This window comes from Rhodococcus maanshanensis NBRC 100610, assembly GCF_001894865.1.
GTDB classification, from domain to species: domain Bacteria; phylum Actinomycetota; class Actinomycetes; order Mycobacteriales; family Mycobacteriaceae; genus Rhodococcus_G; species Rhodococcus_G maanshanensis.
This window is the reverse complement of sequence record NZ_BCXA01000054.1, coordinates 1-45,268: the sequence shown is the minus strand read 5'-3', so window position 1 is coordinate 45,268 and position 45,268 is coordinate 1. Positions and strand designations below refer to the sequence as shown.

44 protein-coding genes, 4 tRNA genes and 1 pseudogene are annotated in these 45,268 nt (G+C 69.1%); 25 read left to right on the top strand and 24 right to left on the bottom strand.

Annotated elements, in window-relative coordinates; translation table 11 throughout:
* Positions 1-222 precede the first annotated feature (222 nt).
* A complete protein-coding gene (locus tag RM1_RS27215) occupies positions 223-297 on the top strand; it encodes a putative leader peptide (protein WP_369693554.1) in 75 nt (24 codons plus the stop codon).
* Between the two features lie 94 nt (positions 298-391).
* Positions 392-1,510, top strand: coding sequence for an LLM class flavin-dependent oxidoreductase (locus RM1_RS23020; protein WP_072753958.1), 1,119 nt, complete (start codon positions 392-394; stop codon positions 1,508-1,510).
* Between the two features lie 36 nt (positions 1,511-1,546).
* Here RM1_RS23020 and RM1_RS23015 read toward each other — a convergent pair whose 3' ends face one another.
* Positions 1,547-2,098: a TetR/AcrR family transcriptional regulator gene (locus RM1_RS23015; RefSeq protein WP_027501695.1), complete on the bottom strand. Its 552-nt coding sequence runs from the start codon at positions 2,096-2,098 to the stop codon at positions 1,547-1,549.
* A 162-nt stretch (positions 2,099-2,260) separates the two neighbouring features.
* On the opposite strand from RM1_RS23015, the gene RM1_RS23010 reads away from it, so the two are divergent.
* Entirely contained in the window at positions 2,261-4,420 is a 2,160-nt protein-coding gene (locus tag RM1_RS23010) for an MMPL family transporter (RefSeq protein ID WP_072753957.1), read from the top strand.
* Positions 4,421-4,499: 79 nt separating this feature from the next.
* On the opposite strand, the gene RM1_RS23005 is transcribed toward RM1_RS23010, so the two are convergent.
* Positions 4,500-4,964, bottom strand: a complete 465-nt coding sequence (locus tag RM1_RS23005; protein ID WP_156042500.1) for a hypothetical protein — start codon at positions 4,962-4,964, stop codon at positions 4,500-4,502.
* A 91-nt stretch (positions 4,965-5,055) separates the two neighbouring features.
* Between RM1_RS23005 and RM1_RS23000 the strand changes: the two genes are divergently transcribed.
* The 3 genes from RM1_RS23000 (at position 5,056) to RM1_RS22990 (ending at position 9,419) form a co-directional block, all read left to right on the top strand.
* Positions 5,056-5,955 carry a sterol desaturase family protein gene (locus tag RM1_RS23000; RefSeq protein WP_072753964.1) on the top strand — a complete coding sequence of 300 codons (900 nt, stop codon included), beginning with the start codon at positions 5,056-5,058 and terminating at the stop codon, positions 5,953-5,955.
* A gap of 83 nt (positions 5,956-6,038) precedes the next feature.
* Positions 6,039-7,001, top strand: a complete 963-nt coding sequence (locus RM1_RS22995; RefSeq protein WP_072753956.1) for an esterase/lipase family protein — start codon at positions 6,039-6,041, stop codon at positions 6,999-7,001.
* A 117-nt stretch (positions 7,002-7,118) separates the two neighbouring features.
* The gene (locus RM1_RS22990; RefSeq protein WP_143069389.1) at positions 7,119-9,419 is read left to right on the top strand and encodes an ATP-binding protein; all 2,301 of its coding nucleotides are present in this window, start codon (positions 7,119-7,121) and stop codon (positions 9,417-9,419) included.
* Positions 9,420-9,461: 42 nt separating this feature from the next.
* Here RM1_RS22990 and RM1_RS22985 read toward each other — a convergent pair whose 3' ends face one another.
* Positions 9,462-10,244 (bottom strand): AraC family transcriptional regulator, encoded by a 783-nt coding sequence (locus tag RM1_RS22985; protein ID WP_072753954.1) that lies wholly within the window; start codon positions 10,242-10,244, stop codon positions 9,462-9,464.
* 33 nt (positions 10,245-10,277) lie between these two features.
* Here RM1_RS22985 and RM1_RS22980 point away from each other — a divergent pair, with 33 nt between their 5' ends.
* Positions 10,278-10,670: a hypothetical protein gene (locus RM1_RS22980; protein WP_072753953.1), complete on the top strand. Its 393-nt coding sequence runs from the start codon at positions 10,278-10,280 to the stop codon at positions 10,668-10,670.
* On the opposite strand, the gene RM1_RS22975 is transcribed toward RM1_RS22980, so the two are convergent.
* Positions 10,651-11,337 carry a YceI family protein gene (locus tag RM1_RS22975; RefSeq protein WP_072753952.1) on the bottom strand — a complete coding sequence of 229 codons (687 nt, stop codon included), beginning with the start codon at positions 11,335-11,337 and terminating at the stop codon, positions 10,651-10,653. The genes RM1_RS22980 and RM1_RS22975 overlap by 20 nt on opposite strands.
* Positions 11,338-11,377: 40 nt before the next feature.
* Positions 11,378-11,869: an SRPBCC family protein gene (locus RM1_RS22970; RefSeq protein ID WP_072753951.1), complete on the bottom strand. Its 492-nt coding sequence runs from the start codon at positions 11,867-11,869 to the stop codon at positions 11,378-11,380.
* 110 nt (positions 11,870-11,979) lie between these two features.
* On the opposite strand from RM1_RS22970, the gene RM1_RS22965 reads away from it, so the two are divergent.
* Positions 11,980-12,564: a TetR/AcrR family transcriptional regulator gene (locus RM1_RS22965; RefSeq protein WP_245816567.1), complete on the top strand. Its 585-nt coding sequence runs from the start codon at positions 11,980-11,982 to the stop codon at positions 12,562-12,564.
* A gap of 243 nt (positions 12,565-12,807) precedes the next feature.
* Here RM1_RS22965 and RM1_RS22960 read toward each other — a convergent pair.
* The 3 genes from RM1_RS22960 to RM1_RS22950 form a co-directional block, all read right to left on the bottom strand.
* Positions 12,808-12,898: transfer RNA gene (locus tag RM1_RS22960), tRNA-Ser, on the bottom strand.
* Positions 12,899-12,963: 65 nt separating this feature from the next.
* Entirely contained in the window at positions 12,964-13,437 is a 474-nt protein-coding gene (locus RM1_RS22955) for a nucleoside deaminase (protein ID WP_027501705.1), read from the bottom strand.
* Positions 13,438-13,977: a tRNA adenosine deaminase-associated protein gene (locus tag RM1_RS22950; protein ID WP_027501706.1), complete on the bottom strand. Its 540-nt coding sequence runs from the start codon at positions 13,975-13,977 to the stop codon at positions 13,438-13,440.
* A 48-nt stretch (positions 13,978-14,025) separates the two neighbouring features.
* On the opposite strand from RM1_RS22950, the gene RM1_RS22945 reads away from it, so the two are divergent.
* On the top strand, positions 14,026-15,021 hold the full coding sequence (locus tag RM1_RS22945) for a prephenate dehydrogenase (protein ID WP_072753949.1): 996 nt from the start codon (positions 14,026-14,028) through the stop codon (positions 15,019-15,021).
* A 21-nt stretch (positions 15,022-15,042) separates the two neighbouring features.
* On the opposite strand, the gene RM1_RS22940 is transcribed toward RM1_RS22945, so the two are convergent.
* The 5 genes from RM1_RS22940 to RM1_RS22920 all read right to left on the bottom strand — a co-directional run bounded on the left by RM1_RS22940 (position 15,043) and on the right by RM1_RS22920 (position 18,389).
* Positions 15,043-15,642 (bottom strand): putative glycolipid-binding domain-containing protein, encoded by a 600-nt coding sequence (locus tag RM1_RS22940; RefSeq protein WP_072753948.1) that lies wholly within the window; start codon positions 15,640-15,642, stop codon positions 15,043-15,045.
* A gap of 76 nt (positions 15,643-15,718) precedes the next feature.
* The gene (locus tag RM1_RS22935) at positions 15,719-16,777 is read right to left on the bottom strand and encodes a hypothetical protein (RefSeq protein WP_072753947.1); all 1,059 of its coding nucleotides are present in this window, start codon (positions 16,775-16,777) and stop codon (positions 15,719-15,721) included.
* A gap of 598 nt (positions 16,778-17,375) precedes the next feature.
* A tRNA-Arg gene (locus tag RM1_RS22930) sits at positions 17,376-17,448 on the bottom strand.
* 35 nt (positions 17,449-17,483) lie between these two features.
* A tRNA-Ser gene (locus RM1_RS22925) sits at positions 17,484-17,575 on the bottom strand.
* Positions 17,576-17,660: 85 nt separating this feature from the next.
* Positions 17,661-18,389, bottom strand: coding sequence for a dienelactone hydrolase family protein (locus RM1_RS22920; protein WP_072753946.1), 729 nt, complete (start codon positions 18,387-18,389; stop codon positions 17,661-17,663).
* A 114-nt stretch (positions 18,390-18,503) separates the two neighbouring features.
* Here RM1_RS22920 and hisC point away from each other — a divergent pair, with 114 nt between their 5' ends.
* The gene (gene hisC, locus RM1_RS22915; protein WP_072753945.1) at positions 18,504-19,595 is read left to right on the top strand and encodes a histidinol-phosphate transaminase; all 1,092 of its coding nucleotides are present in this window, start codon (positions 18,504-18,506) and stop codon (positions 19,593-19,595) included.
* Positions 19,596-19,654: 59 nt separating this feature from the next.
* Here hisC and RM1_RS22910 read toward each other — a convergent pair.
* The 3 genes from RM1_RS22910 to RM1_RS22900 all read right to left on the bottom strand — a co-directional run bounded on the left by RM1_RS22910 (position 19,655) and on the right by RM1_RS22900 (position 21,532).
* Positions 19,655-19,742: transfer RNA gene (locus RM1_RS22910), tRNA-Ser, on the bottom strand.
* A gap of 52 nt (positions 19,743-19,794) precedes the next feature.
* Positions 19,795-20,229, bottom strand: coding sequence for a MarR family winged helix-turn-helix transcriptional regulator (locus RM1_RS22905; protein WP_072753963.1), 435 nt, complete (start codon positions 20,227-20,229; stop codon positions 19,795-19,797).
* A 121-nt stretch (positions 20,230-20,350) separates the two neighbouring features.
* Positions 20,351-21,532: an alpha-hydroxy-acid oxidizing protein gene (locus tag RM1_RS22900; RefSeq protein WP_072753944.1), complete on the bottom strand. Its 1,182-nt coding sequence runs from the start codon at positions 21,530-21,532 to the stop codon at positions 20,351-20,353.
* 102 nt (positions 21,533-21,634) lie between these two features.
* On the opposite strand from RM1_RS22900, the gene RM1_RS22895 reads away from it, so the two are divergent.
* Entirely contained in the window at positions 21,635-22,621 is a 987-nt protein-coding gene (locus tag RM1_RS22895; RefSeq protein ID WP_072753943.1) for an NAD(P)H-quinone oxidoreductase, read from the top strand.
* A 6-nt stretch (positions 22,622-22,627) separates the two neighbouring features.
* On the opposite strand, the gene RM1_RS22890 is transcribed toward RM1_RS22895, so the two are convergent.
* Positions 22,628-23,830, bottom strand: coding sequence for a cysteine desulfurase-like protein (locus tag RM1_RS22890; protein ID WP_072753942.1), 1,203 nt, complete (start codon positions 23,828-23,830; stop codon positions 22,628-22,630).
* Positions 23,831-24,013: 183 nt separating this feature from the next.
* Here RM1_RS22890 and RM1_RS22885 point away from each other — a divergent pair, with 183 nt between their 5' ends.
* The 4 genes from RM1_RS22885 to glfT1 are packed head-to-tail and all read left to right on the top strand — an operon-like array spanning position 24,014 to position 27,253.
* Positions 24,014-24,607 carry a bacterial proteasome activator family protein gene (locus RM1_RS22885; RefSeq protein WP_072753941.1) on the top strand — a complete coding sequence of 198 codons (594 nt, stop codon included), beginning with the start codon at positions 24,014-24,016 and terminating at the stop codon, positions 24,605-24,607.
* A gap of 49 nt (positions 24,608-24,656) precedes the next feature.
* Positions 24,657-25,532, top strand: a complete 876-nt coding sequence (gene wzm, locus RM1_RS22880; protein WP_072753940.1) for a galactan export ABC transporter permease subunit Wzm/RfbD — start codon at positions 24,657-24,659, stop codon at positions 25,530-25,532.
* Between the two features lie 15 nt (positions 25,533-25,547).
* A complete protein-coding gene (gene wzt, locus RM1_RS22875; protein WP_027501718.1) occupies positions 25,548-26,369 on the top strand; it encodes a galactan export ABC transporter ATP-binding subunit Wzt/RfbE in 822 nt (273 codons plus the stop codon).
* A complete protein-coding gene (glfT1, locus tag RM1_RS22870; protein WP_072753939.1) occupies positions 26,366-27,253 on the top strand; it encodes a galactofuranosyltransferase GlfT1 in 888 nt (295 codons plus the stop codon). The genes wzt and glfT1 overlap by 4 nt, the downstream gene beginning before the upstream one ends.
* 93 nt (positions 27,254-27,346) lie before the next feature.
* On the opposite strand, the gene RM1_RS22865 is transcribed toward glfT1, so the two are convergent.
* Both RM1_RS22865 and RM1_RS22860 read right to left on the bottom strand, forming a co-directional pair.
* Positions 27,347-27,931, bottom strand: coding sequence for an RloB family protein (locus RM1_RS22865; protein WP_072753938.1), 585 nt, complete (start codon positions 27,929-27,931; stop codon positions 27,347-27,349).
* A 72-nt stretch (positions 27,932-28,003) separates the two neighbouring features.
* Entirely contained in the window at positions 28,004-29,293 is a 1,290-nt protein-coding gene (locus RM1_RS22860) for an AAA family ATPase (protein ID WP_072753937.1), read from the bottom strand.
* Between the two features lie 212 nt (positions 29,294-29,505).
* On the opposite strand from RM1_RS22860, the pseudogene RM1_RS22855 reads away from it, so the two are divergent.
* Positions 29,506-29,811 (top strand): annotated as a pseudogene (locus RM1_RS22855) (galactofuranosyltransferase GlfT1); the annotation flags it as partial.
* Between the two features lie 69 nt (positions 29,812-29,880).
* Here the strand turns inward: RM1_RS22855 and RM1_RS22850 are convergent.
* Positions 29,881-31,731 (bottom strand): glycosyltransferase, encoded by a 1,851-nt coding sequence (locus RM1_RS22850; protein WP_072753935.1) that lies wholly within the window; start codon positions 31,729-31,731, stop codon positions 29,881-29,883.
* Between the two features lie 133 nt (positions 31,732-31,864).
* Between RM1_RS22850 and RM1_RS22845 the strand changes: the two genes are divergently transcribed.
* The 4 genes from RM1_RS22845 to RM1_RS22830 all read left to right on the top strand — a co-directional run bounded on the left by RM1_RS22845 (position 31,865) and on the right by RM1_RS22830 (position 37,845).
* Positions 31,865-34,090 (top strand): hypothetical protein, encoded by a 2,226-nt coding sequence (locus tag RM1_RS22845; RefSeq protein WP_072753934.1) that lies wholly within the window; start codon positions 31,865-31,867, stop codon positions 34,088-34,090.
* A 24-nt stretch (positions 34,091-34,114) separates the two neighbouring features.
* Positions 34,115-35,773 carry a glycosyltransferase family 39 protein gene (locus RM1_RS22840; protein WP_083576907.1) on the top strand — a complete coding sequence of 553 codons (1,659 nt, stop codon included), beginning with the start codon at positions 34,115-34,117 and terminating at the stop codon, positions 35,771-35,773.
* 130 nt (positions 35,774-35,903) lie between these two features.
* Positions 35,904-36,911 carry a glycosyltransferase gene (locus RM1_RS22835; protein WP_072753962.1) on the top strand — a complete coding sequence of 336 codons (1,008 nt, stop codon included), beginning with the start codon at positions 35,904-35,906 and terminating at the stop codon, positions 36,909-36,911.
* Position 36,912: 1 nt separating this feature from the next.
* Positions 36,913-37,845 (top strand): NAD-dependent epimerase/dehydratase family protein, encoded by a 933-nt coding sequence (locus RM1_RS22830; RefSeq protein WP_072753961.1) that lies wholly within the window; start codon positions 36,913-36,915, stop codon positions 37,843-37,845.
* Between the two features lie 5 nt (positions 37,846-37,850).
* Here RM1_RS22830 and rfbB read toward each other — a convergent pair whose 3' ends face one another.
* Positions 37,851-38,876 (bottom strand): dTDP-glucose 4,6-dehydratase, encoded by a 1,026-nt coding sequence (gene rfbB / locus RM1_RS22825; protein ID WP_072753960.1) that lies wholly within the window; start codon positions 38,874-38,876, stop codon positions 37,851-37,853.
* 62 nt (positions 38,877-38,938) lie between these two features.
* Between rfbB and rfbA the strand changes: the two genes are divergently transcribed.
* The 4 genes from rfbA to RM1_RS22805 are packed head-to-tail and all read left to right on the top strand — an operon-like array spanning position 38,939 to position 41,793.
* Positions 38,939-39,814 (top strand): glucose-1-phosphate thymidylyltransferase RfbA, encoded by an 876-nt coding sequence (rfbA, locus tag RM1_RS22820; protein ID WP_027501723.1) that lies wholly within the window; start codon positions 38,939-38,941, stop codon positions 39,812-39,814.
* 3 nt (positions 39,815-39,817) lie between these two features.
* A complete protein-coding gene (locus RM1_RS22815) occupies positions 39,818-40,423 on the top strand; it encodes a dTDP-4-dehydrorhamnose 3,5-epimerase family protein (RefSeq protein ID WP_072753932.1) in 606 nt (201 codons plus the stop codon).
* Positions 40,424-40,471: 48 nt separating this feature from the next.
* Positions 40,472-40,966: a GtrA family protein gene (locus RM1_RS22810; RefSeq protein ID WP_245816565.1), complete on the top strand. Its 495-nt coding sequence runs from the start codon at positions 40,472-40,474 to the stop codon at positions 40,964-40,966.
* Positions 40,963-41,793, top strand: coding sequence for a glycosyltransferase family 2 protein (locus RM1_RS22805; RefSeq protein WP_072753931.1), 831 nt, complete (start codon positions 40,963-40,965; stop codon positions 41,791-41,793). The genes RM1_RS22810 and RM1_RS22805 overlap by 4 nt, the downstream gene beginning before the upstream one ends.
* 29 nt (positions 41,794-41,822) lie before the next feature.
* Here the strand turns inward: RM1_RS22805 and RM1_RS22800 are convergent, their stop codons facing one another.
* Complete coding sequence (locus RM1_RS22800) at positions 41,823-42,359, bottom strand: pentapeptide repeat-containing protein (protein ID WP_072753930.1); 537 nt, start codon at positions 42,357-42,359, stop codon at positions 41,823-41,825.
* A gap of 209 nt (positions 42,360-42,568) precedes the next feature.
* Here RM1_RS22800 and RM1_RS22795 point away from each other — a divergent pair, with 209 nt between their 5' ends.
* The gene (locus RM1_RS22795; protein ID WP_072753929.1) at positions 42,569-43,738 is read left to right on the top strand and encodes a S1C family serine protease; all 1,170 of its coding nucleotides are present in this window, start codon (positions 42,569-42,571) and stop codon (positions 43,736-43,738) included.
* A gap of 15 nt (positions 43,739-43,753) precedes the next feature.
* Here RM1_RS22795 and RM1_RS22790 read toward each other — a convergent pair whose 3' ends face one another.
* Together RM1_RS22790 and RM1_RS22785 are read right to left on the bottom strand one after the other, a co-directional pair.
* Positions 43,754-44,584, bottom strand: coding sequence for a hypothetical protein (locus RM1_RS22790; RefSeq protein WP_245816563.1), 831 nt, complete (start codon positions 44,582-44,584; stop codon positions 43,754-43,756).
* 100 nt (positions 44,585-44,684) lie between these two features.
* Positions 44,685-45,152: a GtrA family protein gene (locus RM1_RS22785; protein WP_072753927.1), complete on the bottom strand. Its 468-nt coding sequence runs from the start codon at positions 45,150-45,152 to the stop codon at positions 44,685-44,687.
* Positions 45,153-45,268: the final 116 nt, after the last annotated feature.

Below are 45,268 nucleotides of genomic sequence, written 5' to 3'. Positions count from 1 at the left end.
GGGATCGTCTGCGCGTTCGCGAGGTACTCCGCCTTCACGGGCGCCTACCCCCGCCGCGGCCAGTTCGACCAGCGTGCGCACGGCGTAGTCCACCTTCGCGGTGATGTGCACGGCTGCCCCCTCGCCTGACCGGTCCATCCGGCGGTTGATTCCTACCATCGCGGTATGAAACCGGGCAAGCGCAGTTGACAGGCCCAGCTCGCCACTGCCAGCCTGGACCGCATGTCCGGCAACTCTGCGCTCACGGTGCGACGCCACGTCGACCTCCTGCGCGTTGCCGCCGCGCTCTGTCAGTAGCGGTCCGCCCCGCTCCCCCTCCCCGCGACTGGGCCCCAACGGCTCGTCGACCGGCGCGCGCATGCCGCCGCACTGACATCTCGGAGCACCCTTCATGAGCATCGACCTGCACTGGTTCCTGCCCACCGCCGGCGACGGCCGCGGCATCGTGGACAACTCGAACTCGTCCACCGCCGATCCCCGGACCGCCGGGAACAGGGCCCCGACCCTCGAGTACCTGACCCAGGTCGCCCGCGCCGCCGAGCAGGCCGGGTTCACCGGCGTGCTCACCCCAACCGGGACGCACTGCGAGGACGCCTGGCTGACCACGGCCGCCCTGATCCCGCTGACCGAGCGGCTCAAGTTCCTGGTCGCGTTCCGGCCAGGGGTCATCTCGCCGACACTGGCCGCGCAGATGGCCGCCAGCTACCAGCGCCTGTCCGGCGGGCGACTGCTGCTCAACGTGGTGACCGGCGGCGACTCGCAGGAGCAGCGCAGCTACGGCGACTGGCTGACCAAGGAGCAGCGCTACGCGCGCACCGCCGAGTTCCTGCAGGCGCTGCGCGGGACGTGGGGCGAGGCCCCGTTCGACTTCGACGGCGAGCACTACAAGCTGGTCGGCGCGACCACGTCGGCTCCGCCGAACCCGGTGCCGCCCATCTATTTCGGCGGATCCTCCGCGGCGGCACTGCCGGTGGCGGCTGCCCACGCCGACGTGTACCTCACCTGGGGCGAGCCGCCGGCACAGGTGGCCGCGAAGATCGCCGCGGTCCGCGAGCACGCCGAACGGGCCGGGCGGACCATCCGGTTCGGCATCAGGCTGCACGTGATCACCCGCGACACCTCGAAGCAGGCGTGGGCGGTCGCCGACACGATGCTCGCCGGCCTCGACCCGACCGCGGTCGCCGAGGCCAGCGCCCGGTTCGCGCGGTCCGAGTCGGAGGGGCAGCGGCGGATGGCGGCCCTGCACGGCGGCAGCACCGCGTCCCTGGAGATCTCCCCGAACCTGTGGGCGGGCGTCGGGCTGGTCCGCGGCGGGGCGGGCACCGCGCTGGTCGGCAGCCACGAGGAGGTCGCGGACCGGATCGAGGAGTACCACTCGCTCGGCCTGGACGAGTTCGTGCTGTCCGGGTACCCGCACCTGGAGGAGGCGTACTGGTTCGGCGAGGGGGTGCGGCCGATCCTGGCGCGCCGGGGCCTGCTGGCGGGTGGGCGGGCGCTGATCTCGGTGTGACCGACTGCGGGCGGGGGCGTCTGCGGTCGACCGGATCTACAGTCGCAGCACGCCCATCGCCGCGTCGAGCAGCACCCGCCCGAGCTCCTCGTCGTCGGCGTCCGGCACCGCCAGGTTCGCCGACAGCGCCGTGTTGAGCACCTCCAGCGCCGCGACCGCGCGGATCGTGGACTCCGCTGGGGCGTCCGGGCCGGCCAACCAGATGTTGATCCGCCGGTTGATCTCGATCAGCTCGGGCAGGATCGGGCCGAGGGTGGCGCTCATCGCGGAGGCGTCCCGGACGAACAGCGACCCCTCCGCACGGTGATTGAGCAGCCCGATCAGGTAGCGGCGCAACACCTCCCGGATGCCGTCCTCGGTGTGCGGCGCCTGATCGAGCGCGTCGGCGACGTCGCGCATGACGAACAGGATCGGGGTCACGATGGCCAGGAGCAGGTCGGCCTTGGACGAGTAGTGGTAGTAGAGCGAGGCCTTGGTGATGCCGACCTCGTCGGCGATCTCCCTCAGGCTGGTCTGCTCGACGCCCTTGGCGATGAACTGCCGGAGAGCGGCCTCTCTGATGGCCGATCTGGTATCTCGCGCGCCCATCGTCGACCACCTCTCTTCCTTCGGTCCGGTCCGAACACACCGGCACCATAAGGCCCCACACAGCGCGGCGACGAATCATTCCAGTTGTCCGTCGCCCACGTGGGTGCGTAGTCTACCTACCGCACGGTAGGCAAACTTGCAGAACGCGGTGTGGAGGGGCACATGTTCGGGAAACTTGCTCGATTCGTTGTACACAATCCATGGAAGATCATTGCGGCGTGGATCATCGCCGCCGTCGCGGTCGTGGCGCTCGCGCCAACGCTGACCGACGTGCTCAACAAGGAGCAGTCCGGATTCCTGCCGGATACCTACGAGTCCATTCAGGCGCAGCACCTCGCCGAGGAGCAGTTCGGGAAATCCGAGGACGCCACGGCGACCATCGTCATCAAGCGCGAGGACGGGCAGCAGCTCTCCGCGGAGGACCAGGCCAAGGTCGAGAGCCTGGCAGGCACGATCAACGCAACCGGTATCGATCGGGTCGTCGGCGCCGAGACGGGACCGCAGGCGCTCGCCGAGAACAAGGAAGTCCAGCTGGTCAGCGTCGGACTCCAGGGCCTGCCCGACGAGAAGCCGGTCGGTGAGGCGGTCAAGGAGATCCGCAAGATCGGCGGCGAGACCCTCGCGGACAGCGGCCTGCGGATGTCGGTCACCGGTGACGCCGCGCTCATGGTCGACAACGAGGAGGCGTTCAAGAACGCCGAGGCGATCATCGGCATCGTCACGGTCCTGCTGATCATCGGGCTGCTGCTGGTCATCTACCGCAGTCCCGTCGCGGCCCTGCTGCCGATCGTCTCGGTCGGCATCGTCTCGTCCATCGCGCCCGGCATCATCGCCCTGGTCGCGAAGGGCACCGGCCTGCAGGTCGACCAGTCGCTGCAGATCATCCTGACCGTCGTGCTGTTCGGCGTCGGCACCGACTACATCCTGTTCCTGCTGTTCCGCTTCCGTGAGCGGCTGCGCGCGGGCGAGGAGAAGACCACCGCGCTGATCAATGCGGTCGAGCGGGTCGGCGAGGTCATCGCCTCCGCGGCCGGCGCCATCATCGTGGCGTTCTGCGCGCTGCTGCTCGCGATCTTCGGCGCGTTCCGCAGCCTCGGCCCCGGTCTGGCCATCGGCGTCGGCATCATGGCGCTCGCCTCGCTGACGCTGATCCCCGCGATCGTGGCGCTGATCGGCACCAAGGTGTTCTGGCCGTCGAAGTCCTGGCAGAAGGAGCCCAAGGGCACCGTCTTCGCCAAGCTCGGCGCGTTCACCGGCCGTCGTCCCGGCGTGGTCGCGCTCGTCTCCGGCGGGCTGCTGGTCGTGATGGCGCTCGGCATGTTCGGCTTCAAGACGGACTACGACCAGCTCGGTCAGCTGCCGTCGACCACCGAGTCGGCGCGCGGCATCAAGGACCTGCAGTCCGGGTTCCCCGCCGGCGCACTCAACCCGACGCTGGTGTACCTGCACTCCACGAACGGCACTGCGTTGGACAAGGCCGAGGTGGAGCGGGTCGCCCACGAACTGGCGTCCGCACCCGGCATCGGCGGCGCCATGCCCGCGGGGCCGGACGGCGGTTTCGCGCTGATCTCCAAGGACGGCAGCACCGCTCAGATCAACCTGCTGCTGAACTACAGCCCGCAGTCCAACGAGGCGCTCGACGCGATCGACCCGCTGCGCGAGGCCGCGCACACCGCCGCACCGGAGGGCACCGAGGTGCTGGTCGGCGGGCCGACCGCGGCGTTCACGGACATCCGCGACGCGAACAACCGCGACCTGTCGGTGATCTTCCCGGTGGCGGGCGTGCTGATCGCGCTGATCCTTGCGCTGCTGCTGCGTTCGCTGGTGGCGCCGCTCTACCTGATGGCGTCGGTGGTGCTGGTGTTCTTCTCCACCATGGGCGCGACCGCGTTCCTGTTCACCGTGGTCGGCGATCGGCCCGGCATCTCGTTCTCGCTGCCGATCATGCTGTATCTGTTCGTAGTGGCGATCGGGACGGACTACAACATCCTGATGATCGCGAGACTCCGCGAGGAGGCACGCGAGGGCCGAAGCCCAAGGGAGGCAGCCCGATTGGCCATCGCACACGGCGGGCCGTCGGTGGGCGCTGCCGGCATCATCCTGGCGGGCACCTTCGGGTCGATGCTGCTGTCCGGGATCGCCTTCATGACCGAGATGGGATTCGCTGTCGCCCTTGGCATCCTGCTCTCGTCGTTCGTGATGTCGATGTTCCTGGTGCCCTCGATCACCGCACTGCTCGGCCACAAGGCCTGGTGGCCGGGGCACGGTGACGCCGTCACCGCAAGCCGCCCCGACGAGGATCTGGAGCCCGCGCGGGTCTGACCCCGCCGAGCCGGAACCACACAGGGCCCGCCCCTTCCGTCACCACGGAAAGGGCGGGCCCTGCTCGTTGTCGTAGTGGCTAGCTGGTCCAGGCCGCCCGGTGGCTGTCGGCCGGCTGCGCCGGATCCCAGTTCTCGGCCTGGAAGTTGGTCGTGTGGACGCTGTCTCCGCCGACCTCCGTGACGGTCAGCACGCCGATCATGGATCCGAGCAGCGACGGCTTGGCGATCACGGCGATCGCGGAGGCGGTGTCCTTGAGCGCGTCGCCGTCGAGGTCGCTCGCGCAGACCCGGACCGTGAGATCCACGGTCGACGGGGTCTGTCCGCTGTTCAGCTTGGTGACGGCACCGTCGACGGTGACGCCGGAGGGCAGCGCCGCGGACTTCGCGATCACGGTCGCGGTGGGATCGTCGGCGCTGGCGTCGCCGGGGCAGGTGGTGGTGGGAGCGGCGGAGGCCTCGGCCGCGGACGAGGTGTCCTCGGAGCTGCAGCCGGCAAGAAGGAGAGTGGCCCCGAGTGCGAGGGCGGTCACAGTGCGTTTCACCCGGTCATTGTGGATGCAAATGTCGGCGCCCGCATCACGGGGGGTGAACATCCGGTGACAGGGCCCCGTGTCGCCGGTCACACTGCTCTACATGTGGGAATCCCTGCCGGAATTGTGGAACTCGCTGCCGAGGCCGTTGCGCGACCCTGTCGCGTTCGCCATTCCCTTCTTCGTCCTGTTCCTCGCCCTGGAATGGACGGCGGCCCGGTACCTCGCCGCGCCCGAATTCGGCGCGGACGGGCGGGCCCATCCCCCGCGCGGCGGCTACGACGCCGTGGACGCGCGGACCAGCATCTCGATGGGCGCGGTGTCCGTGTTGACCAGCGCCGCATGGAAGGCCATCGCCCTGGTCGGGTACGCGGCGATCTACGCGTATCTGGCGCCGTGGCATCTGCCGGTGGACGCCTGGTACACCTGGGCGATCCTGATCGTCGGCGTCGACCTGTTGTTCTACTGGTACCACCGGATCGCCCACCGCACCCGGATCGTGTGGGCCACCCACCAGGCGCACCATTCCAGCGAGTACTTCAACTTCGCCACCGCGCTGCGACAGAAATGGAACAACAGCGGCGAGATCCTGATGTGGATCCCGTTGCCGCTCATCGGGATCCCGCCGTGGATGGTGTTCGTCGGGTTCTCGATCAACCTCGTGTACCAGTTCTTCGTGCACACCGAGCGGGTGGACCGGCTGCCCCGGCCGGTCGAGCTGGTGTTCAACACGCCGTCGCACCACCGGGTGCATCACGGCTGCGACCCCGAGTATCTCGACAAGAACTACGCAGGAATCCTGATCATCTGGGACCGCATGTTCGGCACCTTCACTCCCGAGACGCACCGCCCCACCTACGGGCTGACCACCCCGGTGCGCACCAACAACATCCTCACCCTGCAGGGGCACGAGTACGCCGCCATCGGCCGCGACGTGCGCGCCGCCGGGTCGTGGCGGGAACGGTTCGGGTACGTGTTCGGCCCGCCGGGATGGACGCCATGACCGCCCGGTAGCGGTGATGGCCTGCGTCACACTTCACGTGTTAACTTACTCAAAAGTAAGAAGGTGTGACGACAGGGGAACCGATGGCAATCCGAGATCGAGGTCTGCGGGCGGGCCTCGCGCTTATTGGCCTGCTGGCCGCCGTCGCAGCAGGAACCGGCACCGCGGCGGCCGAACCGGCGAGCGGGCCGCTCCCGGTCCCCTTCGACCTCGGCGCCGGGCTGCGCGCGCTGCCCTTCCCCGAGGTGGTGCCGCCGGGCGCGAACGACCCGGCCTGCCGACCGTCCGCCGCACGCCCGAACCCGGTGGTCCTGGTGAACCCGACCTTCGCGACGCAGGCGTCCGCGTGGCAGGCCGGTGCGCCCTACCTGCGCAACAACGGGTACTGCGTCTACACGTTCAACTTCGGCAACCCCGTCTGGGTTTCGGAGATCCCGATCCAGGCGCTCGGGGACATCCGCGAATCGGCACGGGTGCTGTCCGGCACCGTCGACCGGGTGCTCGCGGCCACCGGCGCGACAAAGGTCGACCTCGTCGGCCACTCGCAGGGCGGCGGCGTGCTCTCGCACTACTACCTCAACGCCCTCGGCGGCGATCAGAAGGTGGACAAGCAGATCGGTATCTCGCCGAGCGCCCACGGCACCACGCTCAGCGGGGGTGTCTATGTCCGCAGCCTCGTCCCGCCGGTGGGCCGCGCCTTCTACGACGTGCTCACCGAACTCACCCCGGCCCTGACCCAGCAGGCGACCGACTCCGACCTGATGCGGCAGACCTACGGCAACGGCGACACCCGGCCCGGTGTCCGGTACACGACGATCGTGACCAGGTACGACGAGATCGTGACCCCGTACACCGAACAGTTCCTGACGGGCGCGAACGTCACGAACATCCTGCTGCAGGACGGCTGCACGGCGGACAAGTCCGAACACCTCTCGTCGCTCTACAGCGAGAGGGCCTGGCGGTTCGTGCTCAACGCCCTCGATCCCGATCACCAGACACCGGTGCCCTGTTTCCCCGTCGACCCGTTCTTCCCGAACGTGAAGTAGGAGTTCCGCTCCCACCCTCGACCACGGCGGTACTGGTACTGCAACGGGACATTCTTGACCGGTGGTCGATACTTGCGAGATGGTCGTTGATGTGGATTCTGCCGAAACGGGCCTCCTGTGAGTGTGGGAACACTGTCGATGGAGCTGACCAGCTTCGTCGGCCGCAAAGCAGAACTGTCCGAGGTACGCAAAGCCCTGTCGACCTCCCGTCTGGTGACGTTGTCCGGCATCGGGGGGGTCGGCAAGACCAGGCTCGCCCTCAGCGCGGCCGAGGCGGAGCGGAGGGCCTATCCCGATGGGGTGTGGCTGGTCGAACTCGGCGAGCTGCGCGATCCGACGTTGGTGGTCGAGCTGGTCGCCACCAGCGTCGGGGTGAACAATCGCTCAGCCCGCCCTCTGCTCGAGGTGCTTGTCGAGGTCCTGTACCCGGGCACGGGACTTCTCATCCTGGACAACTGCGAGCAGCTGATCGAGGCCGTGGCCGAGCTCGCCAAGAAGCTGTTGACCACCTGCCCGAAGCTCCACATCCTCGCCACCAGCAGGGAACCGCTCACCGTCGGCGGTGAGTCCGTGGTTCGGGTTGCCCCCCTGACGACGCCACCAGCGGACCGCCCACTCTCGCTTCGGAACTCGGCTCATTTCGATGCCGTGTCACTGTTCGCCGAACGGGCCTCGTTCGTGCTCCCGGATTTCGAACTCACCGGCGACAACGTCGACACCGTCGCACAGGTCTGCACCCGGCTGGAGGGGCTACCGTTGGCGATCGAGCTGGCGGTGGCGCGGCTGAAAGTGCTCTCACCCGAGCAGATCCTCCAGCGGCTCACCGACCGATACACCCTGCTGACCCGCGGCCGCAGGAACGCTCCGACCAGGCAGCAGACCCTGCAATGGTGCATCGGCTGGAGTTACGACCTTTGCACGCCCGCCGAACAACAATTGTGGGCTCGGCTGTCGGTGTTCGCCGGCAGTCTCGACCTCGACACGGCAGAGGCCGTGTGCGCCGAGGACGGGGCAGAGCAGGACCTGATCTATACCTTGGCGTCTCTCGTCGACAAGTCGATCCTGATCCGTGAGCAATCGGGCGGTGGGGTTCGCTTCCGATTGCTGGAAACCGTGCGGGACTTCGGCCGCGAGAAGCTCGACGACGCCGGCCAGCAACTGGCCCTGCGCCGGCGACACCTGGACTGGTACCTGCAGTTGGCGCTGGAGGCGGACGCCGCGTGGAGCGGTCCGGACCAGCTCGAGTGGACCGCACGCCTCGCCCGAGAGCTGCCGAACCTGCGCGAGGCACTCGAGGTCAGCCTGTCCGAGTCCGGCGAGAGCGCACTTCGGATCGCCGCGGCCATGGGCAAATTCTGGCTCTCCCGTGGGCTCCTCAGCGAGGGGCGACGGTGGCTCGACCGGGCTCTGGCACGGACGTCCGATGAGCCCTCCGTACACCGGGCCAATGCGCTGTACAACGCCTCCATCCTCGCCGCGACCCAGGGGGACCTGGAAGCCGCGACCTCTCGACTCGAGGAAGGCCGCGCCCTCGATGCGCAGCGAGAAGACCCGATCCTGCACGTCGACGCCGTGATCATCGAGACATTCATCGCGCTCCACCGCGGTGAGATCGATCGAGACCTGGCACCCCTGGAAGAGGCCGTCGAAATCTCCCGGGCACGCGGGGACTTCAGGCGGCTCGTCGAGGCGCTGTTGGTACTCGGTTTGGCCCGCCAGGCACGCGGCCAGGTCGCAGAGGCGGTCGCGTGCCACGAGCAGGTTCTTGCCGCCAACGAAGCGCACGGCGGGACGGTGTACCGGTCGTATGCGCTGCTGTCGATCGCAACCGCTGTGCGGGGTCAGGGTGACAACGATCGCGCGGTGGAATGTCTCGAGGAGGCACTTCGGTTGATGCGGGCGGGAGAGGACCCGGGTTCGGCGGTGACCTGTCTACAGACTCTGGCCTGGATAGCCAGCGAGCAGCACGAACCGCGGCGGGCCGCCGTGCTGATGGGAGCCTCCGATGCGCTCGGCCGTGCCGCAGGCACTGTCACGGTGCGCTTCCCCGACCTCCATGTCCATCCGGACGAGTTCACGCGGAATGTCAGTGGGACACTCGGCGTGCCCGGGTACGAGGCTGCCTACCGCGAGGGCGGCGCGTTGGACTTCGGCGGCGCGATCGCCTTTGCCCTGAGAGAGCAATCACCCGAGGAGACCCCGACCGCTCGACACCTGGCCGGTCTGACCGAACGAGAAAGCGAGGTCGCCGATCTGATCGCCGAAGGCCTGACCAACAGGGACATTGCCGACCGACTGGCAATCTCAACGGGCACGGTGAACGGACACGTGGAACACATCCTGGCCAAACTGGGGCTCTCCTCGCGCGTACAGATCGCGGTCTTGGTCCTCCAGCACAAGCACGGCGAGCATGACTGAGGGTGCCCCGGCCTTGAGGGCCGCGACCTGACGCCCTGACGATCACGGTCCGTCGACCACGATCTCGACCCCGCCGGTCAGCAGGGCGGTCGCGGTCAGACCGAACATCCGACGGAACGCGTCGCTGAAATGTGAGGGGGTCGCGAAGCCTGCGTCGACGGCGGCGCGGGTCAGATCCGAGCCCTTCGACACCGCCGTCGCGACGTGCAGCATCCGGGCCCACAGCCGGTAGCGCCGGAAGCTGGTGCCGGTCTCGGCGGCGAACAGTCGGAGGAAATAGGGCGTCGACAGGTGCGTGTCCCTGGCGAACTCCGCCGCGGAGACCGGCGACCCCGGCTGCGCCCGGATCGACCGGATCACGCCGTCGATCCGCTCGTCGACCGGACCGAGGACCGGGCCGGACGCCGCGTCCAGGATGCCGAGTGCATCGAGGGCAGGGGCGCCACAGAGCCCGACCAGCTCCGCTTCGGCCCGGTGCCCGCTCCCGAACCCGCCCTGCGCCGCCGCCATCCGCTCGAGGCACCCGCCCGCCCGCGCCGAGCCGGGGTCGAAGTAGCAGAACAACATTCGCTCCCCTGTCGCGACGATCTGGTGCACCGCCCGCGGCGGCACGAGCACCGACCGGAGCACCACGTCGGCGCTCCCGTCCACCCGCAGGGTCAGGGGCGCATCCACGCCGACCGCCAGGCAGTAGACCGCCGTCGAGTGCGGTTCCAGCCGCAGCGAGGGTCCGAGATAGACGGCGTGCCCGTACCCGACCCACAGCGCGGGCGCCGGGGGTGCAGCGCACGTTTCTGGAAGCGGCGGCCGGTCCACAACCGCCATGCTGACACAACAACCACCACGGAAGGGGCAACCATGTGGGCCGATCGGATCGCACGGGCACTGTTGGTCGGGGTCGGGCTGGTCAACCTGGCGCCCGGCGCCGCGGCGCTGTCGGCGTCGCGGGTCGAGTCCCTCTACGGCGTGCGGGTGGCCGACCCCGATATGGAACTGCTGCTGCGCCACCGCGCCGCGCTGCTGGCGATCGTCGGCGGCGGACTGCTGGCCGGCACGTTCGTACCGTCGTTCCGGGTCCCCACCGTCGCCGCCGCCGCGACGAGCATGGGCAGCTACGTCGCGCTGACCGCGGCGGTGGGACCGACGAACCCGCAGTCGTCCCGGGTGCGTGCGGTGGACGTGGGCGCGCTGGCGGCGCTGGCCGTCGCGGTGGGCCTCGAGTCCCGCTCGCTCAGGCCCGTCGCAGGCTGACCAGGAAGTCGACGGTCCCGGATCCGTCGACCGTGACGAACCCGAGCGACGGGGGCTGCACACCGAAGTCGGTCCACGTGACCGGGATGCTGCCTGAGGCGACCAGCGAATCGCCCGACCGGAGCACCTCGACATCGACGGTCACCGGCCGAGCCACCCCCTTGATGGTCAGGGTTCCTGTCGCGGTGACGGTTCCGGTGGTGCCGTCGCGCGGCAGGCCGGACAGATCCACCGGGCCGTCGACGACGAAGGTGGCGGTGGGAAATTCTCCGGTCGACATCACGCGGGTGTCGAACTGCCCGTCGCGGCGGGGGTCGTCGGTCGCGATGGAGGCGACCTGCACGGTGATCTCGCCCGCCGTCAGCTTCTCGGCCTCGACGGTCGCCGAGCCGCTCACCTCCCCGGTGGAGCCGACCACGGTGACGCTGGCGCCGTTGAGGATCTCGTGCACCGTGTAGCCGGCGGCGGTCTCGTTCGGCGGGAGGCCTGCGTCGACCACCCATCGCCCGTTCACCTCCCCGGTCGCGGGCTGTGCGCCGGAGGTGGACACCGAGGCGGCGGGCGCGTCGTCCTCGGCGATCCAGGTGCCGTACACCCACGGCCCCGCGACGACCGCGAGCACCGCGACGACCGCGATCCCGCCGAGTACCCACCAGCGTCTGCTCATGTCCGGGACACTACTGACCGCCCGCGCGCTCCGCAGGGTCTCAGTTCACCGAGCCGAATCGCTTGCGGGTGTCCCGGACGAAGCTCGCGAAGAGCGCCTTGTTCACCGGCAGCGCGAGCCGGACCGGGATCCCGAAGCCGGGGCGCGGCGCGAAGGCGAAGGTCCAGACGAAGCGGCAACCGGTCGGCGTCGGCTCGACCCGATAGTCCTCGGCGAACGACCGGAACAGCGGGACGTTGGCCTGTTTCACGTAGAACGCGTGCCGCCGCTGCTCCTCGTCCCAGACGAAGAACTGCTCGCGCAGCTGCATGAAGCCGCCCGCCACCTTGGCGGTCCTTGTCGTCGCCGCGCTGTGCGGGGTCGCCGAGGTGTAGTGCACGCCGAGCAGCCGGCACCACGACAGCGGCTCGAGGCCCGTCAGGCCTCGCCACACCTCGTCCGCCCCCGCGCGCAGATCCATGCCGTAGGTGTAGACGAAATCCGCGGTCTCGAAGTAGGAGTCGTCGATCGGGTCGAGGTCGAACCAGTGCATGGTCGCTCGCTTTCGTTCGAGGCCCCGCGGCCGTGGCCGTGCGATACATCTCGGGGGCCGACAGTACCGAACTATGCTGACCGACATAGGCAGCAAGGGAGAACGAGCACGTGACACAACGCCCAACCGCCCGCGACCGGATGCTCACGAGCGCTATCGCCCTCTTCCGCGAGCGGGGCATCGACGCCACCTCCTTCGCCGATGTCATCGAGCGCGCGGAGGCCCCGCGCGGGTCGATCTACCATCACTTCCCCGGCGGTAAGACCCAGCTGGCCGAGGAGGCCACCCGCACTGCGGGCGCGCTGATGGAGACGCTGATCGAGTCGAGCCTCGCGCGGGGCGGGCCGTCCGAGACCCTGGCGCGGCTCATCGGCGTCTTCCGTCGGCAGCTGCTGGACTCGGACTTCCAGTCGGGCTGCCCGGTGGCCGCGGGCGCACTGGAGAGCGGGGACTTCGCGGCCGCGCGGGAGATCGCAGGCGAGGCCTTCACCGCCTGCGAGGACGCCATCGCTGCGGCCCTCACCCGACGCGGCGTGCCGCCCGCCCGCGCCGACTCCCTGGCGACCACCGCCGTCACCGCCATCGAGGGCGCGCTGCTGGTGGCAAGGGCGCAGCGCAGCGTGCGGGCCCTCGACCGCGTCGGCGCCGAGCTGACCGGGATGATCGCGTCCGCCGTGGACGAAGCCGAGCGGTAGCCGGGACGCCATCTGCCACCCGTCGCCGAACCCGCCGCAGGGGCGTTTTCTGAGAGTTTGCTGAGTATCGTGGCGGCCCCGACGGCGAGTCGCCTACCGTCCCTGCCTGCCGCCCCGGCCCCTAGCCCGAGTCGGGCGGCACGTGGGCCTCGCTGATGTGGAGAGCGGCGAGGCCCACGTTCACGCCGGATCGGCGAGGACATAAAAAAGCCCCTCACCTGCGTGAGCAGATGAGGGGCTTTTTGGCGGTGGCGGAGGGATTTGAACCCTCGGACGGGGGTTACCCGTCACACGCTTTCGAGGCGTGCTCCTTAGGCCGCTCGGACACGCCACCGCCGGTGACTTTACCCGACTCGGGGCCTGGCGCTAAATCGGCCGCTGACCGGGGCCTCCGCGCGATCAGCGCTGCTCCCGGAAGAAGCCCTCCAACAGGGCCGCGCACTCGTCCTCCAGCACGCCGCCGCGCACCTGCGGGCGATGGGTGAGCCTGCGATCGCGGACCACGTCCCACAGCGACCCGACGGCCCCGGTCTTGGGCTCCCACGCCCCGAACACGACCTTCTCGATCCGGGCCAGCACCAGCGCCCCCGCGCACATCGTGCACGGTTCCAGGGTCACGGCCAGGGTCGCGCCCTCCAGCCGCCAGCCGTCGCCGTGCACGAGGGCGGCCGCGCGCAGCGCCAGGATCTCGGCGTGCGCGGTCGGGTCGGCGTTGGCCTCGCGGGCGTTTGCAGCCCTGGCCAGCTCGACGCCGTTCGCATCGAAGACCACGGCGCCGACCGGGACGTCTGCGGTGTCCGCGGCGGAGGCGGCGGCGATCGCGGCCCGGATCATCGCCTCGTCGCGGTCCCTCGCCCCGCTGGGCAGCGACATCTACCGGGGCAGGGTGTCGAGCACCGAGGAGAGTTCGGTGGCGAAGCCGAGCCGCTGCGCGATCATGCCCAGCTGCTCGTCGGGGTACAGCTCGGTCTCGGCGAGGATCACCCCGAGCACCGGTTCCGGCAGGCCGAGGTCCGCCAGCAGGCTGAGGTCGCCCTCCTCCCACGGATCGACGTCGTCGAGCTCGTCGGGGTCGAGGTCGGGGGTCTCGATGTTGAGCGCGTCGAGCACGTCGGAGGCGATGTCGTAGTCGAGCGCCGCGGTGGCGTCCGAGAGCAGCAGCCTGGTGCCCGTCGGCGCCGGGCGGAGGATGACGAAGAACTCGTCGTCGATGTCGAGCAGGCCGAACACCGCGCCGGAGCTCCGCATCTCGCGCAGCTCGGTCTCCGCGGCCTCGAGACTGTTCAGCGCGGCCGAGGTGAGCGCCGTGCACTTCCACTTGCCGTCGTCGAGGACCACCGCGACGCCGAAGCCATCGAGATCCTCGAACTGGTCCGAGGGGGCGCTGTTGTCACGCGCGCGCTGAGCAGCCATGCCGTCACCGTAGTCCGCCCGGCGCCGGTAAATGAAGTCCGCAGGCAAATGTGCCAACCTATCCGGGTGTCTGCTGAAGCGACTGACCCGCCGGTGTGCGTTCTCGGGCTCGGACTGATCGGCGGTTCGGTGCTCCGGGCCTCGATCGCGGCCGGCCGGACGGCGTGGGGCTACAACCGCTCCGCCGGCGCCGTCGAGGACGCCCGCGCCGACGGATACGACGCCGACACCGACCTCGAGGCGGTGCTGCGCCGGGCCCAGCGGTCCGGCGCGCTGATCGTCGTCGCGGTGCCCGTCCCTGCCCTCGACGCCGTGCTCGGCGCGGTCGCCACGCACGCCCCCGACTGCGCGCTCACCGACGTGGTCAGCGTGAAGCGGGCGGTCCTCGACGCGGTGCGCGGGCACGGCCTCGGCGCGCGGTTCGTCGGAGGACACCCGATGGCGGGGACCTCGCAGTCCGGCTGGGCGGCGGGCGACGTCGCACTGTTCCGCGACGCGGTGTGGGTGGTCGGCACCGACGACGGCGTCGATCCCGTGGTGTGGGGCCAGGTGGCCGCGCTGGCCGTGGACTGCGGCTCGGTGGTGGTGCCTGCCGCCGCCGACGAGCACGACGCGGCGGCCGCCCGCATCTCGCACCTGCCGCACCTGCTGGCGGAGGCGCTCGCGACCGTTGCGGCGGCAGGCGGCGACCTCGCGCTCGGGTTGGCCGCCGGCTCGTTCCGCGACGGCACCCGGGTGGCGGGCACCGCACCGGAACTGGTGCGCGCGATGTGCGAGGCGAACTCGGGCGAGCTGATCGTCGCGCTGGACGAGGCGCTGCAACTGCTGACCGACGCCCGCGACGCCCTCTCCGACAGCGGCAGCACCGAGACCCTGGTGACGGCGGGGCACGCCGCGCGGCTGCGCTACGAGAACCTGGACCGCTGGGAGATCACCGACGTCGCGGTCGGCGAGGACGGCTGGGTGGAGCGGATGCGCGACGCCGGCCGCCGCGGAGGGGCGCTGCGCGCCCGTGCGCGCCTGGCGAGTGCAGGGACTCGGTAACCGCGCACGGGCGCGGAGCGCCTAGATCCGCTCGGCCAGGCCCTGGTAGTCGAGGATGAACCCGTCGCGGTCGATGGTGACCGAGGAACTCGACACCGGCGAGAGCACGTGGATGCCGTCCGCGCCGCTGCTGTAGGTCAAGCTCGCCTCCTGCACGCTCAGGTCGGGCAGGTACACGTACACGACCGGGACCTGGATGTCCTCGGAGTCGGTGTGCATGCCCAGCCGCCGGATCGGCAGGGTGTTGAAGAACGGGCTGAGCACCACGTCGACGTCCAGCGCGCCGCCGAAGGTGGATCGCTTGGGGTTGGTCCCGTTCTCGACCATCCAGTTGCCCTGCGAGTCCCGGCTGATCGAGACCTGCCGCTCACCCGACGCAAGGCTGGTCCGCAGCGAGAGCCTGCGGGTCACCCCGTTCTCGTCGGTGACCAGGTCGTAGGACGCGCTGAACGCGGGGTGCTCGGCGCACTGTCCACCGATGATCCGGCCGGCCGCCTTGATCCGGTTACCGACGAGCTGCACTCGTACCGACTCCATCCGAGGAGCGGCGTGGGCCCGCCACGTGAGGACCGCAGGCCAGACCGAATCGGTGGCCGCTGCGCCCTGAGCTGGATTGGTCACCTGACTACGGTAAGCGACGTGGGGCCTTCGGGCAGCAGTGGCGGCAGAACCGCGCGGGTCGCGAGTCGCCGGGCGCTCACGCCGCCTCGGCCGCCATGCGCTCGAGCACCGCGATCCTGGCCGAGAGCACCGCCAGCGCGAACAACCCGACCACCACGTTGAGCAACGCCCCGAACTCCTGCGCGACGAAATCGAAGACCTGGGTCAGCAGCACCGTGACCAGCGCCGCGGCCCGCAGGAACTGCAGCGGCCACAACTTGCCGTTGCGGAGCCTCGCGACGCCGACCCAGCTCAGCACGCACGCGACGGCGGTCCCGGCGAGCTGCCCGACGGTGGTGACGACCCCGGCCGAGCCCTCGAGATCGGAGGACAGCGTGACGATCGCGTTGATCAGCCCGGACGTCGAGAAGAGCACCAGGACGAAGGCGGCGACCCCGACCGCGGTGCGACCGCTCAACACGGCCGGGACCCGCCGCGATCCCCACGCCCGCAATCCCCCGAACCGACCGGGCTCCCGCGGATCGCAGCGCGCGAGCAGATCACCGATGTCCGCGACCGCGGTCAGGTCGGCGCCCGCCGCCTGTGCCCGGTGCAGTTGCGCCTCGGCGAGCGCGCGGCGCTCCGGCGGCAGTCCCCTGATCAGTCCGTCCACCGCGATGGCGGCGGCGTTGCTGATGTCCTCGGCGACGCTCGGCGGCCGGGAGTCGTGCAGCCAGCGGTTGAGCAGCAGCAGGACCACCACGACGACGTACATGATCGCGACGGCGGGTCGGTAGAAGTAGTCGTTGGTCTTGGTGACGAACTTGCCGACCTCGTCGAGGAAGAGCCCGAATCCGATGCCGCCGAGCACCACGGCGAGGAGCCGCGGCCGCAGGCCCAGGAACGAGAACGTCACGACCAGGGCCGCCACCATCAGCAGCCCGCCCCACAGCACGTGTGCGACGTGCAGCGTGGAACCGCCGACCTGTGGGTAGCCGGTGAGGTGCAGGTAGGCGCGGGTGATCAGGATCGTCAGCACCCCGATGATGACGAACGCCTCCACCAGGGCGCTGGCCTGCGCGTCACGCAACAGCATCGGCCTGCGCCGGGCGCGCCCGGTCTCGGTCCGACCGGTCAGCGCGGACGCCAGTGTCATGGCTGCGTTCCTTCCGTGGCCCTGGGTTCCCCAGTGTCCCCCAACCGGGCGGTCGTCGGCCCCGTGACCGTGCCCACGATTTGTCCACAGCTGTGGACAAATCCTGTTAACACCCAGGACCGGACTGTGGACAGTGTGGACGAACCTGTGGATTACATCGATGTAATTAGCCTGTACCTGCGACTATGCCATCCACAGGCCTGTGGATAACGGGGCGGCGCGCTGGCCACGGCCTGTTGATCCCCAGCCCGACCGGACGCTCCTCCACAGGCGGCACACAGATGGCGGCGGCACCACGGCGGTTAGGGCGCCCCCACGCGGGGCAGCGATGCGAAAGGCCCCGCCGATCACATGGATCGACGGGGCCCGCATGCCGCCCCAGGTCGGGGAACCGGGCGGCACGTTTGGTGCGGGCCCATGCCTTCGAGCTGGCTGGCTCCATCGGCCCGCATCGACCACCTTAGCGGGAATCGAACGTGCGTGCTAGCCGCCTTGATCGATCATGCGACCGAAAGCCATTGCGCCCGATGGGAGTTCAACCGTTGGCCCACGAGAAAGCCCCTCACCGGCATTTCTGTCGGTGAGGGGCTCCTCACTGTGCGCCCGAAGGGATTCGAACCCCTAACCTCTTGATCCGTAGTCAAGTGCTCTATCCGTTGAGCTACGGGCGCATGTCTTCAGTTGTGCTGGCCTACGAGCACCAGCGTGGCGGAAGCGAGAGGATTTGAACCTCCGGTCCCCTTTGAGGAGGACAACTCATTAGCAGTGAGTCCCATTCGGCCGCTCTGGCACGCTTCCTAGGCTCAGGTCCTTTCGGAACCGCCGGATGGAAAGGTTACACAGGCGCGGCGTAAGAGGCAAAACGGCTGGTCATAGGCGATTTCTAACGCAGATTGCCATCGAACCAGTCGAAGATCCGGCGCTGCGCGTCCATCATCGCCTGCGCGGCCGGATCGTTGTCATCGCCGTCCACCGGGAACTCCGGCGGTTCGTCCGCTCGATGCTCGAGACCGCTGTAGCTGACCACGAGGGTGGCGACCTCGGCGCGCGCGATCGCGTCCCGCAGTCGCTCGACCTCCGCGCGCGGCGTGCCAGGGTCGTCCTCCCCGTACAGCCCCAGCCACGGCGCCTGCAGTTTCGGGGCCGCCTCCACCAGAGCCGGGGCACCCTCCGCGAGCGGGTGCACGATGCCGCGCGCGGACACGCTGACCGCTGCGCCGACCGGCCTGGAGGTCGCGACCAGCAGGGCGGCGGTGCCCGCGTCGTCGAAGCCGAGCACCCCGACGCAGTCCGGGTACACCCCGCGCGCGGTGAGCCAGTCAAAGGCCGCGTCGAAGTCGGCGAACAGGTTGTCCCCGAACACCTCAGCGGTGCTGTGCAGCGGCTCCCGGTGGAACAGGTGCGGGGCAACCGTCAACCAGCCCTCGGCCGCGAGCGAGCGCATGAGGTCGAGCAGGGCGTCGGTGAACTCCCGCGACTCGTGCAGGACCACGATCCCGCCGCGGGCGGGTCCGTCCGGTTCGACGGCCGTCAGGGGGACGCGAACGGGAGGCGCGTCCGGATGCTCCCCCAGGGCGCGCAGCACCGCGCTGTCCGTGAAGATTCCCGACATACGTATACCTTGGCACGCTCACGGCCCACCCGTTCAAGATTCTTTTCGCCGGTCACCGGTTCTTTTTCGCCGCGCCCGCCACGTCCGATCGGATGCGGCGCATAATGTCGATTCATGACCGTGCGCACCCGCCCCGACCTCTCGAGAATCGCCCCCTACGTGCCGGGACGCACCTTTCCCGGCGCGATCAAACTGGCCAGTAACGAGACCACCGTCGGTCCGCTGCCCAGCGTCGTGGAGGCGATCGCCGAGGCCGCGGCCGGCGCCAATCGTTATCCGGACAACGGCTCGGTCGCCGTGCGCGACGCGCTGGCCGCCAAGCTCGGCGTGAGCGCGGACCGGATCACCACCGGCTGCGGATCGGTCGGCATCTGCCTCGAGCTGGTGCAGGCGACCTCGGGGCCGGGCGACGAGGTGATCTACGCGTGGCGCTCGTTCGAGGCCTATCCCGTGGTGGTCAAGGTGGCCGGAGCCACCCCCGTCGAGGTCCCGCTGACCGCCGACTACGAACACGACCTCGACGCCATGCTCGCGGCCATCACCGACCGCACCCGGCTGATCTTCATCTGCAACCCGAACAACCCGACCGGGACGGTGGTCGCCGCGGAGGCCCTCGCGCGGTTCCTCGACGCGGTCCCCCCGCACATCCTCGTGGCGCTGGACGAGGCCTACTTCGAGTACCTGCGACCCGACGCGGGCGCCGAGGCCGCGCCCGACGGCGTGGCCCTGGCCGAGGGTCGACCGAATGTCGTTGTCCTGCGCACCTTCTCGAAGGCCTACGGCCTTGCCGGCCTTAGGATCGGGTACGCGATCGGCGACCCGGAGATCATCGCCGCCCTGTTCAAGGTGCACCTGCCCTTCGCGGTCACCAGCGTGGCCCAGGCTGCCGCGGTCGCCTCGCTCGCCGCCGATGCGGAACTACTCGCCCGTACCGACGGGGTGGTCGCCGAGCGGACGCGGGTGCGGGACGCGCTGATCGCGGGCGGGTACGACGTGCCGCCGTCCTCGGGCAACTTCATCTGGCTCCCGCTCGGCGAGCAGGCGGCGGCGTTCGGCGAGGCGGGCATCGCCGCGAAGGTGGTGACGCGACCGTTCGCGGGGCACGGGGTGCGCGTCACCATCGGCGACCCCGACGAGAACGACACCTTCCTGGAGTTCGCCCTCGGGGCCGGACTGCCGATCTGGAAGGCCTCCCAGCAGGGCTGAGATTCCGTACCACGCACAACGGCTCCGACCAGGGACACCTGGTCGGAGCCGTTTCTGCTTGGCGGAAGCGGAGGGATTTGAACCCCCGGTCGCTTTCACGACGCTCGCTTTCAAGGCGAGTGCATTCGGCCGCTCTGCCACGCTTCCATCGCAGATCCTAACGGCACCCCCGGTTCCCGGCGGAATCCACCGCGCAGGGTCAGCCGGCCGATCGCTCTCCGATGGCCGTGTTCACCTTGGTGAACACCCTCTCGACGCTCGTCAGCTCGTCCGCGTCCAGGAGATCGACGAGATAGCGACGCACCCCGCGCACGTGCGTCGGGGCCGCCTCCTCGAGCCGTCGGCGCCCCTCCTCGGTGAGGATCGCCAGCACCCCCCGGCCGTCGTCGAGGCAGGTGTTCCTGGTGACCATCCCGTCCGCCTCCATCCGGCGGATCTGGTGGGTCAGCTTGCTGCGTGAGGAGATCACGCCATCCGCGAGATCGCTCATCCGGACCGACCCGTCCGGCGACTCGGACAGCATCACGAGAATGCGATAGTCGGCCGTGGTGAGCCCGTGCCGGTCCTGTAACTCCCGGTTGAGTAATCCCATCAGCCGCTGGGAGCCGTCGATGAAGGCGCGCCAGGCGGCCATCTCCGCGTCGTCGAGCCAGCGAGGGGCCTCGTCCTCAGAACCGTCGATCTGTGTTGTCACACAACCATTCTAGTTGCCTGCGCTCATGATTCATACCGCTCGGTATGAAAGAGGCGTCGCCTCAGCCGGAGACGGCGCGCAGCGCGGAGGTGTCGATCTCGGCGACGCCGGCGAACCCTGCCAACCCGAGCGTCAGGTCGAAATCCGCCAGCAGAATTCGCAGCGCGTGCTTGGCGCCCGCCTTGCCAGCGAGGCCGAGCCCGTACACCCACGGCCTGCCGTAGAGCACCGCGTCCGCTCCGAGCGCCAACGCCGTGAGCACGTCGGCGCCGCACCGAATTCCCGAGTCCAGCAACACATCCGCATGGTCGCCCACCGCCGCGGCCACCGGCGCGAGGGCATCGAGCGCGGCGATCGCACCGTCCACCTGTCTGCCGCCGTGGTTGCTCACCACCACGCCCGCCGCGCCCGCGTCGACCACCGCCCTCGCGTCGTCCGGGTGCACGATGCCCTTGACCGCGATCGGCAGGTCCGTCCACTCCCGCAGCCGGGTCACGTCCGCAGGCCGCAGGGTGTGGTTCCCGAACATCGACACCCAGGTGAGCACGGCCATCTGCATCGCCTCGGCGCTGTCCTCCGGCGCACCGGGGAGCCGGGATCGGAAAACGGGGTCGGTGAGGTAGTTCGCGATCCCCTTGCCCTGCAGGAACGGCAGATGACCCAGCTCGAGATCTCGTGGGCGCCATCCCATTCCCGGGGTATCGGCGGTGAGCACGATCGCCTTCGCGCCCGCCGCCTCGGCCCGGCGCACGAGCGACTGCGCCACCTCGTCGTCGGACGGCCAGTACAGCTGATACCACCAGTTCTCGCCGGAAACCGCGCCGACCTGCTCGATGGGGGTGGAGGACGCCGTGGACAGCACCGAACCGATCCCGAGCTCGTCGGCGGCCTCGCCGACCGCGAGCTCCGCGTTCTCGTGCACCAGTTCGAGGACACCGACGGGCGCGGTCAGCACCGGCGCCGCCAGCCTGGTGCCGAGCACCTCCACGCTCAGGTCCCGCGCGTCCGGGGCCGCGGTCCCGCGCAGCATCCGGGGCACGATCGCGTGCCGCTCGAATGCGGCCAGGTTCGCGGCCGCGGTCCGCTCGCTCGAAGCGCTGCCCGCGATGTAGGCGAAGGCCTCCGGCGACAGCGTGGTCGAGGCCAGCTCCTCGAGCCCGGCCGCGGTCATCGGCAGTTCGGGCCTGGCGCCGCCGACCCCGGACAGGTAGATCTCGTTCTGCATGTTGCCGAAGTAGGTCACCCACGTGACGCTAGCGGGTCTCGGCCCCCGACGGGAGGGGGTGGCGCATCGGTTCGGCCGCTCCCGCGACAGCGGGGCGGCCGCGGGGCTAGCGTCGTCACCATGCGCGCCATCACCGTGACCGGCCCCGGCGGACCCGAGGTGCTCGACTGGACCGAGGTCCCCGATCCGCGGCCGGGGCAGGGCCAGGTCCTCATCGACGTCGCGGCGACGGCTGTCAACCGCGCCGATCTGTTGCAGCGGGAGGGCCTGTATCCCCCGCCGCCGGGGGCCAGCGAGATCCTCGGGCTCGAATGTTCGGGCACCATCGCCGAACTCGGCGACGGCGTGCGCGGCTGGGCGGTCGGCGACCCGGTGTGCGCGCTGCTCTCCGGCGGCGGTTACGCGCAGCGCGTTGCGGTCCCGGCGACCCAGCTCCTGCCGGTGCCCGATGGCCTGGACCTGATCACGGCGGCGGCGCTGCCCGAGGTGGCCTGCACGGTGTGGTCGAACCTGGTGATGATCGCAGGCCTACAGGCGGGACAGGTGGTGTTGATCCACGGCGGAGGGGGCGGCATCGGCACCCACGCGATCCAGGTGGCTGCCGCCCTCGGCGCCACCGTCGCCGCGACGGCCGGCTCCGAGCACAAGCTGGCTGTGTGCCGTCGACTCGGCGCGTCGATCACCGTCAACTATCGCGAGGACGACTTCGTGGCCGCGCTGTCCGGGACCCCGCGGGGCGGCGCCGACCTGATCCTCGACAACATGGGCGGCGCCTACCTCGGTCGCAACATCGATGCCATGGCCAAGGACGGCCAGCTCTGCGTCATCGGCATGCAGGGCGGCCGGGTCGGCGAGCTGGACCTGGGCAAGCTGCTCGCCAAGCGGGGCCGGGTGTTCGCGACGGGCCTGCGCGGCAGGCCGGAGACCGGGCGCTCGAGCAAGGCCGCCATCGTCGCCGCGGTCACCGAACGCCTCTGGCCGATGGTCGCGGACGGCGTCGTCCGGCCGGTCGTGCACGCGGAGCTGCCGATCACCGAGGCCGCGCGGGCCCACGCCCTGCTGGACGCGCCCGAGACCGTCGGCAAGGTCGTGCTGACGCTCGGCTGAGGCCGATCAGCCGAGGGCGGCGACGGCGCGCACGAGCTGATCGATCTCGTATCGGGTCGTGTAGGGCGCCAGGCCGATCGTCACGGCGCCGCCCTCGTCGCTGACCCCGAGCGAGTCCAGCAGCCTGCTGCCGCCGCGCTCGCCGACGAGCGTCCCGATCCGGCGCTCGGCGAAGTGCAGCGACACCTTCTCCGCGGGCACCCCGGCGACCGTGAAGCTGATGGTCGGCACGCGGCTGTGTGAGGTGCCGATCAGCATCACCTGGGGCAGCCGGCGCAGCGACGCCATCAGGTAGTCGAAGATCCGGTCGTGGTAGTCCTGCAGCGAACTGATCGAGGTCTCCAGCCGCTCCCTGCGGCTGCCGCGGGCGGTCTCGTCCAGCCCGGCCAGGTAGTCGATCGAGGCCGTCAGCCCGGCGAGCAGGGCGTACTGGTGCCCGCCCATCTCCAGCCGCTCCGGCCCGGTGGCGTACGGGTTCAACGAGATCGCGGGGATCTTGTCGAGCAGTGCGGGTTCGCGGAAGACCAGGGCGCCGATCTGCGGGCCGCCCCAGCTCGGCGCGTTCACCGCGAGCACGTCGGCGCCCATCTCGTGGATGTCGACGTGTGCGTAGGGCGCCGCCGCGACGGCGTCCGCGACCAGCAGGCCGCCGACCTCGTGGATCCGGTCCGCCGCCACCCGCACGTCCGGCGCCGACCCGACGATCGGGGAGGCCGCGGTCAGCGCGACCAGTCGCGTCGTCGACCCGATCAGCTCGGCGAACTGCCAGCTGGGCAGGTCACAGGTGTCGATCTCGACCTCGGCCCAACGAACCTGCGCGCCATAGCGATTCGCCACCCGCAACCAGGGCGCGACGTTGGCTTCCTCGTCGAGCCGGGAGAGCACAACCCCGGTGCCGAGGCCGAGCCTCGAGCTGAGCGCCTCGGCCAGCCACGCCAACAGCACGGCCCGGTCCTGGCCGAGCACCACGCCCGCCGGGTCGCCGCCGACGAGATCGGCGACGGCCTCACGGGCCGCGTCGAGGGTCGCGGCGCTGCGCCGCGCGGAGACGTGCCTGCCGGTGTGGGAGGCCGCGGAACCACGGAATGCGGTCGACACCGCGGTGGACACCGAATCCGGATGCAGCATGCCTGCCTGAGGATCGAGGTGGATCCAACCGTCTCCGAGCGAAGGGATAAGTCCCCGCACCCGGGCGACGTCGTATGCCATGCCCGACAGCCTAGGACCTAATTTCGAATCGGTGCGATGCGGATGGCCGGATTGTGAGGCATCACAGTATCTGTAACTGCATACAACACAAACTTTTCCGACTCCCCCGCCGCGCGTCGAAACCCGCGCATCGGTTCGCCGTCGGCCGATGCGCGGGCTCCCCTCCTGATACAAGATGGAGCCATGACGCAACCGGACAATGAGCAGGTGGTCGTGATCGGACCCGATGGGCAACCCATGATGGTGGCCGCCGCAGGCCTCCCCGGTGTCGGATCGGGGCCGGCCGAGACCGGCTTCGCGGGCGCGGGGCGCGCCAACGGGGAGGGCGGCGAGAACGGCGAGTCGATCGCGGACATGGTCGAGCAGCCGGCCAAGGTGATGCGGATCGGCACCATGATCAAGCAACTCCTCGAGGAGGTCCGCGCGGCACCGCTCGACGACGCCAGCAGGAACCGGCTCAAGGAGATCCACAAATCCTCGATCCGCGAGCTCGAGCAGGGCCTCGCCCCCGAACTCCGCGACGAGCTCGAACGGCTGACCCTGCCGTTCACCGACGACACCGTGCCGTCCGACGCGGAACTGCGGATCGCGCAGGCGCAGCTCGTCGGCTGGCTCGAGGGCCTGTTCCACGGCATCCAGACCGCGCTGTTCGCCCAGCAGATGGCGGCGCGGTCCCAGCTCGAGCAGATCCGCCAGAGTGCGCTCCCACCAGGCATGACCGCAGGCCACGGGCACCAGAATCCGCAGCAGGGCTCGGGTACCGGCCAGTACCTCTAGCCGTGGCGGCTGGTCGGCCGCACGCGGCCGACCAGTAGGCTCGGTCTCCGTGTCAGCATCCGCCCCAGAATCCGAGGCATTGGCCACCGAGGTCCCCCCGGTCTCCGACTCGCAGACCCTCCGTCGCGCGTTCAAGGACCTGCGGGACGGATTCGCGCAGCGCGAGCTGTGGCTGAGCCTCGGTTGGCAGGACATCAAGCAGCGCTACCGCCGCTCGGTGATCGGTCCGTTCTGGATCACCATCGCCACCGGCGTACAGGCCACCGCCATCGGCATCCTGTACGCGGCGCTGCTCGACATCCCCCTCGACCAGTTCCTGCCCTACGTGACGGTCGGCCTGATCGTGTGGAACCTGATCAACGCCTCGATCATCGAGGGGTCCGAGGTGTTCATCTCGAACGAGGGCCTGATCAAACAGCTGCCGTCGGCGTTGAGCGTGCACATCTACCGCCTGGTGTGGCGGCAGCTGCTGTTCTTCGCGCACAACCTGGTCATCTACGTGATCATGGTCGTCGCGTTCGGGGTGTGGCGAGACCTGAGCTGGGCATCGCTCGCGGCGATCCCGGCGGTGGCCCTGCTCGTGCTCAACGCGGTGTGGGTGTCGATCGTCTTCGGCATCTTCGCCACCCGCTACCGCGACATCGCCCCGATCCTGTCGTCGATGACCCTGCTGCTGTTCGTGCTGACGCCGATCATGTGGACCACGCAGAGCCTCGTCGCGCAGGGCGGCGCGGTCGCCGATCGCGCGAGGATCGCCGAACTCAACCCGCTCTACCACTACCTCGAGATCGTCCGCGCGCCGATGATCGGGCAGCCCCAGCAGCTGTACCACTGGTACATCGTGCTCGGCATCACCGTGGTCGGCTGGGCGCTGGCGCTCGTGGCACTGCGCAAGTACCGGGCCCGCGTGCCCTACTGGGTTTAGGGAGAGCGGTCACAGATGACTAAGCACGTCAGCATCGACACGCACAACGCGTGCGTCGACTTCCCGATCTTCGACGCCAAGTCGCGGTCGCTGAAGAAGGCGTTCCTCGGCAAGGCGGGCGGCGCGATCGGCCGAAACGACTCCGACGTCGTTGTGGTCGAGGCCCTGCGCGACATCACCCTCTCGCTCAAGGAGGGCGACCGGATCGGACTGGTCGGCCACAACGGCGCGGGCAAGTCCACGCTGCTGCGGCTGCTGTCCGGCATCTACGAGCCGTCGCGCGGCAGCGCCAGGATCCGCGGGCGGGTTGCGCCGGTGTTCGACCTCGGCGTCGGCATGGACCCCGAGATCTCCGGCTACGAGAACATCATCATCCGCGGCCTCTTCCTCGGCCAGACCCGCAAGCAGATGCTGGCGAAGATGGACGAGATCGCCGAGTTCACCGAGCTGGGCGAGTACCTGTCCATGCCGCTGCGCACGTACTCGACGGGCATGCGGGTTCGGGTCGCGATGGGCGTGGTGACCAGCATCGACCCGGAGATCCTGCTGCTCGACGAGGGCATCGGCGCGGTCGACGCGGAGTTCATGAAGAAGGCGCGGGTGCGGCTGCAGGCGCTGGTCGAGCGCTCCGGCATCCTGGTCTTCGCGAGCCATTCCAACGAGTTCCTCGCCCAGCTGTGCGACACCGCGATGTGGATCGATCACGGCCAGGTGCGCATGCACGGCGAGATCGAGGACGTCGTGCGCGCCTACGAGGGCGACGATGCCGCCGACCACGTGCGGCACGTCATCGCCGAGATGGAGCGCGAGCAGGCCGAACCGGGACACACCCGGTGACCGAACGGATCATCGGCGTGGTGGTCACCCACAAGCGCCGCGAGCTGCTCGCCGAGTCGCTGAAGGTGCTCTCCACCCAGTCCCGGCCACTCGATCACCTCGTGGTGGTCGACAACGCCGACGAGGCGGAGGTGCGCGCACTCGTCGAGGGTGCGGGCGTGCCCGCCACCTACCTGGGCTCCAAGCACAACCTCGGAGGTGCGGGCGGGTTCGCGCTCGGCATGCTGTACGCGCTGTCCCTCGGCGCCGACTGGCTCTGGCTGGCCGACGACGACGGCCGCCCGGAGGGACCCGAGGTCCTCGCAACCCTGCTCGACTGCGCCACCCGGCACGGACTGTCCGAGGTCTCCCCCGTGGTGTGCGACATCGACGACCCCGACCGACTGGCGTTCCCGCTGCGTCGCGGCGTCGAGTGGCGGCGGCTGCGCTCGGAGCTCGGCACCGACGACCTGCTTCCCGGAATCGCCTCCCTGTTCAACGGCGCGCTGTTCTCCGCAGCCGCGGTCGACGCGGTCGGGGTCCCGGACCTGCGCCTGTTCGTCCGCGGCGACGAGGTGGAGGTGCACCGCCGCCTGGTCCGCTCCGGGCTGGCGTTCGGCACCTGCCTGCAGACCGCCTATGTGCATCCCAACGGGGCCGAGGAGTTCAAGCCGATCCTGGGCGGCCGGATGCACACCCAGTACCCGGACAACGAGACGAAGCGGTTCTACACCTATCGCAACCGCGGGTACCTGCTCTCGCAGCCGGGCATGCGGCGACTGCTGCCGCAGGAGTGGCTGCGCTTCGGCTGGTTCTTCCTGATCGACCGCCGGGACCCGGCCGGCCTGCGCGACTGGGTGCGGCTGCGCAAGATGGGCAGGCAGGAACGCTTCGAGCGGCACTGACCACCTTCAAGATATGCGGCCATTGCGTATCCACATACGCTCCCATACACTCCTGGAAATTTCAGCCTCGAATTCGTAAGAACAATATGGAAGCTACAGTCCTGTGGATTTAGCATCCTTACCAGCCAGATCCAGGATGTGAGTGACAAGTTCGCCAACCCTTGTGCCCGGATTCGGTACGCCTGCCACAGTTGCACCCCAGGGCCTATCAAGGCCATTGCGCGCACGCCCGTCCGCAATTTCGAAAAGCCCGGCAACAAGGTTGCACTCATCTTGGGTTTTCGTGGATCCGCAGATCTTAGCCCATTCCCGCTTTGCATCTTGAGACTTGCCGAACGGAGAACGCCGATCTTTTTGATGTAGGATCAGCCAGGATTCGAAGCATGGATTGCTAAGCGCAACGGATATCCCTTCCCGTCCCGCAGCGGCGATCGCTTCTTCTAGATACGCATGGTCGTCCACATCCACCACAACCCACACGGCATCCAGCGTGTCTTGCGAGTCACCCTCTCGACGGGCTTCCCGCCGATCTTCCTCCCGAATACGCTTCGCCTCTGCTACAACGTGCTCCGGCCCCTTTCCCACAGGAACAATCTCGAGCCGAAACCCCCGAATACTCTGTTGAATATGCTTAAAATATCTACTTTCCGTCTTTGCTCCTTCGAGAACGATCAGCATCCTCTTGCGAGGCTCTCTTCGTGTGCTAACTCGACGGGATGAGAGATTACCCCTCTGGCCACGACCCGCCATCTAAATCCCCATATCCGACAGGTCGATTTGGGGAAGGGCGCCGTAGCGTCCTGTCATGTATCGACGCATGACGTTATCTTCTTCGCGAACACCGAAGTCAGTTACTGGATATAGCACGCTAGTGCCATTACTCCCCTTCTCCGTGAACCAAAGATGCTCCCGCGACAGCGGCGCCGGACGCCCACCGATCGAGGCCATGAGCGACACATCATGGGTCGTGAAGATCAACTGGGCGTGATGCGGGTTTGATTCACGGCTACTAAAGAGCTGAACGAGGTGCCGAACAACCTCAGGGTGAAGACTGGAGTCAATTTCATCAAAGAACACAACTCCGCCAAAATTCATCGCGAACAATATCACGTTCGCGTGCGCAATTAGGGCCTGAGTCCCTTCCGATTCAGCCTCAAAGGGAAGTTCATAGTTTCCATCTTCACCCCTGTGCACGAGGGTAAAGTCAACGGTTTCAGTTTCAGGCTCAAAGTCGCCCGCCCTGCCAAATAGCTCCGCAAGCATTCGCTGCCTCGAAATTTCAGAGTCGCTATACTTGCGTCGATTGGTTTTCCCATCCAAGATTCCAACGTCAGAGCCCTCGAGTATGCGTATTATCTCCTTCAGGTGATCCCGATCTTCATGCATATGCTCAAAAACATGAGGAAGCGCACTCATGTAAGACCGAGTCTCGTAGCATCGGATTCTGCTCCGCAACCACGAAGTGACGGGCTTCAGACGAGGATGATCGGCAGCGTAGGCTGCCGAAAGAAAAAGCGAATCCTCTCGAAGGGTCGACACAACCGCCCTGTTTGGGCCAGCGAGAGAGTTACCGAATGACACAGAGGCTGACGCGTCGCCCGAATTCCCATCCGAATTCGATTCAACCCTTTCAAACAGCTTCGTCGGCCTTGCAGTCCGAAACATGACGAGTTCTTCGTAAATCACCCGGCTATCATCGAAGGAAACGCTGTAGCCATACAAAATGCCGTCGTCAGCAACAAATTCGATATCAAACGATGTCGGCTCTGACCTCGAGTGGCTATCCAGCGCGAACGGTTGCCTCGCGTGCCTTAGCACGTTCGATGTGCGGTAGGAATCTCGAACTAGGTCGAGAAAGCCATCCAGGGCAGACCATAGCGAGGACTTTCCTGACGCGTTCGCACCATAGATCGCTGCGATCGGCGCGATGCCGCCATCCCAGGGTTCGATTCTGGAGCCGACCTTTCGTCCCACTCGAAGATCGAGTGTCATCCGCTCACGTATGGAGCGGTGATTCTCCACGCCGAACGACACGAGCATGATGGACCTTTCGTAGTGCGTTGGTACTGAGAAGGATCGCACAAGACAAGGTTGGACACTCACGTTAGGGCCTTATCTGCGGAATTTCCTCACAAATCGACGTGAAACCGGGCGACAGGGCGCACGAAGGCAATCCTCAGAGCGCGCCACCCACGGAGCCAGCACGAGTTGGATGTCCGCGGCACCCAGTTCAGCACCAGCTCGGATCGACCCGCTCCGGCCTGGCGTTCGGCACCTGCCTGCAGACCGCCTATGTGCATCCCAACGGGGCCGAGGAGTTCAAGCCGATCCTGGGCGGCCGGATGCACACCCAGTACCCGGACAACGAGACGAAGCGGTTCTACACCTATCGCAACCGCGGGTACCTGCTCTCGCAGCCGGGCATGCGGCGACTGCTGCCGCAGGAGTGGCTGCGCTTCGGCTGGTTCTTCCTGATCGACCGCCGGGACCCGGCCGGCCTGCGCGACTGGGTGCGGCTGCGCAAGATGGGCAGGCAGGAACGCTTCGAGCGGCACTGACGGCCCAACGGCCCCGGTCGGGGCGTCCCCGCGCGGTCCGACCGCACGGGGACGACTCCTAACCTCGGCCTACTGCTCGTACAGGCGTTCCCAGTTCGCGCGGCTGGTCAGCTGCGGGGCGGCGTCGCGGTACTGGCGCGAGACGGCGGCACCGTCCTCACGCAGGCGCCGCAGCACCCTGACCGTCCGCCGCAGCAGCGCGATCGCCTTGCCCTTGTCCCGCTGACGGATTCGCACCCCGGACTGCGAGGCGTCGGTGACCACCACGTGGTCGAACAGCGAGATGTGCCACCAGTGCGCGTCCTCGCGCGGAACGTTGACCAGGCCGTGCTGGGTCCGGCCGAACCACTGGTCGATGGCCCGCTTGACCAGGATCAGCCGCATGGCGCTCGGCTCGCCGCCCGAGCGCCTTGTGGTGAGGTCCGCGGACCGCACGGGAGCGGTGGCCGCGTCGTGCTTGACCGTCTCCGGGTACTCGGCCCGCTCCGCGCGGATCGCGGCCATCGCCTCGATGCCGCCGTCCTGCAACACCTTCGGGCCCTCGAGGAAGTCCTCGATACCGCGCAGCGTGGTCGCGGCGAGACCGTACTGCATGCCGACGAGGTACTCGCTGATCTGCCGGAAGAACTGCCGCCCCAGCCGCTTGGTGTCCAGGTCGCTGTGCAGCGCGCCGACGATCAGGGAATTGCGGGTGCTGAAGTAGCGCGCCCAGTCGTCGAAGTCCTTCCAGTAGAAGTCCGCGTGCCAGACCGCCGCGTTCGGCAGGGTGACCGTGACGAACCCCGCCTCCCTGGCGCGGACCCCGTACTCGACGTCGTCCCACTGGAAGAAGATCGGGATGGGGAGGCCGACCTTCGCGACCACCTCGGCCGGGATCAGGCACGTCCACCAGGCGTTGTATCCGGCGTCGACCCGGCGCTCCTGGTTCTTCTTCAGCATGCTGGTGTTGCGCAGCGCCTTCGGGACCCGCTGCCCGTGCTGCAGGGTGCCGAGATCGACATCCTCCGCGCCGACGTTCAGGTAGTCCGGGTTGAGCAGGAACAGCATCTGGGCACCGACGAGGGTGGGCTCGACGGTGACGTTCGCGAAGGCGTTGAGCCGCAGGACGGTCTCCGGCTCGCACAGGATGTCGTCGTCCATCAGGATCACGTCGGCGTGCCCGTCGGTCGCGGAGACCTCGTAGAGACCGCGGGTGAAGCCGCCCGCGCCGCCGAGGTTGGGCTGCCGCAGGTAGTGCAGCTTGTCGCCGAACCTGGGCGCGACCTCGCCGTACAGTTCCCGGTCCCGGACCAGGTCGGTCCCCTGGTCGACGACGTAGACGGCGTCGATGACCTCGAGCACGCGGTCGTCGGAGGCCAGCGCCGCGACCGTCTTCGCACAGTCGTCGGCGCGGTTGAACGTGCAGATCGCGATCGCGACAGGGCGGACGGTCTCGGGCGCGGCCGCGGTCCACTCGAGCCGGTCCACGGTCAGCGGGGCGTCCAGCGCGTCGATCTCCACCCAGAGGGCGCCGCCGTCGACGAACTTGTCCAGCGGCGAGGAGAGTTCGACCGTTTCGTCGCCGGATCCGGCGACGGCACCCACGATCCGGCGGTGCCCGGCGATGTCGGAGGCGACCAGGCGGACCCGGAACCGGCCGGAGCCTGCCGCCCGCAGGCTGACCCGCACCTCGGTGACCGTGGTCCAGCGCTGCCAGTAGCTGGCCGCGAACCGTCCGAAGTAGGTGTTGGTGTGGGCGCGCGCCCCCGCGTCCAGGCGCAGCGTGTGGCGTTCCCGATCGCCGGAGCCCTTGCGGAACGCGACATAGAGGTCGTCGTTGACGATCGGCGACATGCCGACGAAGACGCCGCGCTGCACGAGCAGCCGCGGCTCGACCTCGGCCGCCGGGGCCCCGGACTCAAGGAATTCGGGCTTGTTCATCCAACCGCCAACTCTCGATCGTGTCGCCAATGTCCACCCGCAGGGTATCCCGACGTGCAGTTGACCGACGAAACCACCGAGGCCGACCTCGGTTAATGTCACTGGGCACCCGACCGCGCTATCTGGAGTTCTCGTGACACTCGAACCGCCCGTATCCACCCGGAGCACCCGATGGGCATGGGGGGCCGTGGTCGCGGGCGTGATCTTCCTCGGGTTCGTCCTGATCCTGAGCGTCGACCCCCGGTACTTCTACGTCGACGACACCGAGTCGGGCGCGGTCGGCAACTGGATCCAGCTCGGTCACCTGATGCGGGAGGGTCAGTGGTTCCCGACGCTGGTGCTCGACCAGTGGATGGCGGGCAACTACCCGGTCGAGGGCCAGGGCGGCCTGTGGAACCCCGTCCAGATGGCGATCAACTACGCGGCCCCGTCGGTGGACAACCTCGCCCTGCTCGCGACGGCGGTCAAGCTCGGGTTCTCGATCGTCCTCGGCTGGGGCGTCTACCGGGTGGCGATGGAGTACGGCGCCCGCCCGGCCTGGGCCGCGGTCGCAGGCGCGGCCGCCCCGTTCGGGGGCTTCACCCTGTACTTCGAGGACCCGTCCTGGGTCACCTCGCTGATCGGCATGGCGTGGGTGGTGCAGGCCTGGGCCAGCGGGGTCCGGTACGCGCGCGGCCGGTCAGGGCCGCTGCCCCTGTTCGCGTTCCTCTATCTCGCGATCTCAGTCGGCTACGCGCACTCCGCGCTGATGGCGGGCGTGCTGATCGGCTGCCTGATGATCGGCGAATACCTGTTCCAGCGACGCTGGCAACCGTCGCTGCTGCTCGGCGGCGTCGGCGTCGCCGCGGCGGCCTGCGGTGCCGTCACATTCCTGCCAGGGATGCTGTCCTCGTCGGTGACCTGGCGCACCGGCGAGGAGGGCGCACTCAACGACAACTTCCTCACCGCGCCCTGGTCGGAGACGCTCACCGCGAGCATCCCGTCGTCCGTGTCGAGCATCGAGTCCTGGACCGGGGAGACGACCACCGCGCCGATCACCTACATCGCCTGGTTCGCGATCCCGGCGCTCGCGTTCATCGCGTGGCGCAAGGCCCAGCCCGCGCTGCGGGAGTTCTCAGGGGCGATCCTGCTGCTGGCCTTCATCCTGCTGTTCACCGCGGGACCGAGCGACATCGGGCAGATCCGCTGGCCGGCGCGGCTGCTGCCGTTCGTGGCCGTGATCTCCCTCGTGCTGCTGGCCGCGCTGCTGAGCCGATACGGCACGACCCGCCCGCTGCGCCCCCGACTGGTGGCGGCCGGGTTGCTGATCGTGGTGCTGGTGCTGCGCGCGAGCTCGTCGGGACCCCAGTACTTCGGGCGCCACGTCATGTGGGGCGCGCTGATCGCCGTCTTCGGCGCCCTGGCCCTGTACCTGGCCAAGAGGTTCGGCGATCGCGCGGTCGCCGCGCTGCTGATCGCGACGATCCTGCCGATCGCGGTCTACCAGGTGTCCAACTATCCGCAGGCCCTGAACAAGTGGTACCTGCCGACCTCGCAGTCCGAGGCCAAGGAGGGGTTCCCCGACTTCGAGGGCACCACCCTGCAGCTCGGCAACCGCAGTCTGATCCGGATCGACGCGGAATCCACGGAACTGCCCTGGCAGTCGCAGGTGTACGGCAACTACGCCAAGGACCTGGACCTGACCTACGTCAACGCGTACACACCGGTCGGGCATCGATGGTTCTCCGGGATGCTGTGCATGGAATTCGACGGGTCGACCTGCCCCGATGCGCTCGAGAACGTGCTCACGGTCGATCCATACACCGGCAGGAGTTTCGCCGATCTGATGCTCGTCGATCGGATCGTGCTGCAGGACAAGCAGTACCCCGACGCCGCGGACAACCCGCCCCCGACCGGATGGACCTGGGTCAGCGTGCCCGAGCCGACGGCGAGCCAGGTGCACGTGCTCGAGCGGGTCGACGGTCCGGTGTCCACCCAGGCCGGGCGGGTGAGCGCCGCGGTCGGGACCGAGGTCGAGCCCGAATCGGCCGAGGTGAACTCCGAGCGGCTCCGCGTCACCGCCCCCGACGGCGGCAGCGTGGTCTTCGCCCGTCTGGCCTGGCCGGGGTACACGGCCACCCTGAACGGCGCCCCGCTGCAGACCAAGGGTCTCGGCGATATGTTCCTGATGGTCGACCTGCCGCCCGGCACCGACGACGCCGAGCTGGTGATCGACTTCCGGCCGCCGGGGCAGCGACTGGGTTTCGCGGCCGCCGGGTTCGGGCTCGTGCTGGTCGTCATACTCACGGGGCTGTACTACCGCGGTCGTCGCACCTCCCGCACCGACGCCCCGGTGGATGCGAACACCAGCGAGACATAGACGCGCGGACCGGAAAGGTTGCCGATGAGTCCAACGCCCTCCCCCGACGTCGTGGCGACGCCGGGGAGCGACTCGCTGCTCGCGGGTGACGGCGGGACGGCGCGCCGGAGCCGGGTCGCCTTGGTGTTGCTCGCCACGGCGGGACTGCTCGGGGTGCTCGTGCCGCTGACCATGGCTGCGGTGACCGGCGGCCTGTCCATTCCGCACAACGACGCGTGGTCGTACAGCCGGATCGCACAGACGTTCGGGAGCACCGGGGGCATCGAACTGCTCGGCTGGAACCGTTCGGCGCTGTTCGGGCAGTTCATCGTGCTGGGTCCGCTGGCCCGCTGGCTGGTCGCCCAGCATCTCTTCGTGGCCCTGCTGGGTGTGGTCGCGCTCGCGGCGGTCTACGACCTGGTGGTCCCGTCCGCGGGTCGGGCCCGTGCCGCCCTCGCCGTGCTTATCGTCGCGATCTGGCCGGGATTCGGGCTGTTGACCACCAGTTTCATGCTCGACGTGCCCGCGATGGCGGCGATCATGGTCTGCCTCGCCGTCGGCCGACGGGCACTGCGGAGCGAGTCGCTGGTGCTGCTGGCGGTGTCGATGGCCGTCGGATTCTGGGGCTTCACCATCCGGGAGCAGGCGCTCGCCGCACCGGTGACGGTGTTGGCGGTCGCCGCGGTGACCGCCTGGCGCTCGCGGCGCCGGCGTGACTGGATCGTGGTGGCGGGTGCCTGCGCGATCCTGCTCACCGCGGTCGTGGGGTTCGAACTGTGGCGCCAGTCCTTCGGCGCCGGCGACCCACCGGTGCTGGCCGTGCCGGAGAGCCTGGCAAAGACCGGCGGCAACATCCTGGTCCAGGGTTATTTCGTGCTGGCGTTGGGCGCGGCGCCCGCGGTGCTGCTGGTCGCGCGGCCGTGGCGCTGGGGCCGGGGCGCCCTCCTCGCCTCCGCCGCGGCCGCGGTGGTCGCGGTCGCGGCGGTGTACCGCTACGGCACCGAGAGCTTCTTCGTCGGCAATTACCTCGACCCCTCCGGGCCGTACTGGGCCGCGGGCCACGGCCGTCCCGCCGCGATCGTCCCCACCGCCGCGTGGTGGCTCATCGTGGCGCTCGCCTGCGGTTCGGGTGTGCTGCTCGCCGGGATCCTTGCGCGACAGCTCCGCCGGGTCGACCCGGTGCTGGGCACCTTCGGGGCGCTGATGGTGCTCGGCAATCTCGCGACAGCGCTGACCGGGCAGAACCTGTTCGACCGCTACTGGCTGCTGCTGTTGCCGCCGCTGCTGGCGATCGTCCTTGCCGAACGGACCTCCGGCTCGTCGGAACCCGCGCGCCGCCCGGCCGCCGCCCGCGTCGCCGAACGGCTGCCCGCGGCGGCCGCGCTCGCCGGGTTGGCCGTCGTCTCGCTGATGATCACCGCCGCCGGTCTCGCCTACGACTCCGCCCGCTGGGACGCGGCCGAAGACCTGGTGGCGACGGGCGTCCCGGCCGTCGACGTCGACGCCGGACTGGAATGGAACGGCTATCACTCGGCCCTCGGCATGTCGCCGCCCGGTTCGTGGATCTTCCCCGGCAACCGCTCCTGCTACCTGGTGAGCGCCGTGCCGCGTCCGGGCCAGGACGCCGCGACGGTCTCGACCTACCGCCCCCTCCTCGTCGCGGGCACCGCCCGGTTGTGGGTCTACGGCGACGATTGCCCATAGGCCGGACGACGGCAGGAGCCGTCACACGGGGGCGGCGAACTCACGGCGTGGGCGGAGGCCGTGGTCGTCCCGAGTAAACTCCCAGCCCGTGACCTCCGATGACGCCCGACCCTCGGCTGCTCCGCACCGGATCTCGGTCGTGGTGCCGGTGTACCAGGGCGCCCAGACGCTCCGCGCGCTGATCGACGAGATCCTGCCGTGGACGACGACCCGCCTCACCCCTGCGGGCCGGCCGATGCTGGTCGAGGAGGTCCTGCTCGTCTTCGACCACGGCCCCGACGACTCGGCCGAGGTCATCCGGCAGCTGGCGGCCGAACACGACTTCGTCAGGCCGATCTGGCTGAGCCGGAACTTCGGACAGCATCCTGCGACCCTGGCGGGCATGGCCTCGAGCGGGGGCGAGTGGATCGTCACCATGGACGAGGACGGTCAGCACGACCCCGCCGCGGTCGGTGGGCTGCTCGACACCGCACTCGACGAGCAGGCCACCGTCGTCTACGCGAGACCGACGAACGCCGCACCGCACGGGATGCTGCGCAACGCCGCCTCCCGCGGCTCGAAGTGGCTCATCGCGCGCGCTCTCTCCGGCGACAACACCCGCAGCTTCCAGAGCTTCCGGCTCGTCCTCGGCGAGGTCGGCCGCTCGGTGGCCGCGTATGCGGGCTCCGAGGCCTACCTCGACGTCGCGCTCGGCTGGATCGCGGGCGGCGTGACCACCAGCCCGGTGGAGCTGCGCGCCGAGCACGGCCGCCGCTCCGGCTACCACCTGCGCAGCCTGCTCTCCCACTTCTGGCGCATGGTCCTCTCCAGCGGGACCAAGGGCCTGCGCATGGTCAGCTTCATCGGGGTGCTGTTCGCCGTGCTCGGCCTTGCCCTGGTGCTGTACGTGCTGGTGTCCTACCTGTTCTTCGATGTCCACAGCGAGGTTCGGGGCTGGGCCTCGACGATGGTGATCCTGCTGTTCGGCATGGGTGCGATCCTGTTCTCCCTCGGGGTGATCGCCGAGTACATCGGGGTCAACGTGAAGACCGCGATGGGCAAGCCGCCCTACCTGATCGTCGGTGATCCGGCGGCGGGCCCGCTCGGACGCGTCGAGCCGGTACCGCACGAACATCGAACCGACCCAGCGGGCGCCTGACTTGGACACCCCGACCTGGGTCGTAGGCGGCGGCGGGCTGCTCGGCAGTGCCGTCACCGGCGAGCTCGGGCGGCGGGGCCTTCGGGTCGAGACCAGCCAGATCCCGTGGCACGACGGCGACCTCGCCAGGAGGGTGCTCTTCGCGGAGGCACGCCGGGTGATCGACACGGCCGAGGGTGGACCGTGGCGGCTCGTCTGGTGCGCCGGGATCGGCGTGAACGGCACCACGTCCGAGGAGTTCGCCGCGGAGAACGCCGTCCTGTCCGACGTGCTGGACGAGATCGCCAGGATCACCCGAGGCTCCTCGGGACCGGGCGTGGTCCTGCACGCCTCCTCGGCCGGCGGGGTGTATGCGGGCTCGTCCGGGGCGCCGTTCACGGAGGACACCGACCCGGTACCGCTCGGCGACTACGGCCGCGCGAAGCTGGCGGCGGAACAGCTGATGCACCGCTTCGGCGCCGACACGGGGTCGTCCGTCGTCGTGGGGCGGTTCGCCAACCTGTACGGCCCCGGCCAGAACCTGACCAAGCCGCAGGGACTGATCTCGCACCTGTGCCGTGGCTACCTGATGTCGGCACCGATCTCGATCTACGTGCCGATGGACACGATGCGCGACTACCTGTTCGTGACCGACGCGGCCGCGATGGTCGCCGACGCCCTCGACCTCGCGCAGTCCAGACCCGGCGAGCAGGTCACCAAGATCTTCGCCTCGGGCCAGAGCACCACCATCGGCGCCCTGCTCGGCGCCTGCCGGACCGTGTTCCGCCGCAAGCCGACCGTCGTGCTCGCGTCGTCGCCGCTCGCGAACGTCCAGGCCGGCGACCTGCGGTTGCGCTCGACCGTCTGGACGGAACTGGATCGACGGCCGTACCGGACCCTGCCCGCGGGGATCGCCGCCACCCTGGAGGCGACCCGGCGCTCACTGGGCCGGTAGTCCGGTCAGCTCGCCGGGTCGGCCGATCCCAGCACGGTCTCGCCCGCCGCGGCGTAGGCGCGTTCCGTGGCGTCCTTCTGCGGACGCCACCACTGCTCGTTGTCGCGGTACCAGTCGACGGTGGCGGCCAGGCCGGAGCGGAAGTCCCGGTATCGCGGTTGCCAGCCGAGCTCGGTGCGCAGCCGGGTGGCGTCGATGGCGTACCGCATGTCGTGGCCCGGCCGGTCGGTGACCGCGTCGAAATCGTCCGGATCCTTGCCGAGCAACTCCAGGATGGTCCGGACGACCGTGCGGTTGTCGACCTCGCCGTCCGCGCCGATCAGGTAGGTCTCCCCCGGCGTGCCGCGCTCGATGATCGTCCACACGGCGCGGTTGTGGTCGTCGACATGGATCCAGTCCCTGACGTTGAGGCCCTGACCGTAGAGCTTCGGCCGGACACCGTCGAGGACGTTCGTGATCTGCCGCGGGATGAACTTCTCCACGTGCTGGTACGGCCCGTAGTTGTTCGAGCAGTTCGAGATGGTCGCGGAGATGCCGAACGAGCGGGCCCAGGCGCGCACCAGCAGGTCGCTCGACGCCTTTGTCGAGGAGTACGGGCTCGACGGGTTGTACGGGGTGGCCTCGGTGAACCGGGCCGGGTCGTCGAGTTCCAGGTCTCCGTACACCTCGTCGGTGGAGATGTGGTGGTAGCGCACGCCGTGCTTGCGGATGGCCTCCAGCAGCGTGAAGGTGCCGATCACGTTGGTCCGCACGAACGGAGACGGATCGTTGAGGGAGTTGTCGTTGTGCGACTCCGCGGCGAAGTGGACGACGAGGTCCGTCCCGGCGATCAGCCGGTCGACCAGGTCGGCGTCGGCGATGTCGCCCTGGACGAAGTCGATCCGGTCCCGGACCGGTGCCAACGATTCGACGTTGCCCGCGTAGGTCAGCGCGTCGAGGACGGTCACCTCCACATCGGGCCGCTCGTCGACGGTCTGCTGGACGAAGTTGGCGCCGATGAATCCAGCACCGCCGGTCACGAGTAGCTTCACGATCCGCACGATACCGGTGGCCGGAGTTTGCCAGGGAACCGAACACTGGAACACTGCCCGCTATGCGCGGAATCATTCTGGCGGGTGGAACAGGGTCTCGGCTGCATCCGATCACGCTCGGGGTCAGCAAGCAGCTGGTGCCCGTGTTCGACAAGCCGATGATCTATTACCCGCTGTCGACGCTGATGCTGGCAGGCATCCGCGACATCCTGGTGATCACCACCCCCGAGGACGCCGAACAGTTCCAGCGACTCCTCGGGGACGGATCCCGCTTCGGCGTCTCCCTGACCTACCAGGTGCAGGCCGAGCCCAACGGACTCGCACAGGCCTTCGTGCTCGGCGCCGAGCACATCGGTTCGGACTCCGCCGCGCTTGTGCTCGGCGACAACATCTTCTACGGACCCGGTCTCGGCACCCGGCTGACGCGCTTCGAGCAGATCGAGGGCGGCGCGGTGTTCGCGTACTGGGTGGCCGACCCGACCGCATACGGCGTGATCGAGTTCGACGGCGACGGCCGCGCGATCTCGCTGGAGGAGAAGCCCCAGCAGCCACGCTCCAACTACGCGGTGCCCGGTCTCTACTTCTACGACAACGACGTGGTGTCGATCGCTCGCGACCTGTCGCCGTCGGCACGCGGCGAGTACGAGATCACCGACGTCAACCGCGCCTATCTCGAGGCGGGTCGGCTGCAGGTCGAGGTCTTGCCGCGCGGCACCGCCTGGCTGGACACCGGCACCTTCGACTCGCTGCTCGACGCCTCGAACTACGTACGCACCATCGAGGAGCGGCAGGGACTGAAGATCGGCGCGCCGGAGGAGGTGGCCTGGCGGCGGGGCTTCATCACCGACGACGAGCTCCGGGTGCGGGCCGAGTCACTCGTCAAATCCGGTTACGGCAACTATCTGCTCGGTCTGCTCGACCGCGGCAAGGAATGGTGAGGAATGCAGTTTCGCGAACTGAAAGTGCCCGGCGCCTGGGAGTTCACCCCGCAGCAGTTCGGTGACGACCGCGGCGTGTTCCTGGAGTGGTTCCGGGACCCGACGTTCACCGAGGCCACCGGCCGCACCCTAGACCTGCAGCAGGCCAACTGCTCGGTGTCCGAGGCAGGCGTGCTGCGGGGCGTCCACTTCGCGGACGTGCCGCCCGGTCAGGCCAAGTACGTGACCTGCGTCCGGGGCGCGGTCCTCGACGTCGCGGTGGACCTGCGGGTCGGGTCGCCGACGTTCGGGGTGTGGGACGCGGTCCTGCTCGACGATGTCGACCGCCGCGCGGTGTTCCTGAGCGAGGGTCTCGGTCACGCGTTCCTCTCGCTCGAGGACGACTCCACCGTCGTCTACCTGTGCTCGACCGGGTACGCGCCGGGCCGCGAGCACGGCATCGATCCGCTCGATCCCGAGGTCGGCATCGACTGGCCCACCACGGGCCGGGACGGGACCGAGTTCGAGTTCCGGCTCTCCGACAAGGACGCGGCCGCGCCGTCGCTCGCCGCAGCGCTCGAGTCCGGGCTGCTGCCGCGGTTCGGGGCCGGTGCACCACCCCTCGGGTAGGGTGCACCGGGCAAGCGGGCAGCACCACCAGCGATGAAGGACCACCAGTTGACCGACCGAGGTCCCCACGACCCGAGTTCGGGCACCTCCGAGGCGACCCCGCCTGCGGGGATGTCGGGCGGCGCCGGACCGCTGATGCGGCTGGTGAAGAACCAGGGACTGGCCTTCCTGCTGGTCGGCGGGTTCAACACGGCGCTGGGTACGGCCTGGTTCATCGTCTGGCAGCTCGCCGTCGGTGACCAGCTCGGCTACCACTTCGCGATCGTCGCCGGCTACCTGTGCAACGTGCTGTGCGCGTTCGCGATGTACCGCTACCTGGTGTTCCGCGTCCGCGGGCACCTGCTGCGGGACCTGTGGCGGTTCGTCGTCGTCAACTTCGGCGCCTTCGCGATCAACATGGCCCTGATGACGCTGGCGGTGTCGGTGTTCGGATTCCCGCCGATCCCGGCGCAGATCGTGATCACCGCGGTGACCGCGACCGCCAGCTTCTTCGGATATCGAGATTTCTCGTTCAGTAGAAAGAAAAGGTCTGGTTCCGCATGACGCCTCGGGTCTCCGTCGTCGTTCCGGCGTACAACAACGCCGACTACATCGCCGAAACCATCGACTCGATCCTCGGGCAGACCTTCGAGGACTTCGAGCTGATCATCGCCGATCACGCCTCGAGCGACGGCACGCTCGCCGCCATCGCCCCCTACGCCGACGATCCCCGCGTCACGATCCTGGACACCCCTGCGGGTGGCGGCGCCAAGGCCAACTGGGACCGCGTCAGCCAGGCCGCGAGCGGCGACCTGCTCAAGCTGGTGTGCGGCGACGACACGATCTTCCCGACCTGCCTCGCCGAGCAGGTGGCCGCGTTCGACGAGCATCCGGAGACGGTGCTGGTCGCCTCGCAGCGCACCCTGGTCGACGCGGCGGGCAAGACCGTGCTCGCGGCCCGCGGACTGGCTGGCCTGTCCGGTCCGGTCAGCGGCCGGGTCGCCGCACGACGGGCGGTGACCGCGGGCGCGAACATCTTCGGAGAGCCGGGCTGCGTGCTGATGCGGCGGGCCGTACTCGAGAAGATCGGCTGGTGGGACGACGCGAACCCGTACCTGATCGACGAGGCCACCTACGTCGGGGTCGCCCTGCACGGCGACGTCGTGGCGATCCCCCGTCCGCTGGCGTCGTTCCGCATCAACGCCGGCCAGTGGAGCGTGCGACTGGCGCGCCAGCAGGCCTCCCAGGCGGCGGCGTTCCACGAGGCGCTGCGGGCGGCCGAGCCGGGACTGCTGTCCGCGATGGACGTGCGGATCGGCAACGCCAAGGCGCTGGGCACCTCGTTCATGCGCCGCGCCGTGTACATGGTGCTCAAGCGGCGAATGGGCTGACCCAGCCGGCGCTCAGTTCCAGTTGATGCTCAGTTCCAGTTGATGCCGAGCGATCCGAAACCGACCGATCCCAGCCCGGTGACGAGGATGCCCTCGGTGAGGATGCCGGTGTTCCCCGAGCCGGTGTTGAGCGAGCCGGTGTTCAGGGACCCCACGTTGCCGGAACCGGTGTTCCCGATCCCGACATTGCCCGAGCCGGTGTTCGCGAACCCGACATTGCCCGAGCCGGTGTTCGCGGACCCCACGTTGTCGGAGCCGGTGTTGCCGGAACCGGTGTTGTGCGAGCCGGTGTTGTCGGGGCCGTTGTTGGACGAACCCGCGCTGCCGGAGTCGAAGGTGAGCCCGACGCTGCCGAGCCCGGCGAAGCCGGTGTTCAGGCTGCCGATGGCGGGGCGGGTCAGCGAGTCCGCGAACTCGGCCAGGCCCGGCGGCGCGGCGCCGGGCGCACTCGGGCCGGTGGACGCGAAGGCGATGCCGGCCGAGCCGGCCGTCATGAGCGTCGAGGCGAGGGCGATGGTCGTCGCCCGCGCGAACCGGCGCGACCTCCCCTTCGATGTGACCTCCATGGAAGTGCCCCTCCCCGGTTCGCAACGAGTGATCGTGCACGCGCCAGGGACGCTACCGCCGCAACGGCACCGAACTGCCGGAATCGGCACTTTTCGGCGCGTCCTGCAGTGAGGCGGGACGCCAAACGCCCGGCAGCGCCTGCTCCGCCCGCGTAATCTTGAACGACCGCACCACGCCGACCAGAGTCCCCTCCGGATGCCGGGTTTACATGACCAGGACCGAGCAAGACCGGACCACCCCGCAGCGTCGCCGTGCCCGCCGGGCACTCGCGATCCTGGCGGTCGCGGCGGCCGTCACCGCGGGCCTGCTCGCCGGCCAGCGGCTGACGTCGGAGCCGCCGACCCTGGTGCCGGCCCCGGCGCCCTCCGGGGTCGTCGCCCCGGAAGTCGCCACCCCGCAGTCGATCACCCCACCGGCACCGCCGCCGCCGATCCTGCTCACCCCCGAACAGATCCACCAGCGGGTGGCGCCGACGACCGTGCACCTGATCTCGCGCGTTGGCTGGCGCGAGACCGCGGGGACCGGCATCGTGCTCACCCCTGACGGCCTCGTCCTGACCAACCACCACGTCATCGACGGCGCCACCGACATCCTGGCGGTGAACCAGGGCAACGGCGCGAACTACGACGTCGAGGTGGCCGGGTACGACCGGACCCGCGACCTCGCGGTGCTGCGGCTCGCGGGCGCGACCGGGCTGCCGACGCCCGCGCTCGGCCACTCCGCCGCGGTGCGGACCGGCGATCCGGTGACCGCCATCGGCAACGCCGAGGGTGCGGGTGTCCCCCTGGCCGCAGGCGGCATCGTCACCGCCCTGAACCGCTCCGTCACCGCGCGCGACTCCGCCGACGGCTCGACCAACAAGCTGTCGGGCCTGATCGAGGTGAACGCCGACATCCGGCCTGGCGACTCGGGCGGGCCGCTGGTCGACGGCACCGGGGCCGTCATCGGGGTCAGCACCGCGGGCACCGCCGTCGCGCACGACGCCGGGCCGACGCCGGCACCGCCGCGGGAGATCAAGTCGTACGCGGTCCCGATCGACGAGGCGATCGCGGTGGTGGACCAGATCCGCGAGGGCCGCGGCTCGGAGACCGTGCACATCGGGCCGACGGCCCTGCTCGGCATCAGCGTCAGCGACTCCGTCACGATTCCCGGCGCCCGGGTCGTCGCGGTCAGTTACGACACCCCCGCCGAGGGGGCCGGGCTGGTGCGCGGCGACATCATCACGACCGTCGACGGCAAGCCGATCCGGACCGCCGCCGAGCTCACCGCGACGATGGTCGCCCGGCATCCAGGCGATCGCATCGAACTGGGATGGACCGACGCGAGCGGCGGGTCGCGGTCCGCGACGATCGTGCTGACGACCGGTCCGCCGCGGTGATCTGCCTCCGACGGTTCAGTCGGCGGCTTCCGAGGTCGCTCGAGATTGCGCGGACACCCGATCGAGCCGATAGTGCAGCCGCATCGCCGCCATTCGCCACATCCGTAGCACGTGGTCGGTGCGCAGGACGCCTTCACCGTCGACGTAGATGCGGAACTCCTCGCGGATCGGGACCCGCGCCGCGTAGTGGCGCCCCCGCTCGAGGACGGTGACGTACGCACCGTCCGCACCGAACTCGCCGGCTGGGGACTCCAGGAGCAATGACCCGTCCTGGCCGTTCTGTGGGCGCAGGAAGACCTGGACGTTGCCCTGCTCGAGCGGGAAACTCACGTGGATGCTGGGTCGGTCATGTCCGGGCAGGACGGCGCTGCGGTAGTAACCGCTGTACATGAAGTCGCCCGTACCGCGCAGCGTCCGCAACCAGGCCGAGCCGGCGTGGTTACCGTCGCGATCAACCACTTTCGTGATCGCACTGTCCACGCCGTGCGCTACAGCGAGCGGATCCACCGGCAAGGCGAGTTGCTGAACCCGCTTGCCGTACAGCCGGCCGATCATCGATCCACCTGGCGCGAACAGCGGCGACCACTGGGTCCAGATCTCCATACGCCATTGGCTGGTGTGCTCGTAGAAGTCCCGGATCGCCGGGTTGAGGCGGCCTGGGTCGAACCCGGGTCCGGCGAGGCATCCCATATCCGGCAGCAGTCCGGCGTCGGCATCCGCGGCGATCAGCGCTCCACCGAGTCGCTCGGCCTCACCCAGAAGCCAGTGGTCCCGGACGACTCCCGCCGCCGAGGTGGGTGCCGTCAGCCAGGAATGGTCACCAGCCAGATCGACGGGCCGCCCCACCGTGCGCCACCACAACCGAGACGCCCTGTCCGCGATCGGCCACAACCGATTTGTGTTCCACGCGGACAGCGTGTCACAGCGCGACCGCGCTACCGGGTCGCTAGTGGATCTTGAAGATGACCGCGCGCTGGACGACGAAATTGATCACCGTCGCGGTGCCCTGCGCGATGACGAAGGCCAGCGGGACCTTCCACCACTCGTCTGGGAACGCGTGGACCATCACCTGGTTGAGGCCGACCTGCACGGCGAAGGTCACCGCGTAGAGCGCGACGACCGCGATGAAGCGGGCGCGGCTCGGCTCGGCCTTGAAGGTCCAGCGCCTGTTGATCAGGTAGGCGGTGGTGGTTCCTGCGACGAAGCCGATCGACTTGGCCAACGCGTACGGCATACCGAGCGCCAAGCCGAGGACATAGAGCCCGAAGTCCACGATCGCGGACAGCCCACCGGTCGCGATGAAGCGCACCATCTGCGTCTTGAGGTCCACATCGGTGCCACCCGGCTCGTCGACGAGTGGCAGCTCGACGGGAAGCGGCAGGTGCGGCTCGGGGGCGCTGGCGGTTCCGGACACCGGTCGAGAGTAGGCGACGCCGCCACCGGTGCGCGCGCGTGACCTGTCGCACAACCCCTGGACCTCCAGTGCAGTTGAGGTTGCAGGATCAGGTCCACGTCAACCGCAAAGGAGCA

Coding starts and splice junctions, on each gene's coding strand:
- RM1_RS23020 (WP_072753958.1), top strand. CDS start 392: ATGAGCATCGACCTGCACTGGTTCCTGCCCACCGCCGGCGACGGCCGC.
- RM1_RS23015 (WP_027501695.1), bottom strand. CDS start 2,098: ATGGGCGCGCGAGATACCAGATCGGCCATCAGAGAGGCCGCTCTCCGG.
- RM1_RS23010 (WP_072753957.1), top strand. CDS start 2,261: ATGTTCGGGAAACTTGCTCGATTCGTTGTACACAATCCATGGAAGATC.
- RM1_RS23000 (WP_072753964.1), top strand. CDS start 5,056: ATGTGGGAATCCCTGCCGGAATTGTGGAACTCGCTGCCGAGGCCGTTG.
- RM1_RS22995 (WP_072753956.1), top strand. CDS start 6,039: ATGGCAATCCGAGATCGAGGTCTGCGGGCGGGCCTCGCGCTTATTGGC.
- RM1_RS22985 (WP_072753954.1), bottom strand. CDS start 10,244: ATGGCGGTTGTGGACCGGCCGCCGCTTCCAGAAACGTGCGCTGCACCC.
- RM1_RS22980 (WP_072753953.1), top strand. CDS start 10,278: ATGTGGGCCGATCGGATCGCACGGGCACTGTTGGTCGGGGTCGGGCTG.
- RM1_RS22975 (WP_072753952.1), bottom strand. CDS start 11,337: ATGAGCAGACGCTGGTGGGTACTCGGCGGGATCGCGGTCGTCGCGGTG.
- RM1_RS22970 (WP_072753951.1), bottom strand. CDS start 11,869: ATGCACTGGTTCGACCTCGACCCGATCGACGACTCCTACTTCGAGACC.
- RM1_RS22955 (WP_027501705.1), bottom strand. CDS start 13,437: ATGTCGCTGCCCAGCGGGGCGAGGGACCGCGACGAGGCGATGATCCGG.
- RM1_RS22950 (WP_027501706.1), bottom strand. CDS start 13,977: ATGGCTGCTCAGCGCGCGCGTGACAACAGCGCCCCCTCGGACCAGTTC.
- RM1_RS22945 (WP_072753949.1), top strand. CDS start 14,026: ATGTGCCAACCTATCCGGGTGTCTGCTGAAGCGACTGACCCGCCGGTG.
- RM1_RS22935 (WP_072753947.1), bottom strand. CDS start 16,777: ATGACACTGGCGTCCGCGCTGACCGGTCGGACCGAGACCGGGCGCGCC.
- RM1_RS22920 (WP_072753946.1), bottom strand. CDS start 18,389: ATGTCGGGAATCTTCACGGACAGCGCGGTGCTGCGCGCCCTGGGGGAG.
- hisC (WP_072753945.1), top strand. CDS start 18,504: ATGACCGTGCGCACCCGCCCCGACCTCTCGAGAATCGCCCCCTACGTG.
- RM1_RS22905 (WP_072753963.1), bottom strand. CDS start 20,229: ATGGCCGCCTGGCGCGCCTTCATCGACGGCTCCCAGCGGCTGATGGGA.
- RM1_RS22895 (WP_072753943.1), top strand. CDS start 21,635: ATGCGCGCCATCACCGTGACCGGCCCCGGCGGACCCGAGGTGCTCGAC.
- RM1_RS22890 (WP_072753942.1), bottom strand. CDS start 23,830: ATGGCATACGACGTCGCCCGGGTGCGGGGACTTATCCCTTCGCTCGGA.
- RM1_RS22885 (WP_072753941.1), top strand. CDS start 24,014: ATGACGCAACCGGACAATGAGCAGGTGGTCGTGATCGGACCCGATGGG.
- wzt (WP_027501718.1), top strand. CDS start 25,548: ATGACTAAGCACGTCAGCATCGACACGCACAACGCGTGCGTCGACTTC.
- RM1_RS22865 (WP_072753938.1), bottom strand. CDS start 27,931: ATGCTGATCGTTCTCGAAGGAGCAAAGACGGAAAGTAGATATTTTAAG.
- RM1_RS22860 (WP_072753937.1), bottom strand. CDS start 29,293: ATGCTCGTGTCGTTCGGCGTGGAGAATCACCGCTCCATACGTGAGCGG.
- RM1_RS22850 (WP_072753935.1), bottom strand. CDS start 31,731: ATGAACAAGCCCGAATTCCTTGAGTCCGGGGCCCCGGCGGCCGAGGTC.
- RM1_RS22840 (WP_083576907.1), top strand. CDS start 34,115: ATGAGTCCAACGCCCTCCCCCGACGTCGTGGCGACGCCGGGGAGCGAC.
- rfbA (WP_027501723.1), top strand. CDS start 38,939: ATGCGCGGAATCATTCTGGCGGGTGGAACAGGGTCTCGGCTGCATCCG.
- RM1_RS22815 (WP_072753932.1), top strand. CDS start 39,818: ATGCAGTTTCGCGAACTGAAAGTGCCCGGCGCCTGGGAGTTCACCCCG.
- RM1_RS22805 (WP_072753931.1), top strand. CDS start 40,963: ATGACGCCTCGGGTCTCCGTCGTCGTTCCGGCGTACAACAACGCCGAC.
- RM1_RS22800 (WP_072753930.1), bottom strand. CDS start 42,359: ATGGAGGTCACATCGAAGGGGAGGTCGCGCCGGTTCGCGCGGGCGACG.
- RM1_RS22795 (WP_072753929.1), top strand. CDS start 42,569: ATGACCAGGACCGAGCAAGACCGGACCACCCCGCAGCGTCGCCGTGCC.